A 42,821-nucleotide genomic window follows, 5' to 3' on the forward strand; every position below is an offset into this window, starting at 1 on the left:
AGGAGGTATTTTTCAAATTTTTACAGACTTGTCAAGTGTTTTATGCAGAAAAAATGGGGGAATCAACAAAAATTAATGATACTAGAAATGAGTAATCATAGGAGCTAATGAGTTTCCGTGAAAGCTCATATAGATAGAGGGAGTAACTACGATTTAGTTATTGATACTTCTCATATCAGTATGGAAGAGGTAGTAGAAGATGTCTTAGATAAAATGAGAAGAGTGAGTGAGAAAGTATAAAATTTCTTGGTGTACTATTAAGTGTGGTCTATTTAAAGTTTGTTCCGCGAAATATAAAAATAAAAAACATTCATAAATTCCTTCAATAATTAATACTATTAATAGTGATTAGAGAACAATAAACCAAAAGGGGGATTTAAAATGGGAAAAGAATTTCGCGGTAGGGCTTTGTGGAAATTGCCATCGAGAGGAAGAGGAACTTGTCCTGTATGTAAGACTGAAAGAATAAAATTGTTGTATGATCTAATAATTATGGGCAGTGGTGAAAAAATTAAGGTTTGTAAAAGATGTCAGCATAAAAAAATAGATAGTCTTTAATAAAATAATAAAAGCATTAAATTTCTCCTGCGTGCCTTGCAATAAGAGTTTCAAACTGGAAATTTGATTAAGAAATTCTAATTGCAAGTCATTTTGGAGAAAGTACATACTTGTTTTATTAATTGTCATCTGCCCTGACCTGCTTACGGGGATTTGTAATGTAGTAGACTAAGAGTCTGTAAAATAATCTACAACGGGTTCACCCATTTGAACAATTTCATTATATACCTCCATTTTAAGTTACTATTAAAGTGTCCAAGTTTATTGACACAACTTGATTTTTACCCAGAGATTTCGCCTGGTACAGTGCTTTATCCGCCTCTATAAATAAATAATCCAAATCTTGTATTGTTGGAGTAATTGAAGCAACTCCAATGCTTAGGGCTATAGGTATTGAACCTGATGCCCTAGTAATCATAGGATTGTTTTCTACAGCACTTCGTAGGGTTTCACCAATTATTTCTGCAGATTCAAAAGAGGTAGCGGGTAATAGAACAATAAATTCTTCACCACCAAAACGACCTAAAATATGACTATTACTTAAAGTTTCAGAGCAAATTTTAGAAAGATGCTTTAATACTAGGTCACCAGTATAGTGACCTAAATTGTCATTGATTTTTTTGAAATCGTCAATGTCCATCATAATGCCTGAAATAGTCTGTGCAAATGATTTTGCTTTATCAAAGTTTATATTTGCAAGTTCAAAAAAACTGCGTCTGTTGTACAAGCTAGTTAGCGGGTCTATGCTAGCTAGCTGCTTAGTTTTACCATGTAATTTAGCGTTTTCTATAGCCATTCCTGCATGGCATGCAAAGTATAAAGCTATGTCACAGTGATACTTAGTATAAATATTCTTTTGGGTTGAATCTAATGTTAAGATACCCACAATTTCGTTTTTAAACAGTATAGGTATTCCCATCCAACTTTCAATAGTAAAATTATCTATAAATAGACTAAAACGAGGATCTTCTTTAACATCAGAAACTAATAATGTAGTTTTAGTTTTACATATTTCTTTAAATAGATTGTCATCCTCTTTATTAATAGAAATTTTATATATCTCTTCCACATTTTCAAATCCATTTCCAGCCATAACATTAAAACGGTTATTTTCTTCCATGAAAAATGATGCACTGTCATAAGGTACTAATTCTTTTAAGTTTTCTAATAATTTATCTAAAACTTCTTGTAAATTCAAGGTAGAATTTAAGAGTAAGGTAACTTTTGTAAGTTTTTCTGCTAATAGATACTGTTCTTTTTCCTTAGATAAATTTTCTATTTTTCTGTAAGCTTTAGATTCATTCATTGCCAACATAAAAGCATTTAAAAGTATGAGAAGTAAGAATCCTGATAGTGAATAGTCGTTGATATTATTCAAACCTAGATATCGTAGTATGGACATAGCGATTATTGCAATGGGTACTAAACAACTAATTGAAATAATTAGGTTCTCCTGTTTTTTACTATGATATGATTTTAATATAATAAAAGCAGCATAAATAATCATTAACAAAGTGTATATTTGAAAAATAATAAGGAACTTTGAGGACAGCAGTGGGGGTATAAAAATAGTAGTAGTTATAAAGAAAAAACAAAAAAGTTTGCAACCATTTATAATCCATTTTGAATAATTATTTTTAAAAAGTATATGTATGTAATTTATCATAAAATAAACTCCAACATAAAAAGTTAAGTATTTTAGTTTGATATCCAAGCTATAGCTTAAGTTATTATACATGGTGAAAAAGTATTTATTGCCAACAGTTAAGGCTATTAAGGATAAAGTTATACAGAGGGCACCAAAATACAATTTAGGAGTATCATCTGTTCTAAAAGCATATAGCCATAATTGATACAAGCCCATTATAAGCAATACACCGAAGTAAAGAATTTCAAGAGCGATGGAAGCCTCTCTTTTATTAGCCATTTGAGATTGCGTTCCTAGACAAATTTTGTGTTGGGTACCACCATTTCTAAAATTATAATTTGATACTTGAAGTACTAAATGAATTTTATTACTTTTATTCATAAAATAACTTGTTAGAGGTATAGTGCTTGGGCATTCTGAAGAAGCGCTTGTACCAACAATTCCATTAGAGGCAAAGAGGTCTCCATTAACCCATAATTTATATGCAGATAACATAGAAGGTACACTTATACCTAAAAGGGTGTTTTTATATTTATCATTTAATTTTATTGTTAAAGTATATGTAGCATAGCCATTAGAACTGTAATCTTTATTGTATTTATTCCACTCCATAGGCATTTCTATATAAGATGGAAGTGGTGAGCTAGTAGCAAAATCTTCTGGTGTCAATAATTGCTGCCAGTAAAATTCCCATTGACCTCCAAGGGAAGTATAGCCATCTTTATGGAAATTCCAATTTGAAAGCTCTAATGCACCTTTTTGAGCGTTAATATTGGATGAGGTACTTGCGTTGCTTAATTTATTTAATGTGAAAATTGTATATAATAATGCTGCTAAAATAATAATAGATAAAGTAATTATTAGTGATTTTTCTTTTTTTAGCATCATAATTTGCCTCCTAATGTATAGAATTAGTCTATTTTACATATTATAGTTATTATTTTATATTAATATTGTAAACTTGTCAGCATTTTTTCTCTAACTTAACATTTTTATGTATTGAAATTCATAATAGCTATTTATAATTAAAGAAATTTGTAATAAAGGAAGCTATAAAATATAGGAAAAGTATATTACTACAAAAAAAATTGTAGTAATATACTTCTTTTGTTTATTTATGAACATTAATTTGAAAAGATTTTTGTTATATTTCAAATTTTTTTAAATGAATATTCTATTGAAAATTGTGGAACTAACTTTTTTAAAGCAATTGTAATATGCATGCTCTTTAAATCTAACCGGAAACTTTTATAATAGATAAAAAATATAGAAATAAAAAATTCACGCAAAGTTTACAAAGTATGAAATCCATTACTTAAAAAATTCCATGATATACTTTAAAGAGATTTAATCACGTTAAGTGATTTTTAAGAAATGTGTTACATGGAGGTTATGAATGTATAAATTAATAGCAATAGATATGGATGGAACCTTATTAAGTGATGAAAAGAAAATTTCGCCAGCGAATTATGAAGCAATACAACAAGCGAGAGAAAATGGAGTGAAAGTCGTAATAGCATCAGGAAGACCTTTAGTTGGTTTTAAAAAATATTTAGAACAACTTAATTTAGTTTCCGAGGATGATTATGCAGTAGCTTTTAACGGAGCCCTTGTTCAAAGCTCTCAAGGTGGGGAAATAATATCTAAAACAACATTAACTCTCCAAGATTATAAAGATTTGTACAAGCTAAGCAAAGAGCTAAACGTTAATATACATGCATTAACAGAGACTAGTGTGATTTCTCCTAAAGATACTATATACACTAGGGGAGAGGCTGAAATGAATGGTATTTCTAACGAAATAATTGCTGTGGAAGATGTAGCTGTAGATACTACTATAGTAAAAGTCATGTTTGTGGACAAGCCAGAAATAATAGAGGAAATAATGCAAAAGATTCCTGAAGAGGTAAGTAGCAAGTATACAGTAGTTAGAAGTGCACCTTTCTACTTAGAGTTTCTTGATAAATCAGTTAATAAAGGTGCAGGAGTAGCTGCCCTTGCAAAAAAACTTAATATTAAGCAAGAAGAGGTTATATGCATAGGTGATGCAGGCAATGATATTCATATGATTAAATATGCTGGACTAGGAGTTGCTATGGGAAATGCCTTCCCAGAAGTTAAAAAAATTGCCAACTTTATAACTAAAACTAATGAGGAAGATGGAGTAGCATATATAATTAATAAGTTCATTTTGAATGGCGAAGAAGCTTTTGCGGTATAATTAATATTAAATAATAATGGTTGTTGACAATAAGATTTAATTAGTATATAATAAAAACATAGAAACTGTTAATTCAGTTTGTATTGATCATCTTTATCCCCCCAGTTAAAGACAAAATTAATACAAAAAAACTTTTTCAAACAAATATCGAAAAGCTAGTAAAAGTCCAATTACTAGCTTTTTTTTATTTATAAACAATCACAATTTTGCCGGAAAAATCTGTAAACTGCTTTAGGATTCTGATATAATACAGAGGAATACAGAGGCTTACTGATACATATATAGATTTGGGTCATGGAAAGTTTAGTGAGATTAAAAAAGTTAAGCTTAGAGCTGTAACGAATAAAATAGATTGGTATGGATTTATGAGTTTTGTTATTTTTAAAACTATCCCCTTTTTCTGGATACCAGCACATACAATAACTTTTTTATTGCCAGGTGAGTATAGAGTTCTTATGGCTGCATTTTTATCCTTGGCTTTGGGTATAATTTTAGCTTATTCAAAAAGGAAAAATGTTAAAATTGTGTAGGGGATAAAAAGGTGGTAAGTTTCTCCTGCGTGACTTGCAATAAGAGCTCGGGACTAGAAATTCCATTAAGAAATTCTAATATTTTGCTAATATAAAATTCTCTAGCACTCACACTCGCCTTCCTGGCTCGGGTTCGCTAGCCTGCCGTCCTGGCAGGCTTACGAGAATTTTATATTCGCAAAATATGAATTTCTAAATGGAATTTCAATAGTCTTTTCGCTTCTTATTGCAAGTCACTACGGGGAAAATTCATGCTTACTATTCCCCAGGGGGACATAATAATTATTAATGGGTAGGCGTCTTGAGTTGTTTATAGAAATCAAATTTTAGAATGAAAGTACTTAGAAGATACGCAGTTTTATACCTAAAAGTATATAAGAGGAGTATAAGATTATGGGGTTTTACGAGAGGGCACTAAGTAAGATAAATAGAGGAGGAAACTGGGATATGATAGTTATCGATGGAGTAGTTGGCGTAGGGAAGACCACACTTATGAATATAATGTCAGAAAAAGGCTATGTACGTTTTGAGGAGCCAGTGGTGGATAATCCTATATTAGAAAAATTTTATTATGACAGAGAGAGATATAGTTTTCCACTTCAAATATTTTTCCTAAATAAAAGGTTTAAGCATATTAAGGAAGCTTCAAAAGTAAAAGATGCAGTTATGGATCGAAGTATTTATGGAGATGTGATTTTTGCGAAAATGTTAAAGGATTCAGGTGAGATGTGCAATGAAGAATTTGAGTTATATGCTGAACTGTTCGAGAATATGATCGAACATTGTAAGGCGCCAAAACTGCTTGTATATCTTGAAACCTCTGTGGATGCAGCTATGGATAAGATAAATAAAAGAGGCAGAGAGTATGAGAAAATTGTGGAACGTGAATATTGGGAAAAGCTAAATTCTAATTATAGAGCTTATTTTGAACAATATAATATATCACCAATTTTAAAGATAAATGTGGAAGGATTAGATTTTGAAAATAATGAAAAAGATAAAAAATATGTGCTGGGGCTTATAGAGGAGGCACTGGGAAAAATAAAGTAAGAAATCGACGGAGTGCCTTGCAATAAGAGTTTGGAACTGGAGATTTCATAAATAATATTTAGCCGGTATTTTAAGTACACTTTTGGGTATTCCTAATGATTATAAATATACTATAATATTGTTGTACTGTTTGTTTATGAGGAGTATAATAGGGTATATAGACTTTTAAAATATTTAAGTCTTGTGAGGGAATAAGCGAACAGCCCCGCACTCTCGCCTAGGAGACAATAAATATACTGGGAGCTTAGCCGATTAGGGCATAAAATACTAATATGCTGTTCATTTTATTAGAATATATGTTTTTTTAGGAGTCTTAACTTTTATTAGTTAAGACTTTATTAGTATCACAAGGCATTATAAAATATTTATACTTAGGATAGTTTTTTACGACATTCCTTATGGAGGGAATATGCTAACTACAGATGAGCTATTAAATTTAAATAGGTTACCCAAGATTTCTGAAATTTCTTTGAAGCTTTTGCAAGAGTTTTATGATATATATATTTGCCCTAACATATATATGCTTCAGCTAGAAAACAAGGATATAATCAAGTTGGAATTTTTAGATGTTAATCTTTGTCATTTGATGGGGTTCCAACATATAGTGCCCTATAAGTCAAAAAAATTCTATAGTGGTGAAAATGGTTATATGGGTGTTTTTAATGAGGATATAACTATTAAAAAGTTAAGAAGCATAGATGAAAGAAAATTTTCTAGAGATAAGGACAAAATTCTTTGCTTTTCATGCATTTATAAACTATTGAGGCATTGTGAAATTATAAGATTTAATAATATTACAGGTCATTCTAAGGTATCTTGCGAATTTATCCTGTATGATACTCACTATGGACGTAGGATACATCTGGGTATTGAAAAGGATGAGAAAAGAGAAATGTACTATCCACGTACTTTAATCGTTGAAAGAGACAATAGTGATAGGTTTATTATTGATCAAGAGTACATAAAGATTGTAAATACGAAAATCATTTCTAAACACCCTTTTAAATCAGAATTAGAGGTTGCAGCAACTATTGAGAGTAAGCAACAAGGAAAGAAAAATAAAATATTAAAAAGAAAAAACAAGCAAATTTAGAAGTTATATTTCTAGATTTGCCTGTTTTTAATTTATAGAAAATCAATAAAATTTATAAATTCTATGCTTGAATATTTTACCTCTTATGTTAATCCGCTCATAATTTTATCCTTTAATATTTCAATGTTAAATTCTCTATCAGCTTGTTTTTCTCTTGATTCATTAACTTTTTGAGGTGAAGCAATGTCAGAGTGCTCTTCAAGATGTCGCTTTGTTCTAGTATGGCTTTCTACTAAGTTTTCAAGTTCCTCTATTCTATTAGATTTTTCGATTTTATTACGCTATTCGCTGATGTATTTATCTTTATTACGTGGCATGAAAAGTCCTCCTCTTTTTTTAAATTCATCTTTTTTAGTTTGTTTTTTTTAACCTATTATAATACTAGGTAATGATTAGAGTTTAACATTTAATATTTTACTCAAAATATTGTAAAGTTTGTATTGAAATCTATAAATTTTATTTAAAAGCGATATAAGTATATACATTATCATCAAGGAATAGTAAGATAGGCATTAATTGTCGCTATTTTCAAAGAAAAAGAGTTAGGAGTGTTAAAATGTCGAAAATGAAGAAGATTATATTGATTTTTATCTGTTTACCAATTATAGGTGGAGCGTTATATGGTGCAATTTATGTGAGTAAAGTAAATGGAAAATCTGTACAGGATATAAATGTTAAGGTCGGAAATATAAATAAAACTAATAAGGTAGCAGAAAAGATAATACCAAAAGGCAAGGTTGTAACTAAAAAAGAAGTTAAAACCCCAGTCATAGCAAAAACAAAGGTTAAAACCCAAGAATACAAGAAGGCTTTGAAAAAACAATCTGATATGGTTGTTGTTATAGACCCGGGACATGCAAGTGTTACTAGTATGGAAAAAGAGCAGCAGGCTCCAGGTTCCAACATAATGAAAATAAAGGAACCAGGTGGGGCTGAGGGTATTAACACAAAAACTCCCGAGTACTTGGTTAATATGGGAGTAGCAGTTAAACTAAAGAATTTATTAGAAAAAAAAGGCTATAAGATAATAATGACTAAAACAGAAAATAAACAAATGTTAGGGAATATTGCAAGAGCGAAGATTGGGAATACGGCTAAGGCAGACTTAGTTATAAGAATTCATGCGGATTCAAATGATAATTCAGCTGTTAAGGGAGCATCAATGCTGGTGCCGGCAGATAGCAAAAGCACAAAGGCTATATATAAAACAAGTAAAAGATATGGAGAAATAGTTCTTAACAATTTAATCCACGGCGTTGGTATAAAAAATAGAGGTGTTGTGGAGAGAAATGATCTTACAGGTTTTAATTGGTCGGTGGTTCCTGTTATTTTAGCGGAAATGGGTTTTCAATCTAATGTAGAAGAGGATAAGCTACTATCAACTGAAAATTATCAAAATAAACTATCCAAAGCATTATCAGAGGGGATTGATAAGGCGTTAATGCAATAAGAAAAGAACACATAAGACAACTAAGTCTTATGTGTTCTTTTCAACGCTCACACCTAAAGGATATCTAGGACTTCTTTTATTGATTTTGAACTTTCGATAGCACTTATTAGTTTAGCTGAAGATTTATTATCTCCTATTAGAATACCACCAGTTATGATGTTTTCAGTGAAGAATAATTTTTTGTATATTTTGTTTGCATCATCCTTTAAGGCAATAGCAACAGATCCTTCTTTTGAAATTTCGCCTACGGACAATAATTCAAGGCCCATAGCATTAAAGGAAATGGCGCTTAGGGAGATGGATAAGTCTTTACTTTCTCCTACTGCATTCATACCTGCAGCTTTACCCATTTCTACAGCAGCAGGCCAATTACCATACACTCTACCTTTGAATTCTGCAATGTCTCCACAGGCATAGATGTCTTTAACATTAGTTTCCATTTTATCGTTGATTAGTATGCCTCTGCTCGTAATTATATTAGTTTTATGGGCTATACTTTTATTTGGTGCAATACCTGTTGAAAATAGCACCAGGTCTGCCGCCAGTGTTTTTCCGCTTTTGAGCTTAATAGAGGAAACTGATTTTTCACCTACTATAGAGGTTACGGAATCGGAAAGCATAACTGTAATATTTTGGTTTTCAACTGCAGTCTTAAGTATAAGGCTACTTTCACTATCTAATTGCTTAGTAAGTAGGGAATTACTGACTTCCACCACACAAACATCTAGACCAGTCTTGCTTATTTCATAAGCCGCTTCAAGGCCTAAAAGTCCGCCACCTACAATTACTACATTTTTTGCGGTTTTCATTTTACTTCTAATAGCTTCTAAATCCTTTAGATTTCTTAAAGTGAAGACACCTGGTTTATCTACTCCATCTACAGGAATCATGAAGTTTTGACTTCCATTTGCTAAAATTAGCTTATCATAGCTCACAGCGCTGCCATTTTTAAGTAATATATTTTTTTCTTCAGGATTTAAACTTTCAACCTGAACTCCTAAAGTAAGGATAATGTTATTATCTACATACCACTGTTTTGGAGATAGATAAAAAGTATCTTCTTTAAGATTTTCACTTATACCATCAGAGATGGAAGGTCTATAGTATGTTAAGTATGGTTCATCTGAGATTATTTCTATTTCACATTGGTTATTTCTTTTTCTTATGGCATCAGCAGCATAATATCCAGCAGCACCGTTACCGATGATTAGAAATTTTTCTTTTTTATCAGAACTAAAGGTTACTACATCTTGTGATACTTGAATAAATTGATCGGCACTGGCTCCACAAGCAGGGCATATTTCAGGTGGGTTTGGTCCATCAAATTCTTCTCCGCAAACCACACATTTCCATCTTTTTTGTGTAGAGGGCTTTACTGGGCAACTTGTTATTTTGAGTTTTTCAGATATTTTCTCTGCAAAAGACTCCCCAAATTTGAAGGCAAAGTTTAAATCTCCTTCTGTGGGTTTAAAATTATACTTAATGGAAGGATATAAATCTAGATTAATCTGTTTTAACCTATCTTCTATATTTGGAACAGCTTCTCCACTCCAACCATAAGAACCAAATGCAGAAGCTACTTTTCCGCCATGAACTATAGGGTTTAGATTTATTAAAACATCCCATATTGGTTTTAGTGCGTCTCCATTCATAGTGGGGGAACCAAAAATTACTCCCTCAGATTTATCTATACTATTTAAAATATCATTCATATCGCTATGTATAACATCATACATGTTAACTTTAAAATTACAATAAGTCTTTATGCCTTGCTCTATTTTTTTAGCCACAGCCTCAGTGTAGCCATAAGCGGATACGTAGCATAATGTGATTTGTGGCTCCTGGGAAGCTTCTCTTGGAAGGCTCCACTCTTTATAGTAATTTACTATATTCCAAGGGTCTTCTCTTAAAATAGGGCCATGTCCTGGACATATAATATCTATTGAAAGGTCTTTGATTTTATCTATAGCCTTTAATACATAAGGTTTGAAGGGGGACATAATACCATCAAAGTAGTATTTTAAGGCTTCCCTATAATTTTTATCGCTTTGATTTAAGTCATTGTACATTTCGGCATTACAGTAATGACTTCCAAAGGAATCACAAGTTATAAGAACTTTGTCCTCTACAACATAGGTAAACATTGAATCTGGCCAGTGAAGAAAAGGTGCTGAAATGAAGGATAAGGTTTTATTTCCAAGATTTATAATATCTCCATCTTTTACAGTTATGTATTCAAAATCTCTATTTACAATCTCCTTAAGAAAATTAATTGCTGTAGCTGAACCCACTACTTTAGCATTTTTAGAAATTTCTAAAAGTTTACCAACTGAACCTGCATGGTCTGGTTCCGTATGATTAACTACGATATAATCAATGTTCTCTATATTAATGTCTAAAGACTTTAGTCTTTCCAGATATTCATCAAAAAATTTCTCTTTTACTGTTTCGAATACCGCAGTTTTTTCACTGCCGCGAACTACATAAGAGTTATAAGTAGTACCAAAAGGGGTATACATAACTATATCAAAAATTCTAAGATTGGGGTCTAGTGCACCCACCCAATATATATCTTTTTTCACTTCTAATGCCTTCATTTACAACACTCCTTTAATTACTATTGAAAAATAATAGTTATTATTTAACATTATAGTATAGGCGTATTTAGAAAGCAATAATAATTTACCCTGTAAATGCAATTTCCTTTTACAGTGAACATATTTTATGCTATAGTTTCTACTGTATTGTTTAACGAAATATTTGCAGAATTATAAAAAGTAGGGGGAGTACAAATGAGAGATTTTGTTATTATGACAGATTCTTGCTGTGATTTGCCAAAGGAATATATTTATGGGAATAACATACCATTTGCTATGTTACCATTTAGTTATAATGATAAAGAGTACTTAGATGATTTCGGACAAAGTTTAAGTCAAAAACAGTTTTTTGATGATCTTAGGGAAGGGGCACTTCCAAATACCTCTCAAGCAAATTCTGAAAGCTTCTACAATATGTTTAAACCAGTAGCTAAGCGTGGCCAGGATATAATTTATATTGGAGTTTCGTCAGGGCTTAGCGGAACCTATAATAGTGCTAATATTGGAAAGACTGCTATATTGGAAGAGTTTCCAAGTGTTATAATATATATTATCGATGTGTTAACAGCATCACTTGGTCAAGGGCTTATGGTTAGAAAAGCTGTAGAAATGAAAAAGGTCGGATGCGCCGCAGAGAAAATAGTGTGCGAAATAGAAAAAAATATACAAAATTTAAATACATATATTACTGTACAGGATTTGAATTTTTTAAAAAGAGGCGGAAGAATATCTAATGTAGCGGCTACATTAGGGCTAGTTCTGCATATAAGACCTATACTTACGCTTAACCAGATTGGACGCGTAATGCCAGTGCTCAAGGTTCGTGGTCGTAAAAAATCCATAACTAAGCTTGCAGAAATAGTAAAGGATAAGATTATAGATCCTGAAACTCAAAGCATAGCTATCTGTCATGCGGATTGCTACGAGGAAGCTGTAAGACTTAAAGAGGAGATACTGGAAAAGGTTAGTGTTAAAGAAGTACTTATTCATTACATTGGACCAGTGGTGGGAAGATTTAGTGGGCCAGGGGCTTTGGCGGTGTTTTTTATTGGTGAGAGTAGACAACATCATGTAATCGATATTTAGAATTGTGAATATATAGTTAAATATTATTTAATTTATAATATCACTTGAAAGTAAGTAATCATAATACTTATAATAGTATTATAAATAATAGATTAAGTATTAAAGAATAGACTAGTATAATGACTAGTCATTTTTTTTGAAGATACATTAAGAGAAAAATGTAAATAAGGAGAATTTTTTATGGAATGGTTAAAAGTAGTATTACTGTCGGCAGTACCTCTTATTGAGATGAAAGGGGCTATACCTCTTGGAATATATGAGTATCATATTAATCCAATAGTAGTATTTTTGTTAAGCTTTTTTGGAAGTTTGCTACCGGTTCCTTTTGTGTTAATATTTTTTAATAAAATATTTGACTTTTTAGGAAAATATAAATTTTTTAGTGGCTTTTATAATCTAATTGATAGAAAGATAAACAAGAATAAGGCTAAGTTTGAAAAATTTGAAGAAATAGCGCTCATAACATTTATTGCAATACCTCTTCCAACTACAGGAGTTTGGACAGGGACTGCAATAGCTGCTTTTTTAAAGTTGGATTTTAAAAGATCTGTTATGTGTGCAGTTGTGGGATCTTTTTTATGCGGAGTTATTATTACAGGTTTAGCTGTAGCTGCTCCAGCTTTTTTGAAAATGCTTTAATAAAAAATCTCTTACCTAATGGTGAGAGATTTTTTTCTTAGATTATGTTACATTTCTAAATCAAATTTCAATAGTTTTTTTTCTTTTATATTGCAAGTCACTACATCGAAATGTCACACCTAGTATAGAGCTACTATTTTAAAACTGATAAAGCAGTAACAAGCAGAAATATTAATGCCAAATTATATTTAAAAAGACTATTATATGTGATATATTTACAGTAAAGGATTTGTAAGTCGCTAAATGTAAATATATAAGCTAATGGGGGGTAAAAATGGATACAAAGAAATTTGAAGAATTTAGAAGCAAAATAAAGGAAAATATAGGTAAAGTTATAGTAGGCAAAGGAGACAGTGTAGATAAAATTATAGTAGCTTTTATATGTTCTGGGCATGTGCTTATTGAGGATGTTCCTGGACTAGGAAAAACCAAGCTTGCGAAGAGTCTATCAAGCTCTATGAATTGCAATTTTAAGAGAATACAGTTCACACCAGATTTACTACCATCAGATTTAACTGGGATATATTATTATAATCAAAAGAATCAGGACTTTGAGTTTAGGTCTGGACCACTACTCAGTCAAATAGTTTTAGCCGATGAAATTAATAGGGCTACACCTAGAACACAGTCAGCACTTTTAGAGTGTATGGAAGAGAGACAAATTACTGTGGAGGGTAATACTATAAAACTCCAAAGGCCCTTTTTCGTAATTGCTACTCAAAATCCAGTGGAACAGTTTGGAACCTTTCCATTACCAGAGGCACAATTAGATAGATTTTTTATGAAACTTTCATTAGGGTATCCAGATGCCAGCGAGGAAAAAGCTATGATGAATAGATTTATGACAGCGGATCCATTAAATGACCTTCAGGCTGTGATTACTATGGAAGATATAGAGTATGTTCAAAATAATTATACTATGGTACATGTTAGCGAAGAAATAAAAGATTACATAATAGCAATAGTTAGTGCTACAAGAAGTCATAAGGAAGTGGAGCTTGGATGTAGTCCAAGAGCTACACTAAATATGATGAAGGGAAGCCAAGCACTTGCGGCGGTGCGCGGGAGAGACTATGTAATTCCAGAGGATATAAAGGAACTTGCAGTTCCTATCTTAGGCCATAGGTTAATGCTTAAGAACGATTTAGGACAGGGAAATAAGAGTAAATCACTTATAGAAGAAATAATAAGTAGTATTCAAGCTCCACTCGAAAAGCTATAGGGGGCGAACTATGTTTATACAATTTGCTCTGATATTGGCCATATTAACTATTATTTTTTTTATAGGTGAGTATACACGAAAAAAAGGGTTTGATAACCTGAAAATCAGTAGAAATATTGATAAAGATAGAGTATTACCTGGTGAGGAATTCAGACTAACTACAACCATTGAAAATAATAAACGGCTACCTATATCATTTCTAATGTTAAGTGAAAAAATGCCAGGGGATATAGAATTTGTATCAGACAGTAATAAATTTAAGGAAGGGGCGGATTTGTGGCATTTAAGTAAATACACTATAAGTTGGCATGAAAGAAAAAGAAGAATTTGTAAATTGAAATGTAACAAAAGGGGAGCCTACATCTTAAGAGATATTAATGTCACTGTAGGAGATTTATTTGGACGCTCTGCAGAAACAGTAGCAGTAGAAGACTTCCTAGAGATTTTGGTTTATCCTAGACTTATTAATATGAATAATGTTGAGTTTGCAAATACCAATTTACAAGGTAATAATTATGTTAAGAGATGGATTCATCAAGACCCATTATATATTAAAGGCATAAGAGAGTATAACGTAGAGGATAGAATGAAGGATATTCATTGGAAATCTAGTTTGAAAATGAACAGGCTTATGGTAAAAGAATACGATTTCACATCGGATAGAGACCTTACAATAATAGTAAATGGTCAATGTGGTGAGCCTTATTGGGGAACAATTCAACCAACACTTATAGAAAATGGAATTACAGTGGCGGCATCACTGGCGTCTAAAGCCATTAAAGAAGGCGTACCTTCAGGAATGTGGACCAACTGTCAATTGGTGGGAATGAAAACGAAAATCATTAATGAAATTTCACCTGATATTAATGCTCTTAGAAAAATAATGGAACTTAGTGCTAGGATGAGTTATAGTATTACTATTAAATTTAGTGATTATTTAAAAAGTAAAATAAAAGATTTAAATCCAAATTCTACTTATGTAATTATTACGCCATATTTAGATGAAGACAGTGTTGGTATTTTATCTAAATTGAAAAGAAAGGGCATTTTAATTAAAATAATAGATGTTTCTTTAGAATCCACTGTGACCTACATCTCAGGTATTGAAAAGATTGATTATAAAGGTGGGATTACGGTATGAGCTGGTATAGAAAAGTAAAAAGTATGTATAGTATAACCTTTGTTACTATTTCTTTTATAATTTGGTCAACTTTAAGTAAATGGTTATTTGAAAATCTAGTGGATTATAAACTGTTTTTAATAACCTTGTGTATTGTTTTTTTTACACAATATCTTAATAGCGTGAAGTTAAAAAAGAATCTTTTTATACTAGTGATTTTGGGACTTAATATAGTAACGTCTTCCATATTTTTCGAAGGACAAATTATTTTTATAAATACAATTTTCTTGTTATTTATGGCTTTAATAACTTATTCATTGGAGGATAGCCCTATTGATTACTCTCAATATAGACAAGATATAGATAAGTCTATGGTAGTTTTAGTATTTATTTGGATGATTTCTTTTACGTTAGGAAGTGACTTTGTAAATTCAATGTATAGGTTTCATGTTCTCTATATAATCATGATTATTATACTTATGAGGGAAACTCGAAGATATATATATTCGGTTAAGAGCAATACATCTATAGTTACGAATATAATTATAGGTATATCAGTACTTACATTATCTTTAGATTTTGCTAACAAAATTATTGCGAAGGTATTAGATATGCTAATAAAGTTAGCAAGGTTAAGTCTAGTTCTAGTAACATCACTTTTAACTACAATTTTCGGCGTACCAATGAGTTTTATTTCTGAGATGTTAAGGAAACTTATTTTAAGCCGTAATATTTCTGAGCCAAAGCAAAGCTTAATAAATGGGAATTTGAATAATCCACAGGTTGTGTCTAAATATCAAGATATTAAACTGCCACCTTCGATTATTTTAATTTTAAAAATTCTAATTTTACTACTTATTCTATATGTAATATATAAATTTTTATCAAGATTTAGAAATAAAACAAGAATTTATAATGGATTTGTAGAAGAAAAGGAAAGAATTGTTAAAGAAAAGGACAAAAAACATTGGGTTAAAAACTTGTTTGATAAAATTTTCCGAGGTGGTGAAAGTAATAGAGATAAGATTCTCTACACATATAAAGGCTTTGAGAAAATAACTGAGCAAGCAGATATTTATAAGACTTATATGACTGCCTCGCAACTAAAGAATGTAACTAAAATTAATGTAGATAATTCTGATAATTTAGATGAAATGACACTAATATATAACGAAGCTAAGTTCTCATTGCATACTATGACTAAGGAAAATGTGGAGAGCGTTAGAAAGGGACATAGTAATATTAAAAGGCAACTATAAAGTCAAAACACAGGAAAATAAGTAACAAGTCAGTATGCTAGTATACTTGACTTGTTATTTATTTTTCTGTGTTTTAGTATAGTTTGAATTTAATTAGCCAAACTAAATAGAGAGGACTTAAAATTCTCAACTAATTTATTATAGTGGGGGCCATAGGGTTATGAGTGACATAGATTACAATAATAAGAGTTATCTAAATAAGGCTTATAAAAATTTTTCAGAGCTAGTGTATGTTGTGTCTACTAAAGAACTGCAGTATTTTATTACAAAGGGCGAATTTACTAGTTTTTTTAACTATAAAATGAGGAAAATGTTATCAGAAATTAGTGATCAGAAAAATGGTTTATTAGATGCTAGCATTTTTTTTAACACAGAGGGTGAAATAACTTTGATAGATGCCGAGATAATTGGTAAATTTATCCGGGATAATTATATGTTAAAAATGCTAGAGTATTATAAGAATACTTCATTAAATAAAATTATTAGAGAGGTAGTTAATGGTAGTGAAAAAGCAAAAGGCGATTATATTTTAATTTCGTACTCTATACTATACAATACCTTAAATGAATTATATAAAACTATTAGTTGTAAAAAAGCTAATACCATTGTGTATAAAAATCGTTATGAGCTAGAGGAATATTATGAGGAAGATTGTACTATGGTTATTGCAGTATTATTAATATTGGAAGATTTATGTAAATACATTGGTGTGGATAGGTACAAAATGCTAAAAGAAATAAAGGAAAAAAAATACAAATAACATTATTGGATTAAAAAATATATAAAACATTTATCAAAATAAAAGAATATTATGCTAAATATTTACAAAATAATTATATTTTTCATTATATTAGGGGCCAAATAAAAAATAGTTGCAGCTTTTCAAAATATATTCAATTTAAAATATAAAAACTTTTAGATATATTTATCATGATTTCGACAAAATAAGCTAATGTGTATACAATGATATGCATGTGGATACTTTGTTAATAATAACATTATGGGCACAAAAGGTTGAAGTTGTCAGTTTTAAGAGATAATACCTTTGAACCCATTTCATGAAATGACAGATTTTTCTGAAAAATAATGTTACTATATTTTCAATAACATAACACAAGGGGGACGAATATGGTAGTTTTAGAAAGTTTATCTAAAAAAGTAACAGAGGTTGATGTAAAGCATAATTATTTTTATAGATTAGTAAAGAGTCAGGTTTCTGTTTCAATGGATAATGAATCTACTGAAGTACAAGCCTATGGTATTGAGATTGAAAGACAAGACATCATTGATGATACAGTGGTATTTATAGAGAGGGATTGCGTTGAAAACATAAGTCCTCAAAGACATAAGGTTAAAAATCTTATAAAAATGCTATATGAAAATACAGTATCACCTATTCACATGATTGATATACTAGGTGACTATATAGATGAGTATATTAGCGATTTTGATGAGATGTTAAAAAATATTGGTACTTGCTAATATTTTCAAAAATCGCCATGGGCTCTGGTGACTTTAACAATGAGTTAGTGGCGATATATTATTAAACTAAGATGGCGAGGAGGTTTCTCCTCTTTTTGTTATATAAAAAAAATATAGCTTGATAATAAAAGTACATAGGATAAAAATTTTGTTATTATTTTACTAATAAAATATATTGTCAATACCCACTACCCTAAAGGTATAGTAGATTGCTGCTAAGTTTTTATTAATAATACTATAAATAATTATAATTTTATTATATTATTGTAGTATTAGTAAAGTTAAGATATGTGTTTAATCAAATATAAAAATTATAGTGTACAGATTAAAGATTGGGAGTGATAGTTTTGATTATTGGAGTAGGTACTGATATTATTGAAATACGTAGAATAAAAAATGCTATGGTCGCCAACAATAGTTTTTTAGAAAAAATTTTTACAGCAACTGAATTAGAATATCTTAAGAGTAGAAATTTGAGGCCGGAATACGTGGCTGGAAGATTTGCGGCTAAAGAAGCAGTAGCTAAAGCATTAGGTACTGGATTTAGGGGGTTTGATTTTAGAGATATTGAAATTGACAGGACAACCCTTGGAAAACCAATAGTAATTTTAAAAGGCAAAGCAAAGTTAATAGCTAAAAAAGAGGGGAAGTATAACATTCATCTTAGCATATCTCATGGGGAAGATAGTGCAATTGCTTATGCTATATGGGAAGTTGAAAAAAATGAGCAGGTGTAAAAATAGACAAGGATAATGATTTATTGTCATTATTAATTTTTGTAATAGTATGAAAGAAGTAGTAATAGTATTAGTAGTAGAGTGATTTGTTATGGTACATAACAGGGGTAAGCCTATCTGCTCTAGAGAAATGCTAGGAGGATAACAATGAAAAAAAAATTACTGGTACTTTTAATACTTTTACTTACTTTGAGTTTCACGCTAATGACTTCCTGTAATAAAAAACCTAAGAATACTAATGATCTTTTAACTTTTTTAAAAAATATGGAAAGTTATACTACAGAAATGAACATGGATATAAAGAATGATAAGCAGACCATTAACTATAAGGCAAGGCAGTCCTATTTGAGAGGAGGCGGATACAAACTAGAGCTAAACAATAGCAGAGTATTTATTTATAAAGCAAATGATAATATTTATATTAGTGATAAAAATAATGGAGCGAAGTATGTACAGAGCAAAGATTTTGACGAAGTACTTAAACTTTGTTTTATTGGAGAATACATAGGATTATTGTATACCAATGAGGAAATAAAATATTCAATTGAAAAGATTAATGACATTGAATATTCAGTAATCGATTTATTTATACCTGGTGGCAACAAAAATATTAATAATGCATTGCTGTATGTTAATACTAAAAGTATGATACCAGAAAAATTGGTTATTTACGATATTAAGGGTAAAGAAAAAATTAACATAACATATTCGAATTTTCTTCCAAACGTAAGAATAGAACCATCAGAGTTTTTAACGACATTTCAGAAGGAAGTCTCCCACTTCTATAAGTGGGAGTTACAAGCTACGACAAAAAGTAAATTTCAATAACAGATGAGGTGAAGATCGTGTTTAGACATTTAAGGCCTGTATGGGCAGAGGTTGATTTAGATAAATTAGCGTATAATATGAGAGAAATTAGAAGAGTAGCTAGAAGCGCAAATATCATAGCAGTTGTAAAGGCAGACGCTTATGGTCACGGAGCTATAGATGTGGCTCCAGTGCTCCTGCAAAATGGTGCTAATAGACTAGCTGTAGCTGTAGTAAGTGAAGCAGTGGAGCTTAGACGTTCAGGCATAGAATGCCCAATAATGATTTTAGGGTTTACACCACCAAATTTAATAGATGATTTATTAAAATATAACATTGAACAAGCTGTATACTCTTATGAATTTGCAAGTGAATTATCAAAAATGGCTCACAAGAAAAATAAAATAGCTAAAATTCATATAGTGGTAGATACAGGTATGGGAAGGATAGGTTATCTACCAAATGATGAAAGTGCGCAGGAAGTATATAATATTAGCAAGCTACCTAATATAATTATAGAAGGCATGTTTTGTCACTTTTCTTCTGCGGATGAAGAGGATAAGACTTATACCTATAATCAAGTTAGAAAATACAATTATTTTTATGAAAAGTTGAAAGAGAAAAAAGTGAACATAAATATAAGACATATGGCCAATAGTGCTGCTATTATAGATTTACCAGAAACACATTATGAGGCAGTACGACCAGGAATAATATTATATGGCTATTATCCTTCTGAAGAGGTGAATAAGGACAATATAAATTTAAAGCCTGTAATGACATTAAAAACAAATGTAGTACACATAAAAAGTTTGCCACCTGGAGAATACGTCAGTTATGGAAGAAAGTTTAAAACGGAAAGAGAAAGTATTATAGCTACACTTCCAGTTGGCTATGCGGATGGATATACAAGGCTCCTATTTCAAAAGGGAAAGGTTATTATAAATGGAAGCTTTGCTCCAGTAATAGGTAGAATTTGCATGGATCAATGTATGATTGATGTTACTAATATTTCAGGAGTGAAGATTGGTGATGAGGTTATACTAATGGGTGAAGATGAGAATAATAAATTTACAGCGGATACAATAGCGCAGCTAATAGGAACTATAAACTATGAAATAGTTTGTATGGTTGGTAAAAGAGTTCCGAGAGTCTACATTAGCGAAGGTAAAGTTGTGAAAATAAGAAATTACGTGTAATATTAATGTATTATATGTAAAATAAACTATTTATGTGTAAAAATCCTGTTGTAAAAGGGTGAAAATACCCATAATTTCTTTGACAGATTGACATAGGTTGAATTATAATATATTTTGTACATATTGTTGTTTAAGCAAATGGGAGGTATTAAATTTTCTATGTCAACTTCAAAGAAATTAGTAGTAAACCTATCAGAAACACTCTATATTGAATTTAATAAGGCACTCCAGAAAGATTCTAAAAAAAGAAGTGAATTTTTTAGGGAAGCTATAATACTATATATTGAGGAAAAGAAAAGACTCAGTTATATAGATGAAATGAAACAAGGTTATTTAGAAATGGCTGAATTAAATTTAGAAATAGCTGACATGGGTTTTGAAATTGATATTAAAGATTTTAAAGATTACGAAGTTAAGCTTTCGGAGAGTGATTTGTCTAATGACAACAATAGTGAAAAGAGGAGATATATTTTATGCTGATTTGAGTCCGGTTGTAGGCTCAGAACAAGGTGGGGTTAGACCAGTAATTATAATTCAAAATGATATTGGCAACAAGTACAGTCCCACTATTATTATTGCAGCTATTACGTCACAGATAAATAAGGCAAAACTCCCTACTCATGTTGAAATTTCTTCAGAAGAGTATGGGTTAAATAAAGATTCAGTAGTTTTGCTAGAACAAATAAGAACACTGGATAAAAAAAGATTAAAGGAAAAAATTGGTCATATGACTGATAGCGATATGAAAAAAGTAGATACTGCGATTTTAATTAGCGTAGGTTTATAAAATGAATAAGGGCAATCATTGCCCTTATTTTATTTTATGGAATAATAGCTCAATGTATTTTAATAAAACTATAGCTTTTTAAATAATCTTATAGTTATTTAATTATTTTTGTAGAATTTCTAAGAAATATGTTGTTATAGTGTATAATATTGTTATAATAATTGTGGAAGATAAATAGGAATATAGGTAGATAATTATTATTAATCTCCCAAAGAAATACTAGGAGGAATACATATGGAAAAAACAGTAGAAAGATTAAAAGCAATTGCAAGGCAAGTTAGAAAAAATATAATAACTATGATTACAGAGTCACGTTCTGGTCACCCAGGTGGATCATTGTCTTGTGTTGAAATTATAACTGCATTATATTTTAATGAGATGAATGTAAGTGTACAAAATAAAAATGACCCTGATAGAGATAGATTTGTACTATCAAAGGGACACGCTGCACCAGCATTATATAGTGTGCTTGCTGAAAAGGGCTTTTTTGATAGGGATGAGCTAATGGGGCTTAGAAAATTAGGATCAAGGCTTCAAGGACATCCTAATATGAATACTATTCCTGGAGTAGATATGTCTACAGGATCACTTGGACAAGGTATTTCAGCAGCAGTAGGTATGGCACTAGCTGGAAAACTTGATAAAAAAGAATATAGAGTGTATTCCTTACTTGGAGATGGAGAGCTTGCTGAAGGTCAAGTATGGGAAGCTACTATGTCAGCTGCACATTACAAGCTTGATAACCTAACGGCTTTTGTAGATCATAATGGACTTCAAATAGATGGCGCCGTTTCTGAGGTTATGGGTTCTGATCCAGTAGATGCTAAATTTGCAGCTTTTGGATGGAATACTATATCTGTGGATGGCCATGATTTCGCTTCAATTAAAAATGCTATAGAAGAAGCTAAAAAAACAAAAGGAAAACCAACAGTTATAATTTGTGAAACCATAAAGGGTAAAGGCGTGTCCTTCATGGAAAATGAAGCTAGCTGGCATGGCACAGCTCCAAGTAAAGAGCAGTGCCGAATGGCTTTGGAAGAAATTGGGGGTACACTATAATGGGTAAAATTGCAACAAGAGAAGCTTATGGAAGCGCACTGGCTAAATTAGGACTAGAAAATGAAAATATAGTTGTTTTAGATGCGGATTTGTCTAAATCTACTAAAACTGCAGATTTTAAAAAAGTTGCGGAAGATCGATTTATAAATATGGGTATTGCTGAAGGAAATATGATGTCTGTAGCAGCGGGACTTGCTACTTGTGGTAAAATTCCTTTTGCAAGTACTTTTGCTATATTTGCAGCAGGAAGAGCTTTTGAACAAATAAGAAATTCTATTTGTTATCCGAAATTAAATGTTAAAATTTGTGCCACACATGCAGGTTTAACTGTAGGGGAAGATGGAGCGTCTCATCAAGCGATAGAGGATATAGCACTAATGAGAAGTATTCCCAACATGGTAGTTATAAGCCCAAGTGATAATATTGAAACGCAGGCAGCCATAGAAGCTATTGCGAAATACAATGGACCTTGTTATGTAAGGCTAGGAAGAATGGGCGTTGAGACAATAAATGATAACCCAGATTACAAATTTGAACTTGGAAAAGCGGTAACACTTAGAGAAGGACACGACGCAACTATAATAGCTACAGGTATTATGGTAGATGCTGCTTTGGAAGCTTATAACATACTAGCAGAAGAAGGAATAAAGGTTAAAGTGTTAAATATACACACTATTAAACCAATAGATGAAGAAGCAATTGTTACTGCAGCTAGAAAAACCGGATTAATTGTTACTGCTGAAGAGCATAGCATTATAGGTGGACTTGGCTCTGCAGTGGCTGAAGTTGTTTGTTCAAACCACCCAGTACCAGTTATGAGAGTGGGAATTAAAGATACTTTTGGTGAAAGTGGTAAACCAAATGAACTTTTAAAAGCTTATGGATTAACCACAGATGAAATAGTTAAAGCTCTTAAAAAAGGACTCAGTTTAAAATAATTTTAAGGACCCCTATGTATTTATACATAGGGGTTTTAACTATTTTGCGGGATAATGTTTTTTGTGATATTTTATGATATAATACATCAAGAATAACTATGGGGAGAGGAAGAAGCATGAAAGGAATTTTAAAGGATTTATTACATTGTTTTATACTATCATTAAAGATATTTTTAGTTCCTATAATTATGGGAGCTTTAATTGGAGTAATAAGTGGTTTAGTCAATGGTGATTTAAATCTACAAGGGGTATTAGCTTCAGTAGACAGAACAGCTATTAGAATATCTTGTTTTGGTCTTGCTATTTCAGGTATAGGTTTTATAAAAAGAGAAATGTTAGAACCACTAAATTATGAAGAAAAGTGGATGGAGTATTATGAAAAATTGAATTTAGTTGGTGTAATATTCTTTGTTTCCTTATTTATGTTAGTTTATTCAACAGTTATTGACCTAGTTTTATTTCGGATTTATTAATCATTGCTGTAGTCAGCATCTTTTGCTAATCAATCTTTAGTGCTTTAATATTACAAAGGATTTCATAATAACTCATAATTTTAATTTTATAGGAAACGATAAAGATAAATGTTATTTGTGAATTTTTAGAAAAGTAAATTAGCGTATTTTGAGTAATATTCACGAAAATTTTATAATAAAATTTATTATAAGCCTAGTCCTTATGATATAATGTTGTTATGGATTTTACTGAAATGAATTACAGAAAAGTGGTAAGGAGAATTAAATATGATAGAATTTAAGAAAGTAACTAAGATTTATGATAATAATGTAATAGCATTGTCAAATGTTGATATTACTATTGAAAAAGGGGAATTTGTATTCCTTGTAGGCCCCAGTGGAGCGGGAAAATCTACTTTTATTAAAATACTTTTAAAAGAGATAGAACCAACTACTGGTAGTGTCATTTTAAACAATGCAGATATAACGAAATTAAAAAGAGACCAGATACCTTATTTTAGAAGAAAAATCGGAGTGGTTTTCCAAGATTTTAGATTAATTGATACTTTAAATGTTTATGAAAATGTTGCATTTGCACTGAGAGTTACAGAATGTTCTCCAAAGGATATTAGGAAAAGAGTACCTTTGGTTTTAGATTTAGTCGGATTATCAAAAAAACATATGGCTTATCCTCATGAGATTTCAGGTGGAGAGCAACAAAGAGTTTCTCTTGCTCGTGCTATAGTAAATAATCCTACATTGCTAATAGCAGATGAGCCAACAGGTAATTTAGATCCTGAAACAGCAATAGGTATCATGGATATTTTAAATGATATTAATAAGGCTGGTACTACAATAGTTATGGCAACACATGCAAAGAATATAGTAGACTCTATGAAGAAGAGAGTAATAGCTATAGAAAAAGGTGTTCTAGCTAGAGATGAGCAGAGGGGAAGATACGGTTATGAAGATTAGTACAATTAAATATTATTTTGTAGATGCACTAAAAAGTTTGAAAAGAAATAGAACTGTTAGTATTGCGTCAGTTGCTACAGTGGCAGCTACTCTATTTATTTTAGGCGTATTCTTATTAATTGTTTTTAATGTTAATGCGGGAGTGGAAGAAATAGGTTCTAAGCTACAGGTGAAAATTTTTCTTAAAGATGATATAACAATAGGTGATAAATCTGTTATTCAAAAGGCCCTTGATAATGTGCAAGGAGTTTCAGAAATTAAATTTGAAGATAAGGGCGATGCGTTAGAAAAAGTGAAAAAACAATTTGGAGAAGATAGTAAATCATTAGTACAAGGTTTTGACAAAAAGAACCCTTTTCCAAATGCATATGTTGTAAGTGTAGAAAAACCTGAAATAGTAGATAATGTAGTTAAGGCTGCTGAAGGACTAAAAGGTATAGATAAAATCAATGATGTTAGAGAATTAGTTGATAAAATTATAAAAATAACAAATACTTTAAAGGTAGTAGGATTAGTATTGTTTTTAATTTTAATAAGTGTATCACTGTTCTTAATAGGAAACACAATTAAGCTTACGTTATATTCTAGAAAAAAAGAAATAGGTATTATGAAATTTGTTGGAGCTACTGATTGGTTTATAAGATGGCCATTTATTATTGAAGGTATGATGCTTGGAGTATCTGGGGCAATTATTTCTACCGGAATACTATATTATGCTTATAAAGTGGTTTTTCTAAAGTCTTCAGCAAATGTATTATTAGGAATTAGTTTAATAAATCCTCATTTTATATTAAGCACTATTCTGTGGCAATTTATGTTGGGCGGCATAGTTATTGGGGCTGTGGGAAGTATTATGTCCATAAGAAAATTCTTGATTGTGTAAATACAATATATTTATTTTCTTATTAGTGTTATAAATTTATTATATTTACATAAATAATATATAGAGAATTACAAAGAGGTGTATAAAATGGGCGATGAAAATAGACCTGGACAATATAAAACTGTAGAATATAATGATGTCACACACAAAACAAAGAAAACAAAATGGGTTATTTGGATTATAGTTATAGTACTTGTCACTAATGCAATAACCCTATTAGTTTCAACTCAAATTTCATTAAGAACTCCCAATGGGAAAGTAATAATTGGAAGAGACGCTTATGACCAAGTAGTAAAGTTTCAAAAACTATTTTTAGTGAGAAATAAACTATATAAGTATTATGATGGTAAAATTAGTGATGAGGTTTTAGTAGAAGGTGCTATAAAGGGCATGACTAATTCCCTAGAAGATCCTTATACAGTTTTTATGAACAAAAAAGAGTATGCAGAGTTTAATGCTACAACAGTAGGTGTGTATACAGGACTTGGCTTACAAGTAGGAGTTAAAGAAAATAATATAGTTGTAATTGCCCCTTTCGATCCATCACCAGCTAAAAGTGCAGGAATACTTCCAGGAGATGTTATTGAAAAGGTTAATGGAACAGCTGTTACAGGAAAAGAACTAGAAAAAGCTGTTACAATGATGAAAGGCAAGGAAAATGAAGCTGTCAAGTTAACTCTTAGTAGAAAAGATAAAGGCAGTTTTGAAGTTAGTGTAAAACGTGCTAAAATCGATATGGTAACAGTTAAAGGTGAAATGTTAGACAAAAATATTGGATATATTCAACTTACAATGTTTGATGAAAATACTGCTAAAAATTTCAACAAAAAATTAATGGAATTAAAAGGGAAAGGTATGAAAAGTCTAGTCTTAGATTTAAGAGGAAACCCTGGTGGTCTTTTAAATCAATGTGTAGATTTAACCTCTAATTTTGTACCTGAAGGAAAGGTTTTAGTATATACAATAGATAAGAATAAGGAAAAGACAGAATATAAGTCTAAGGGTGGTCTAGCTGTAGGCATGCCACTCACAGTATTAACTGATGAAGGATCTGCAAGTGCTTCAGAAATTTTTGCAGGAGCAATCAGAGACTACAAGGTTGGTACCTTAGTGGGAGAGAAGACCTTTGGTAAAGGCATAGTTCAAACTATGTTTTCTAGAGATGTTGATGGCTTTGATGATGGTACTGCATTAAAAGTAACTATATCAAAATATTATACTCCCAATGGAGAAAATATACATCATATTGGAATAAAACCAGAAGTTGAGGTGGTGTATCCAAAAGCACTTAAAGAGAAAGCATATGATAGAACTTTGGATCCACAATTTAAGAAAGCTTTAGAGATAGCTAAGGATAAAATCAAGTAATAACATACCAAGTATCTACCAATAAATTTGGTGGATACTTGGTTTTTAACAACCGTTAGAACAGCAGGCGAGGCTCATCATCATAGGTAATGGCATCACCCTAGCTGAGAGCATCACTGTAGGTGATGTAACGCATTTACATGGGTGATATGGGGAATATATAGTTTTTCATAGCAATATGAAAGGAGAATTTTACTGAATGGACATTGCAATACATACTTTAAGAGCAGTTGCTTATGCAATTGTAGATCCTTCAAATGCGTTTATCTTAATAATGATTGGATTAATTTTTTATAATAAAAATAAGAAAATATCGGTTATGCAGAGAATGATAATGGGAGAGAGTTTAGATTCACCTTTTGAGTTAACTATATCGCAAATTGTAATAGGAATTATTGCAGGGGCTCTAGCAAGTCTTCTGTTTACATTTTTAGGTTTAGTTTTTGATGAGAATTCAAATATTTATTTATTGTTTATGTTGTCATTGTTTTTTATGGCATTTAAACCTAGATTTATATGTTTTTCTTATTCTGGTGCAGTTTTAGGTATAACCAGCCTAATGTTTAAATATGCAGCTATCATGTTACATATGCCAAAATTGGATTTTATAAACGTAGATATTCTTACATTAATGACCTTGGTGGGTGTACTACATATTGTAGAGGGAAGTTTAGTAATGATAGATGGATCAAGAGGAGCCATTCCTGTTTTTACAAATAGAGATAATAAAATTATTGGCGGATTTGCCTTAAAAAGATATTGGGCATTACCAATCTCTATACTTATACTTTTAAGTTCTCAGACCTCAGACCTGGTGGCAGGACAGAGTTTAATGACTCCACAGTGGATGCCTGCAATAAGAGGGGCTATAGCGGGTAAAATCTTGGAAAAGTCAATTATAGCTTCTATTGCTCTTTATGGGGTTATTGGTTATAGCAGCATTACCTTTACTAAGAGCAAGGGCAAGAAAACTCTCTTTTCAGGAGCATTAATAATGGGATATGGCGTGATCTTAACAGCCATATCTCAATTAGCGGTATTTGGTGTAGCTGTTCAAATTTTTATTTTAATATTTGCAGCTGCATTGCATGAAGCAATGTTGCAACTAGAAAAGCATTTGGAGCTCACTTTAAAACCTAAATTTGTTAGTGGCGATGAGGGAATTATGGTGCTAGAGGTAGCCCCTAAATCCCCTGCTTTTGAAATGGGAATTCAAAGTGGTGATTTAATAGTCCAAATTAATGATAAAAAAATAGAGGCTGAAGAAGAAATTTTACATATAGTTAAAGGTAATTTTAGTTCATTATTTTTAAAAATCAAAAAACCATCTGGGGAATTAAAAGATATGAGCTATACCAATGTAGCTGGGAACAAAAGACTAGGAATAGTGATTGTACCAAGGGAGATACCAAAAGATAACTCTGTGGTAAAGATGGATGATGAAAGCTTTAAAGATGTGCTGGACAAAATGAAAGACATAGATAAGAAATAAAAAAAGGTGCACAATTCTCTGGAGTGCCTTGCAAACGAACTCGAAACTAAAAATTCCATTAAGAAATTCTAATCTTTTGCTCATGTAAAATCCTCTAACGCTCACATTCGGCGTCCTGCCTCAGGTTCGCTAGCTTGCACTTCCTGTGCAAGCTTACGAGGATTTTACATTCGCAAAAGAAGAATTTCTAAATGGAATTTCAATAGTTTCAGCGTCTCGTATTGCAAGTCACTCCAGAGAAAGTTCATTCTTTCTTTTTTTTGTAGATTTGGGGGTAAACCTTGGGGTACATAACAATTATTAGTTGTTAGGTGGTATAGGGACTAAAAAACATAAACTCGCTTACGCTCAAACATATGTTTTTCTTCACGCATCTGTAAATAAAATAAATTTTGAATTACTAAGGCTTATTCAAATGCATTCTGCGCAATATATACTTTTGTTAGCATAATCTAAGAAAAAATACCTAAAAGGAATGCGTCCTGGCAGGCTCACGAGAATTTTATATTTGCAAAATAAGAATTTCTAAATGGAATTTCAATAGTTTCTGCACTTCTTATTGCAAGTCACGCAGGAGAAAGTTCATGCCTCTTTTTTTTGTAGATTTGGGGGTAAAACCTTGGGGGACTTAATATATGGCTGTGTTGCATATTCTTTTGCAACGGAGCAGTCCCAAAATCTTTTAGCCCATAGACTGTGAATTTTCTATATAATAATTAAAGTATTATATAGAAAATGAATAAGTCTGAAATTCTTTCAGGCGCTAGCCTCATGATTTCACCTTTATGATTATAATTTATATGAAACAAATAGTTACTTTTAGGTTGCTACAGTGATTGCAACCGTAAGTTGACAAAAAAGCAAATGAAAATTGGTAGCGTCACGACCGAAATTTAGGTATTATTTAGGTGGGGTGATCAAGTTGAGTTTTTCAGAAAAATTACAAAGGTTGAGAAAAGAAAGAGCATTATCACAAGAACAACTTGCAGAATTATTAAATGTATCTCGTCAGTCAGTATCAAAATGGGAATCTGGACAAACGTATCCAGAAATAAATAAATTGATAATATTGAGTGATTTATTTAAAATAACCATAGATGACCTAGTAAAGGACAAAAACACATTATGTGTTTACAATGAGGATGTTGAAAGCGAAGAAGAAGAAGAAGATGATGGTGAGTCGTCGCTAATGGTTGGTGGTATGATTGTAGGAATGGCCATTGGATTTATTACAGATAATTATATTTGGTCAATGGTAGGCGTTTTTTTGCCAGTTGGCGTTACTTATATTATTAAAGGAATCAAAGAAATCAAAGGGAAAATCTAAAGATATAAATATATCCTAGAGCGTTAAGAGAATACTGCTAAAATTGACTGTAAAATTACATAGTGAATTTTTTTTTGCAATAGACCGTGCGCAAAATTCTTTTAGACGCTATCAGAGTGTGTATGGCATTGATAATTTTGGCGTAAATATGTAAGTTATCCAGGCGTTTTTCAAGGAATTCTCCAAAATAAATTGTAAAAAAAATACTGTTAAAAATTTGAATACTTACATTGATATGATATATAATTAAATAAAGAGGTGTTTTTATGAATTGGTTAATATGAATGGTGATTGGTATAGTTACAATTTAACTATACATAAATTCAAAGTGTATCTTTGGGACATAACTATAATTCATTATGGGAATATTAATAAAGAGGTGATACTTATGATTAAAAAAACACCAGTTATTATATTCTTATTTATTATGATCATGCATTCAATAGTAATTAGTGCTGAAGGATTTAGATATGCAGAAATTTTTGACCCAAAGCAAGATAAGGTCGTAAAAGTAATTCAAGTTAATAGAGAAATTCAAAATATGGTTGTAAGTTGGATAAAGGATGTGGATAATATCTATGGTAAAAGCAACCCTCTTACAGATGATGGTTATGCTATTAGAATTCCACTTTATCCTTCTGTTAAGGTACAAGGAAAATGTATAAATGCACTTATAAACGAAGTTTACATAATAATACCTGAAAATGAGCCAGCATTTTTTATGATTTTTGAAAATGAAAATAAACTATTATGTTACCCATTTAGAGGCGACATAGATGCATTGTCAAAAATTTTAGACTTCAAATTAAAAGTAAGTAAAGTCTATAGTAAAGAATAATTGCTAGTATGTTTTATATATGTTAGGTTTCTCTATGATAAGAATCATAAATTTCTGAAAACAGCAAATTTATAGTATATCAGTGCTATAATATTAAATATTACTTCATCATATTTCAACTAGTGTTTTTAATGTGAGTTTTAATAGGATTCAAAATAAATGGGAGGATGAATACATTTAAATATTTAGTAAATTATATTATGTCGAAATATAAATATAAAACCAAAATCATAAGTAGTTTAAGTATATATACTATATACTCGAATTGAATTTTAGAATATAGAGAGAAGGTAAATAAATGAAAAAAAGAATAGCGCTTATAGTTATGATATTGACAATGGTGAGTTCTCAAATTGCATCTGCTGATAGTGGAGTAGTGAATACGGACTCATTACGTGTTAGGCAAAATCCCTCACTTTCTTCTTCCGTTATAGGTTTTCTTTCAAAGAATACAAAGATAGATACCCTTGGAAAACAGGGTGATTTTTATAAGATAAGTTATAATGGGAAAATTGGATACGCACATACATCATACGTAAACATAGTGAAAAATACTTCTCCTCCCAAAAGTGTAGTGAGTGTAAAACCGGCTTACATAGAAAAACATGGAGTTATAACAGCAAATCTTTTAAATGTAAGGTCTGGAGCTGGGACAACCTATCCTGTGATAGGTTCTATTAAGCTTGGAAGTAAAGTTACAATGTATGAAAATACAAATGGTTTTTATAAAATAACTTACGCTGGTAAAACAAGCTATATAAGTGAATTATACGTAAAAGTTGTAAATGAAAGTAGTACAAGCAGTGTTACACCAATACCTGTAACAAAAGCTACAGGTGTTGGAACTATTACAGCCTCTGATTTTTTGAGCGTAAGAAAAACAGCTTCATTGGATAGTGATGTTATTGTTATGGGTAAAAAGTATCCTAAGGAAAAAGTAGATATATATGGAACTCAAGGCGAGTTCTATAAAATTAAGTATGATGGTGAATGGGGATATATATATAAATCCTATGTAAGTCTTGCTGATACTACATCAAATAAAGCTGAATATGTTGAAGATGGACAACAGTATAACACAAAAACAACTGGAAATGACTTAGTGTCATATTCAAATACATTTTTGGGAACACCTTATGTTTGGGGTGGCGAAGCACCAGCAAAAGTCAACGCTACTGGGGAATATTTAAGTGGTGGATTCGATTGTTCAGGATTTGTGCAGTATAGTTATAAAAAATTTGGGATAAATCTGCCTAGAACGACTATGGACCAGGTAGATATAGGTGCATCTGTTAATATAAATAATCTGGAAAAGGGAGACTTAGTCTTTTTTCTAACTAATTCAGCTGTACCTTCTGAAGTATCTCATGTTGGAATATATATTGGAGATAATAAATTTATACATTGTCCTAAACCTGGTGATGTTGTAAAAATATCTGAATTAACTGGGTATTACGCAGATAACTTTGTAATAGGTAAAAGGATAATAGAATAAGTAAAATTTATATTATTACTATTATTATGGGTACATAACAATTACTAATTGTTTAATTTTAAACTAAAAAGTATATAATATTTAAGGAATAGGGACTTAGGTTCCTATTTTTTTTTATGTAAGATTTGATTTAGTGGTTATAGATTGTTAACATTATTGACACCTGAATGCAACAATTATCTACTATTATTAATGAATAGACACGGATGTTTTTTTAAGAATAATATTAGCTCAGTATTAAATTGAAATTATAATATAGCCTTTAAGGGCGGAAGTGAGGACGAATTATTATGGGAATTAAAGAAAAAAATGAATCTAAGAAATCAAAGGGATCTTCTATCTCGATTGTTATGTATCTTGTAGCTTCAGTTGTTGCACTTATTGGGGTTGCATTATTAGTTAATAATATCCTCTTATTTAAAAGTACGGTTAGTCAAGCTGTGGCTCAGGGATATGATATTGCTACTGTAAGAAAAGCGTTATTGACATCTCAATTGCTACCAGGAATATTTGAACCAATTGGTATATATGGCGGCATCGCGTTTCTAATATTAGGTGTGGGTATAGTCAATAAAAAAGTTTCAAATTGCTTAATGTTACTAACTAAAGTTGAGGTTGATAATAATATTATTGAAGAAAATATTGTTAATGTTGAAAATATAGAAATCGAGCAAGAAGTAGAAAAAGCTTAATTGAAATAAAGCAAAAAGACTTGCCTCCTCAGTTTAGACTGAGGAGGCAAGTCTTTTTTTCTTAGGTTATGCTATAAGGTCAAGTATATATTGCTGAAATGCTTTCTCCAAATAAGGGTGCATCCTTGGAATATATTAGGTGGCTTAAACTATATATAATTAACTGGATTTAATGTTATAATATAGTATATGGGCATTTGCAGATATAACACTTTTTATTTAAGCAATTGTAGTAGCTATTTATGAGAACACTGGGAATAGATTTAAAAACCAATAAAATTATAGTAGTTTAAGTACCTGGCGAAGGTAAGACGATAAGGTATGCAAAGGTGGAATTCTAATGAAAAAACAAAATCTATTAATATTAGCGCTAATAATTAGTTTGCTGTTTGGAACTTATAGTTTTTTTAGTTTAAAGCGGCGAGAAAAAACTGCAAATGAATTATTTAAATACACATTATCCCAGTCCCAATTTTGTTTTGCACAAGACTATACTATAATGAAGGATGATGAAAAAAATTATTATTATAGATTAGCAGCCTCTAACTTATATACAGCTTTATCTATAGTAGATTTAACTTCATATGGTAATAATGGAAAAAACAATGAATTAACTAGTGCGATTAATGAGCTTTATTGCTGTATGACAGAAATTAACACAAATGACAGTAGATGGAAAGCTGTTACTGAAAAGCGAGTAGCTATATATAAATATTTAACATATATAAGCGATAATCCTAATGATAAAAATAGTTGCGATGCACTTTCTAGGCTTTCAAATAATTTGTGTTTAGGCGTTGAAGATGTAGTAATTAATTATGAAGGCACCAGTGATAATTGGCATGTAGGTTATAAAATTGATGGTAATGAGAACTCACATGACACTTATTATACATTTAAGTACACTGGGAAAGAAGTTAACTTGGTAAAAGATGTAAAATACTCAATAGATACGAGGAGTGAAGGAGAAGAGGGTGAATTCTCAATGGATAGTACCATGGTTCATACGGGCAAGCTTATACTACCCACAGGATTTCCTAAATCTACTGATAGAGATATGATAGTAAAAATAGAATGGAATGGGAAAGAAGAATCCTTAATATTAAAAAAATCTAAATAAGAGGTGCTTATGGGGCATAGTTATGAAAATAGTAATTCGACTTTATATTTACTTGCCTTGTCAGTTATGATGGGGCAAGTTTTTTTTAAATTTTTTTGCAAGTCACTTCGGAGAAATTTCACACTTACTATTTAGAGTACTTATTAGTGAATTAGTTGTAGGAGATATTGACATACTAAATACTTATAGTTAAAATAGAGTAGACGAACAAATGTTCAGATAGATGATAGCAATTAATAGTTGTTATCGAATTAAGCGGAATAAAAGGCGGTGATTTTTATGAATGAATTTAAATTACATTCGAAGTTTAAACCTACTGGAGATCAACCACGAGCTATTGAGAGTCTTGTGCGCGGTGTTGAGGAAGGTAAAAAATTTCAAACTCTTAAAGGAGTAACCGGTTCAGGTAAGACTTTTACCATGGCTAATATTATTCAAAGAGTTCAAAAGCCTACTTTGGTGCTTGCTCATAATAAGGTTTTAGCGGCACAGCTTTGCTCGGAGTTTAGAGAGTTTTTTCCTGACAATTGTGTGGAGTATTTTGTGTCCTACTATGATTATTATCAGCCTGAGGCTTATATTGCACAAACGGATACTTTTATAGAAAAAGATTCATCTATAAATGATGATATTGATAAATTAAGACATTCAGCTACCTCCGCGTTACTCGAGCGTAATGATGTTATTGTGGTGGCTTCAGTTTCATGTATATATGGACTTGGAAATCCTGAAGAATACAAAAAACTTACAGTTTCACTTCGGGAAGGCATGGAAAAGGATAGAAATGAAGTATTAAGACAATTAGTAGATATACAATATGAGAGAAACGACATTAATTTTATTCGGGGAACCTTTAGAGTAAGAGGGGACACTGTTGATATATTTCCTGCTTCATCCAGTAGTGAAGGAATTAGGGTAGAGTTTTTTGGTGATGAAATAGATAAAATCAGATCATTTGATTCGCTAACAGGAGAAATTATTGGAGCGAGAAAGCATGTATCTATATTTCCAGCTTCTCATTTTGCTACTTCAAAGGAAAAACTAGAGCCTGCTATAGAACAAATAGAAGAAGAATTAGAGCACAGATTAAAGGTGCTTATATCACAGGATAAATTACTAGAGGCTCAAAGACTTAAGCAAAGGACCAACTTTGATATTGAAATGATAAGAGAGGTTGGCTACTGTAGTGGCATAGAGAACTATTCTAGAATTTTAGATGGGAGGCCTTCCGGAACAGCGCCCCAAACCTTGATGCACTATTTCCCAAAGGATTTTTTAATGTTTATAGATGAAAGTCATGTAACCCTTCCCCAGGTTAGGGCTATGTTTGGAGGAGATAAATCAAGAAAGACTAATTTGATTGAGTATGGGTTTAGACTTCCTTCTGCCTATGATAATAGGCCTCTAACCTTTGAAGAGTTTGAGGGTACTATGAATCAGACAGTTTTTGTAAGTGCAACTCCAAACGTCTATGAAGCAGAGCATAGCGAGAATACTGCAGAGCAAGTGATAAGACCCACAGGACTATTAGACCCTGAAATAGCTATTAGACCTGTCAAAGGCCAAATAGATGATTTATATGCTAAGATTCAGGACACAATAAAAAAAGGATTTAGAGTTTTAGTTACAACACTTACAAAAAAGATGTCAGAAGATTTGACTAAATACTTTAGAGAGATGGATATGAAAATTACCTACCTACATTCTGATATTGATACTATAGAAAGAATGAAAATTATTCAAGATCTTAGACTAGGTACATTTGATGTACTAGTAGGTATAAATCTTTTAAGAGAAGGCTTAGATATTCCAGAAGTAGCTCTTGTGGCAATCCTGGATGCAGATAAGGAAGGATTTTTGCGTTCTGAAACTTCATTAATTCAAACTATAGGAAGAGCTGCAAGAAATTCAGAGAGTAAAGTAATAATGTATGCGGACAGAATCACAAAGTCTATGAAAAAGGCTATAGATGAAACTAATAGACGTAGAAAACTTCAGATGGATTATAATGAAGAACATGATATTACACCAACTACTATTATTAAAGATATTAGAGAAGTAATCGGAGCTGTTACAGTGGCGGAGGAAGAAGCTGTATATGAAACCCTTGAAGCTGCTATGGAAGCAAATTACGATGAAACTAAAAAGTTAATGGACAGGTATGAAAGTGAAATGAAGCAGGCGGCTAAGGATTTACAATTTGAAAGAGCAGCACAGCTTCGCGATATAATTTATAAACTTAAAAAACAAATTAAGAATATTTGATAATTGAAAATTGAAAATTATTAATTATCAGTTTCTGACTATTTAGGGGAAATATAAGGAGTGAAATTATGAGGGATAAGATTTTTATAAAGGGTGCTAAGGTTAATAATTTAAAAAATGTAGATTTAGAGATTCCAAGAGATAAATTTGTAGTGTTTACTGGACTTTCAGGATCTGGTAAGTCTTCGCTAGCTTTTGATACATTATATGCAGAAGGGCAGAGAAGGTATGTAGAGTCGCTGTCAGCTTACGCAAGGCAGTTCTTAGGTAATATGGATAAGCCGGATGTTGAATACATAGAGGGACTATCTCCTGCGATTTCTATAGATCAGAAAACAACTAATAGAAATCCACGTTCTACAGTGGGTACTGTAACTGAAATTTATGATTATTTGAGATTGCTTTATGCTAAAGTTGGAACGCCTCATTGTCCTAAATGCGGCAAGGAGATTTCTCAGCAGACTGTAGACCAGATGGTGGATAGAATAATGGATATGCCACTAAAAACCAAGCTTTTAATTTTATCGCCTATAATAAGGGGGAAAAAGGGTGAGCATGTTAAGGTATTAGAGAATATTAAAAAGAATGGCTTTGTTCGAGCTAGAATAGATGGCAATATAGTAGAACTTATGGAAGAGGAGATAAAGCTTACAAAGACTAAAAAGCATAGTATAGAGATAGTTATTGATAGAATTTCTGTAAAAGAGGAAATTCGTGGTAGGCTTTCTGAATCCTTAGAGAGTGCTTTAAAATTAGCAGAGGGAACAGCTATCGCTAGCGTCGTGGATGGAGAAGACATGCTTTTCAGTGAACATTTTGCTTGCCCGGATTGTGGTATAAGTCTAGGGGAACTAGCACCTAGGATGTTTTCTTTTAACTCTCCTTTTGGTAAGTGCGATACTTGCGATGGACTTGGTACGCTTATGGAAATTGATGAGGATTTAATTATGCCCGATAAAAGTAAGAGTATCTTGGGTGGAGCCATTTTGTCCTTTGGAGAAGGTAGCCTTAAGGAGGATTCTTGGACTTTTGCAGTACTCAAGGCACTAAGCGAAAAATATAAGTTTAGTTTAGATACGCCTATAGAAGAATATGATCCGGAAATCCTGAAAATACTATTATACGGAACTAATGGAGAGCGAATAAAGGTAGAATATGTTAAGGAGTATAGGACGGGTACCTTTAATCATATTTATGAAGGTATTATAAACAATTTAAAAAGGCGATATTTTGAAACCTCTTCTGATTATATAAAAAGAGAAGTTGAACAATATATGGGGGATAATGCATGCCCTAAGTGCAATGGTGCAAGGCTTAGCCCAGAGGCATTAGCTGTAACTGTGGGTGAAAAGAATATATATGAATTTTGCAATATGTCTATTGTAGATGAAGTGAAATTTTTAGGTGAAATCGAATTGTCAGAAAAAAACAAGATGATAGCTAACCAAATTTTTAAAGAAATAAATAATAGACTTAGTTTTCTTAAGAATGTGGGACTTGATTATCTAAATTTAACAAGATCTGCAGGAACGCTTTCTGGTGGAGAAGCACAGAGAATAAGGCTAGCTACTCAGATAGGTTCAAGCCTCATGGGAGTTTTATATATTTTAGATGAACCTAGTATTGGACTTCATCAAAGGGATAATGAAAAACTTATCAAGACATTAAAACAGCTAAGAGATTTAGGAAATACGCTAGTAGTTGTAGAACATGATGAGGACACTATGATGGCAGCAGATTATATTGTAGATATTGGACCAGGAGCTGGAGAACATGGTGGAGAAATTGTGGCTGCAGGAACAATAGACGACATAAAGAACTGCAAAGAGTCAATTACAGGGCAATATTTAAGTGGTAAAAAGAAGATTGAGGCTCCAGATAAAACAAGAGTGTCTAATGGCTCATGCATAAAAATAATTAATGCGAAGCAAAATAACCTTAAGAATGTTAGTGTGGAGTTTCCATTGGGTGTATTTACATGTGTAACGGGTGTTTCTGGATCCGGAAAGAGTACTTTAGTAAATGAAATCCTATATAAAGGTCTTAACAAGAAGCTAAATAATTCTAAAAAGAATGCAGGACTTCATAAAGATATTTTAGGTGTAGAGAATATAGATAAAATTATAGACATAGACCAGGGTCCTATTGGACGTACTCCAAGATCCAATCCAGCCACTTACACAGGTGTCTTTGACATAATTCGCGAGGTTTTCTCCATGAGCTCAGAATCCAAGGTGAGAGGTTATAAGCCAGGTAGATTTAGTTTTAATGTAAAGGGTGGAAGATGTGAAGCTTGCAGGGGTGATGGGATAATTAAAATAGAAATGCAATTTTTATCTGATGTTTATGTGCCTTGTGAGGTTTGTAAGGGCAAAAGGTACAATAGAGAAACCTTAGAGGTTAAGTATAAAGGAAAGAATATTGATGAAATTTTAAATATGACTGTGGAGGAAGCTGTAAAATTCTTTGAAAATATTCCAAGAATACATAGTAAATTTAAAACGCTGATAGATGTTGGACTAGGTTACATTAGACTAGGTCAGCCTTCCACCCAATTATCTGGTGGTGAGGCTCAAAGAATTAAACTGGCCTCAGAGTTATCTAAGAGAAGTACAGGTAAGACTTTTTATATTTTAGATGAGCCTACTACAGGGCTTCATATTGATGATGTTAGCAAACTTATTAAAATACTTCAAAGATTAGTTGACGCAGGTAACACTGTAGTGGTAATAGAGCATAATTTAGATGTTATAAAGTGCTCAGACTATATTATAGATTTAGGACCTGAGGGTGGAGACAAGGGCGGTTACATTATGTGCAGCGGAACTCCAAAAGAAATATCTTTAAATGTAAATTCATATACAGGACAATATTTAAAAAAGATGTTATAATTTATTCAAGATTAGCATATTAATTTAATGCTAGTCTTGGATTATTTTTTAAAGAGGAGAAAGTGACTTATGACTATTATAAGCTCGATTATGAAGTATGCAATTATAGCGGTTATTTACCTTATAATAATATTTGCTTTGAGAATAATGTATAAAGACATAAAAGGTGGTGCAAAGAAGAAACCGGTAATAAAGAAAACTATGGGACTTGAGGTTATAGAAAGGGGAGAAAACTTTAACTTAAGAGTTGGTGCTGTTATTCCTCTGAATGATGAACTTTCCGTAGGCAGAAAAGCAGATAATCTTTTAATATTAGGTGATAAATACGTGTCTTCTCAGCATGTAAGGATATATAGAAAAAATACAGATTATATTTTGCAGGATTTGGGGAGTACTAATGGTACGTTAATGAACAACAAAAAGGTTAAGGATAGGGTTGTTATAAAAAAAGGTGACGAAATTAAAATAGGAACTTCAATTTTTAAGGTTATAGGATAAATTGTGAGTGTTAACAACATTTCAGAAGGAGAGACTCATAAGCACATATGTGGAGATGACGACCACAGATAAAAATAAAACTTTAGTTGGTGATAAAACCTCCTTCTGAAGTTGTTAAATTTCAGCACCGAAGGTGACGAACAGCTGCCTAGGTGATGATTAAAGAGGTGATAGTATGGAAAGTATAAAGGAAGAACGTAAACTTCTAAGGTATACTTATCTTTTATGTATAGTTTTATTTGTAAATATGTTCTTTATTGGTAAAAGCGGACTTGATAAAGGCGCCTTGATAATGGGTGTAATAATATGTATACTTTTTGCCTATTCTCATTTTATAATAAGAAGATTTTTCCCCGATGGAGATAAATATATTTTACTGTTTTCAAATGTTTTGGCGGTTATAGGTATGGGAATGCTATATAGGCTAGATTCTCCTACTGCGCTTAAACAACTTATATGGTATACCGTGGGAATTGCTATATTCATTTTAGTAGTAGTGCTTTTTCCTAGCTTAAAAAAATTTGGAAAATACAAATATTTTTATTTGGTGTGTACTCTTGTACTTATGTCATTAGGGAGTATATTTGCGCCAAAAGTTTATGGATCTAGAAACTGGATAGATATTGGTGGATTTAGTTTTCAACCATCAGAATTTGGTAAACTATCACTTGTGGCGTATTTAGCATCATCACTACAGTATTATGGTAGAAATCTTGAGGGAAGGTCAGAGTTTATAAAATTAAAAGGATTAATAGAGCCAGGAATTGTAGTTATGATTTCACTTGGGCTCATGGTCTATCAAAAGGATTTGGGATCAGCACTTTTATTTTTTGCTATTTCAGTAACTATGTTGTATATTGCTACTTCAAAATTCAGATATGTATTGGTATGTTTGGTACTTTTCATGATTGGTGGTTTTATAAGTTATAAAATTTTTGGCCATGTGCGCCTAAGGGTTTTGATTTGGGGCGATCCTTGGAAATATGGATATGATGAAGGACATCAAATAGTACAATCTTTAATTTCTATTGCTTCAGGTGGCCTTTTTGGAACTGGTCTTGGACTTGGATATCCTAAAATGGTTCCAGTAGTTAATTCGGATTTTATTTTTTCTGCTATTTGTGAAGAAATGGGATTATTGACTGGGTTTGCTATACTTATTTTATATTTTTTGCTTTTTTATAGATGTATGAGGGTTCCTGTTTACAGTAAGGATAATTTTTCAAGACTGCTGGCAGTGGGTTATAGTACAATGATAGCCGCTCAAGTATTAGTTATTGTAGGTGGTGTAGTTGGAGCTATACCATTAACAGGAATAACCTTACCACTGGTTAGTTATGGTGGAAGTTCTATGATAGTAACTTTCTTTTCGCTAGGTATACTTCAAAAAATTTCGGAGGACGGTCAAAGTTATGAATGATATTGTAATTAATATAAAAAAGGTCATGTTAGTGTTTTTAATACTTTTTATTACTTTAATTTCCTACATAACTTATATTTATATGTTTAATAGTCAAAAGGCAGTGTCTAGTACTTTTAATCATAGATTATGGGCAGAAAGAAATAAGGTGCTTAGGGGAACCATTTACGATAAAGATATGACACCCTTAACTAAAAGTACGAAAATAAGCGAAGTGTCTCAAAAACAAGAATATTTGCAAGGTGAAATTTTTGCTCATGCTATAGGGTATATGAATCCTATATATGGACTTGCAGGACTTGAAAAAAAATATGATGCAGAACTTATGGGGTCCGAAGACACTGTAGCCTCAAAGCTTTTGGACTTTAATAAAAAGGAAGAAGAAAAGGTTGGCAATGGCCTGCGAACTACACTTAATTCTAAGCTTCAAAAAAAAGCTTTTAGTCTTTTACAAGGTAAGCGTGGTTCAATAGTGGCTTTGAACCCCAAAACTGGAGAAATTCTGGCTATGGTGTCTATGCCTTCTTATAACCCTAATAATTTAGAAAAGGATTGGAAAGGAATAGTTGCAAATAAGGATATGCCATTGCTTAATAGAGCAGTATCTGGGCTATACCCACCGGGGTCTATATTTAAAACTATTACGGCGATAAGTGCTTTAGAGAACATTCCAAGCGTTTACAATAAGAGATTTGAAGATAATGGTTCATTAGTTTTCAATCAAAGTTCATCACTTAAAAATTATGATGGTGAAGTTTTTGGAAATATAGATTTTAGAACTGCTTATTTACATTCTAGTAATGTGGTTTTTGGGTCATTGGGTATTGAACTTGGAAATAAGGCGCTAAAGGATACTACCGAAAAATTTTATTTTAATAAGGACATTCCAGCATCAGGCTTAACAATAGAGAACAGTAAATTTCCAAGTTACAAAAGCAATGAAAAAGGTAATATAGCACAAAGTGCTATAGGTCAAGCTGAGGTTTTAGCTACGCCTATGGAAATGGCATTAGTTGCAAGCACTGTTGCTAATGATGGCATTATGATGCAGCCAATGTTGGTTAAAGAGATATTGAGTAGTAAGGGCAAATCACTAAAGAAAATAGAGCCTAAAGCATTGGGAGAAAACATGTCAAAGGAAAATGCGAAGATAATGAAAGATTTAATGAAGGATGTAGTGGCTGAAGGCACAGGTAAAAACGCAGCTGTGGATGGCATAACTGTTTGTGGAAAAACAGGCACTGCAGATCATAAAGGTGATTCCAGTAAACAAGTGGGTCCACATTCTTGGTTTATTGGTTTTGCACCATATGAAAATCCTCAAATTGCCATAGCGGTAATTGTAGAAGAGGGTGGAGTAGGTGGCGGAGTTGCAGCTGAGATAACTAGAGAATTAATTAAAGTTTATTTGCAATAAAATTAAAAAACTATACCTTAGTACGTGGGAATACTAATATTATAAAGTCAGATATGGAACCATATCTGACTTTATTTTCAGTGTGCCAGGCATGGCAATTAACTAGGTGGTGAAAGTCCACTGTGGGGGTCTGTAGTTACCAACCACTAGCTGAAGACAAGGTATCCACCGTGAGGTGTGAACTGAAGGAAGTCTTAGGCAAAGTT

37 protein-coding genes are annotated in these 42,821 nt (G+C 31.7%); 35 read left to right on the forward strand and 2 right to left on the reverse strand.

Annotated elements, in window-relative coordinates:
* The first annotated feature begins 117 nt into the window (after positions 1-117).
* Together Ctaglu_RS26305 and Ctaglu_RS25470 are read left to right on the forward strand one after the other, a co-directional pair.
* Positions 118-240, forward strand: a complete 123-nt coding sequence (locus Ctaglu_RS26305) for a hypothetical protein (RefSeq protein WP_267901310.1) — start codon at positions 118-120, stop codon at positions 238-240.
* Between the two features lie 141 nt (positions 241-381).
* A complete protein-coding gene (locus Ctaglu_RS25470) occupies positions 382-558 on the forward strand; it encodes a hypothetical protein (protein ID WP_164950764.1) in 177 nt (58 codons plus the stop codon).
* 235 nt (positions 559-793) lie between these two features.
* Here Ctaglu_RS25470 and Ctaglu_RS20505 read toward each other — a convergent pair whose 3' ends face one another.
* On the reverse strand, positions 794-3,094 hold the full coding sequence (locus Ctaglu_RS20505) for a diguanylate cyclase (RefSeq protein ID WP_125005232.1): 2,301 nt from the start codon (positions 3,092-3,094) through the stop codon (positions 794-796).
* A gap of 508 nt (positions 3,095-3,602) precedes the next feature.
* On the opposite strand from Ctaglu_RS20505, the gene yidA reads away from it, so the two are divergent.
* From yidA to Ctaglu_RS20530, 4 genes are all read left to right on the forward strand, one after another.
* Positions 3,603-4,427: a sugar-phosphatase gene (gene yidA / locus Ctaglu_RS20510; RefSeq protein WP_125005234.1), complete on the forward strand. Its 825-nt coding sequence runs from the start codon at positions 3,603-3,605 to the stop codon at positions 4,425-4,427.
* Positions 4,428-5,350: 923 nt separating this feature from the next.
* Positions 5,351-6,007, forward strand: coding sequence for a deoxynucleoside kinase (locus Ctaglu_RS20520; RefSeq protein ID WP_125005238.1), 657 nt, complete (start codon positions 5,351-5,353; stop codon positions 6,005-6,007).
* Between the two features lie 409 nt (positions 6,008-6,416).
* The gene (locus tag Ctaglu_RS20525; protein WP_125005240.1) at positions 6,417-7,100 is read left to right on the forward strand and encodes a hypothetical protein; all 684 of its coding nucleotides are present in this window, start codon (positions 6,417-6,419) and stop codon (positions 7,098-7,100) included.
* Positions 7,101-7,656: 556 nt separating this feature from the next.
* Complete coding sequence (locus Ctaglu_RS20530; RefSeq protein ID WP_233439891.1) at positions 7,657-8,550, forward strand: N-acetylmuramoyl-L-alanine amidase family protein; 894 nt, start codon at positions 7,657-7,659, stop codon at positions 8,548-8,550.
* A gap of 53 nt (positions 8,551-8,603) precedes the next feature.
* Here Ctaglu_RS20530 and Ctaglu_RS20535 read toward each other — a convergent pair whose 3' ends face one another.
* A complete protein-coding gene (locus Ctaglu_RS20535; protein ID WP_125005242.1) occupies positions 8,604-11,147 on the reverse strand; it encodes an FAD-dependent oxidoreductase in 2,544 nt (847 codons plus the stop codon).
* A gap of 195 nt (positions 11,148-11,342) precedes the next feature.
* Here Ctaglu_RS20535 and Ctaglu_RS20540 point away from each other — a divergent pair, with 195 nt between their 5' ends.
* The 29 genes from Ctaglu_RS20540 to Ctaglu_RS20680 all read left to right on the forward strand — a co-directional run bounded on the left by Ctaglu_RS20540 (position 11,343) and on the right by Ctaglu_RS20680 (position 42,615).
* On the forward strand, positions 11,343-12,233 hold the full coding sequence (locus Ctaglu_RS20540) for a DegV family protein (protein WP_125005244.1): 891 nt from the start codon (positions 11,343-11,345) through the stop codon (positions 12,231-12,233).
* A 180-nt stretch (positions 12,234-12,413) separates the two neighbouring features.
* Positions 12,414-12,872 (forward strand): COG2426 family protein, encoded by a 459-nt coding sequence (locus tag Ctaglu_RS20545; protein ID WP_125005246.1) that lies wholly within the window; start codon positions 12,414-12,416, stop codon positions 12,870-12,872.
* Positions 12,873-13,146: 274 nt separating this feature from the next.
* A complete protein-coding gene (locus tag Ctaglu_RS20550) occupies positions 13,147-14,094 on the forward strand; it encodes an AAA family ATPase (RefSeq protein WP_125005248.1) in 948 nt (315 codons plus the stop codon).
* Positions 14,095-14,104: 10 nt separating this feature from the next.
* Positions 14,105-15,235, forward strand: coding sequence for a DUF58 domain-containing protein (locus tag Ctaglu_RS20555; RefSeq protein WP_125005250.1), 1,131 nt, complete (start codon positions 14,105-14,107; stop codon positions 15,233-15,235).
* The gene (locus Ctaglu_RS20560; protein WP_125005252.1) at positions 15,232-16,473 is read left to right on the forward strand and encodes a hypothetical protein; all 1,242 of its coding nucleotides are present in this window, start codon (positions 15,232-15,234) and stop codon (positions 16,471-16,473) included. The genes Ctaglu_RS20555 and Ctaglu_RS20560 overlap by 4 nt, the downstream gene beginning before the upstream one ends.
* Before the next feature lie 160 nt (positions 16,474-16,633).
* Complete coding sequence (locus tag Ctaglu_RS20565; protein WP_125005254.1) at positions 16,634-17,233, forward strand: hypothetical protein; 600 nt, start codon at positions 16,634-16,636, stop codon at positions 17,231-17,233.
* A 368-nt stretch (positions 17,234-17,601) separates the two neighbouring features.
* Positions 17,602-17,955, forward strand: a complete 354-nt coding sequence (locus Ctaglu_RS20570; protein ID WP_125005256.1) for a DUF6514 family protein — start codon at positions 17,602-17,604, stop codon at positions 17,953-17,955.
* Positions 17,956-18,302: 347 nt separating this feature from the next.
* Positions 18,303-18,692, forward strand: coding sequence for a holo-ACP synthase (acpS, locus tag Ctaglu_RS20575; protein ID WP_125005258.1), 390 nt, complete (start codon positions 18,303-18,305; stop codon positions 18,690-18,692).
* A gap of 147 nt (positions 18,693-18,839) precedes the next feature.
* Entirely contained in the window at positions 18,840-19,520 is a 681-nt protein-coding gene (locus tag Ctaglu_RS20580) for a germination lipoprotein GerS-related protein (RefSeq protein WP_125005260.1), read from the forward strand.
* Positions 19,521-19,537: 17 nt separating this feature from the next.
* The gene (gene alr / locus Ctaglu_RS20585) at positions 19,538-20,698 is read left to right on the forward strand and encodes an alanine racemase (RefSeq protein ID WP_125005262.1); all 1,161 of its coding nucleotides are present in this window, start codon (positions 19,538-19,540) and stop codon (positions 20,696-20,698) included.
* A gap of 159 nt (positions 20,699-20,857) precedes the next feature.
* On the forward strand, positions 20,858-21,178 hold the full coding sequence (locus Ctaglu_RS20590) for a CopG family transcriptional regulator (protein WP_125005264.1): 321 nt from the start codon (positions 20,858-20,860) through the stop codon (positions 21,176-21,178).
* A complete protein-coding gene (locus tag Ctaglu_RS20595; RefSeq protein WP_125005266.1) occupies positions 21,138-21,485 on the forward strand; it encodes a type II toxin-antitoxin system PemK/MazF family toxin in 348 nt (115 codons plus the stop codon). The genes Ctaglu_RS20590 and Ctaglu_RS20595 overlap by 41 nt, the downstream gene beginning before the upstream one ends.
* Before the next feature lie 234 nt (positions 21,486-21,719).
* Positions 21,720-22,544, forward strand: coding sequence for a transketolase (locus tag Ctaglu_RS20600; RefSeq protein ID WP_125005268.1), 825 nt, complete (start codon positions 21,720-21,722; stop codon positions 22,542-22,544).
* Complete coding sequence (locus tag Ctaglu_RS20605) at positions 22,544-23,482, forward strand: transketolase family protein (protein WP_125005270.1); 939 nt, start codon at positions 22,544-22,546, stop codon at positions 23,480-23,482. The genes Ctaglu_RS20600 and Ctaglu_RS20605 overlap by 1 nt, the downstream gene beginning before the upstream one ends.
* A gap of 116 nt (positions 23,483-23,598) precedes the next feature.
* Positions 23,599-23,955 (forward strand): hypothetical protein, encoded by a 357-nt coding sequence (locus tag Ctaglu_RS25475; protein WP_185732878.1) that lies wholly within the window; start codon positions 23,599-23,601, stop codon positions 23,953-23,955.
* Between the two features lie 267 nt (positions 23,956-24,222).
* The gene (gene ftsE / locus Ctaglu_RS20615; RefSeq protein WP_125005272.1) at positions 24,223-24,909 is read left to right on the forward strand and encodes a cell division ATP-binding protein FtsE; all 687 of its coding nucleotides are present in this window, start codon (positions 24,223-24,225) and stop codon (positions 24,907-24,909) included.
* Entirely contained in the window at positions 24,899-25,792 is an 894-nt protein-coding gene (gene ftsX, locus Ctaglu_RS20620; protein WP_125005274.1) for a permease-like cell division protein FtsX, read from the forward strand. The genes ftsE and ftsX overlap by 11 nt, the downstream gene beginning before the upstream one ends.
* Before the next feature lie 87 nt (positions 25,793-25,879).
* Positions 25,880-27,160: a S41 family peptidase gene (locus Ctaglu_RS20625; RefSeq protein ID WP_125005276.1), complete on the forward strand. Its 1,281-nt coding sequence runs from the start codon at positions 25,880-25,882 to the stop codon at positions 27,158-27,160.
* Positions 27,161-27,359: 199 nt separating this feature from the next.
* Positions 27,360-28,652, forward strand: a complete 1,293-nt coding sequence (locus tag Ctaglu_RS20630; protein WP_125005278.1) for a PDZ domain-containing protein — start codon at positions 27,360-27,362, stop codon at positions 28,650-28,652.
* Positions 28,653-29,565: 913 nt separating this feature from the next.
* Positions 29,566-29,979 (forward strand): helix-turn-helix domain-containing protein, encoded by a 414-nt coding sequence (locus Ctaglu_RS20635; protein ID WP_233439892.1) that lies wholly within the window; start codon positions 29,566-29,568, stop codon positions 29,977-29,979.
* Between the two features lie 388 nt (positions 29,980-30,367).
* Entirely contained in the window at positions 30,368-30,817 is a 450-nt protein-coding gene (locus Ctaglu_RS20640) for a hypothetical protein (protein ID WP_125005282.1), read from the forward strand.
* 298 nt (positions 30,818-31,115) lie between these two features.
* Positions 31,116-32,312 (forward strand): SH3 domain-containing protein, encoded by a 1,197-nt coding sequence (locus Ctaglu_RS20645; protein WP_125005283.1) that lies wholly within the window; start codon positions 31,116-31,118, stop codon positions 32,310-32,312.
* Between the two features lie 290 nt (positions 32,313-32,602).
* A complete protein-coding gene (locus tag Ctaglu_RS20650; protein ID WP_125005285.1) occupies positions 32,603-33,004 on the forward strand; it encodes a hypothetical protein in 402 nt (133 codons plus the stop codon).
* Between the two features lie 340 nt (positions 33,005-33,344).
* Positions 33,345-34,124: a hypothetical protein gene (locus Ctaglu_RS20655; RefSeq protein ID WP_125005287.1), complete on the forward strand. Its 780-nt coding sequence runs from the start codon at positions 33,345-33,347 to the stop codon at positions 34,122-34,124.
* A 279-nt stretch (positions 34,125-34,403) separates the two neighbouring features.
* The gene (gene uvrB, locus Ctaglu_RS20660; protein WP_125005289.1) at positions 34,404-36,389 is read left to right on the forward strand and encodes an excinuclease ABC subunit UvrB; all 1,986 of its coding nucleotides are present in this window, start codon (positions 34,404-34,406) and stop codon (positions 36,387-36,389) included.
* Between the two features lie 68 nt (positions 36,390-36,457).
* Entirely contained in the window at positions 36,458-39,280 is a 2,823-nt protein-coding gene (uvrA, locus tag Ctaglu_RS20665; RefSeq protein ID WP_125005291.1) for an excinuclease ABC subunit UvrA, read from the forward strand.
* A gap of 69 nt (positions 39,281-39,349) precedes the next feature.
* Positions 39,350-39,778, forward strand: coding sequence for an FHA domain-containing protein (locus Ctaglu_RS20670; protein WP_125005293.1), 429 nt, complete (start codon positions 39,350-39,352; stop codon positions 39,776-39,778).
* Between the two features lie 175 nt (positions 39,779-39,953).
* Positions 39,954-41,198 (forward strand): FtsW/RodA/SpoVE family cell cycle protein, encoded by a 1,245-nt coding sequence (locus Ctaglu_RS20675; RefSeq protein WP_125005295.1) that lies wholly within the window; start codon positions 39,954-39,956, stop codon positions 41,196-41,198.
* Positions 41,191-42,615, forward strand: coding sequence for a peptidoglycan D,D-transpeptidase FtsI family protein (locus Ctaglu_RS20680; protein ID WP_125005298.1), 1,425 nt, complete (start codon positions 41,191-41,193; stop codon positions 42,613-42,615). Before Ctaglu_RS20675 ends, Ctaglu_RS20680 begins: the two co-directional genes overlap by 8 nt.
* Positions 42,616-42,821: the final 206 nt, after the last annotated feature.

Origin of the sequence: Clostridium tagluense (assembly GCF_003865095.1) — a bacterium.
Taxonomy (GTDB): Bacteria; Bacillota; Clostridia; order Clostridiales; family Clostridiaceae; genus Clostridium_AD; species Clostridium_AD tagluense.

What these genes read in the sequence shown, in the direction of transcription:
- Ctaglu_RS25470 (WP_164950764.1), top strand. Translation starts at nt 382, where the DNA reads ATGGGAAAAGAATTTCGCGGTAGGGCTTTGTGGAAATTGCCATCGAGA.
- Ctaglu_RS20505 (WP_125005232.1), bottom strand. Translation starts at nt 3,094, where the DNA reads ATGATGCTAAAAAAAGAAAAATCACTAATAATTACTTTATCTATTATT.
- yidA (WP_125005234.1), top strand. Translation starts at nt 3,603, where the DNA reads ATGTATAAATTAATAGCAATAGATATGGATGGAACCTTATTAAGTGAT.
- Ctaglu_RS20520 (WP_125005238.1), top strand. Translation starts at nt 5,351, where the DNA reads ATGGGGTTTTACGAGAGGGCACTAAGTAAGATAAATAGAGGAGGAAAC.
- Ctaglu_RS20525 (WP_125005240.1), top strand. Translation starts at nt 6,417, where the DNA reads ATGCTAACTACAGATGAGCTATTAAATTTAAATAGGTTACCCAAGATT.
- Ctaglu_RS20530 (WP_233439891.1), top strand. Translation starts at nt 7,657, where the DNA reads ATGTCGAAAATGAAGAAGATTATATTGATTTTTATCTGTTTACCAATT.
- Ctaglu_RS20535 (WP_125005242.1), bottom strand. Translation starts at nt 11,147, where the DNA reads ATGAAGGCATTAGAAGTGAAAAAAGATATATATTGGGTGGGTGCACTA.
- Ctaglu_RS20540 (WP_125005244.1), top strand. Translation starts at nt 11,343, where the DNA reads ATGAGAGATTTTGTTATTATGACAGATTCTTGCTGTGATTTGCCAAAG.
- Ctaglu_RS20545 (WP_125005246.1), top strand. Translation starts at nt 12,414, where the DNA reads ATGGAATGGTTAAAAGTAGTATTACTGTCGGCAGTACCTCTTATTGAG.
- Ctaglu_RS20550 (WP_125005248.1), top strand. Translation starts at nt 13,147, where the DNA reads ATGGATACAAAGAAATTTGAAGAATTTAGAAGCAAAATAAAGGAAAAT.
- Ctaglu_RS20555 (WP_125005250.1), top strand. Translation starts at nt 14,105, where the DNA reads ATGTTTATACAATTTGCTCTGATATTGGCCATATTAACTATTATTTTT.
- Ctaglu_RS20560 (WP_125005252.1), top strand. Translation starts at nt 15,232, where the DNA reads ATGAGCTGGTATAGAAAAGTAAAAAGTATGTATAGTATAACCTTTGTT.
- Ctaglu_RS20565 (WP_125005254.1), top strand. Translation starts at nt 16,634, where the DNA reads ATGAGTGACATAGATTACAATAATAAGAGTTATCTAAATAAGGCTTAT.
- Ctaglu_RS20570 (WP_125005256.1), top strand. Translation starts at nt 17,602, where the DNA reads ATGGTAGTTTTAGAAAGTTTATCTAAAAAAGTAACAGAGGTTGATGTA.
- Ctaglu_RS20580 (WP_125005260.1), top strand. Translation starts at nt 18,840, where the DNA reads ATGAAAAAAAAATTACTGGTACTTTTAATACTTTTACTTACTTTGAGT.
- Ctaglu_RS20590 (WP_125005264.1), top strand. Translation starts at nt 20,858, where the DNA reads ATGTCAACTTCAAAGAAATTAGTAGTAAACCTATCAGAAACACTCTAT.
- Ctaglu_RS20595 (WP_125005266.1), top strand. Translation starts at nt 21,138, where the DNA reads ATGACAACAATAGTGAAAAGAGGAGATATATTTTATGCTGATTTGAGT.
- Ctaglu_RS20600 (WP_125005268.1), top strand. Translation starts at nt 21,720, where the DNA reads ATGGAAAAAACAGTAGAAAGATTAAAAGCAATTGCAAGGCAAGTTAGA.
- Ctaglu_RS20605 (WP_125005270.1), top strand. Translation starts at nt 22,544, where the DNA reads ATGGGTAAAATTGCAACAAGAGAAGCTTATGGAAGCGCACTGGCTAAA.
- Ctaglu_RS25475 (WP_185732878.1), top strand. Translation starts at nt 23,599, where the DNA reads ATGAAAGGAATTTTAAAGGATTTATTACATTGTTTTATACTATCATTA.
- ftsE (WP_125005272.1), top strand. Translation starts at nt 24,223, where the DNA reads ATGATAGAATTTAAGAAAGTAACTAAGATTTATGATAATAATGTAATA.
- ftsX (WP_125005274.1), top strand. Translation starts at nt 24,899, where the DNA reads ATGAAGATTAGTACAATTAAATATTATTTTGTAGATGCACTAAAAAGT.
- Ctaglu_RS20625 (WP_125005276.1), top strand. Translation starts at nt 25,880, where the DNA reads ATGGGCGATGAAAATAGACCTGGACAATATAAAACTGTAGAATATAAT.
- Ctaglu_RS20630 (WP_125005278.1), top strand. Translation starts at nt 27,360, where the DNA reads ATGGACATTGCAATACATACTTTAAGAGCAGTTGCTTATGCAATTGTA.
- Ctaglu_RS20640 (WP_125005282.1), top strand. Translation starts at nt 30,368, where the DNA reads ATGATTAAAAAAACACCAGTTATTATATTCTTATTTATTATGATCATG.
- Ctaglu_RS20645 (WP_125005283.1), top strand. Translation starts at nt 31,116, where the DNA reads ATGAAAAAAAGAATAGCGCTTATAGTTATGATATTGACAATGGTGAGT.
- Ctaglu_RS20650 (WP_125005285.1), top strand. Translation starts at nt 32,603, where the DNA reads ATGGGAATTAAAGAAAAAAATGAATCTAAGAAATCAAAGGGATCTTCT.
- Ctaglu_RS20655 (WP_125005287.1), top strand. Translation starts at nt 33,345, where the DNA reads ATGAAAAAACAAAATCTATTAATATTAGCGCTAATAATTAGTTTGCTG.
- uvrB (WP_125005289.1), top strand. Translation starts at nt 34,404, where the DNA reads ATGAATGAATTTAAATTACATTCGAAGTTTAAACCTACTGGAGATCAA.
- uvrA (WP_125005291.1), top strand. Translation starts at nt 36,458, where the DNA reads ATGAGGGATAAGATTTTTATAAAGGGTGCTAAGGTTAATAATTTAAAA.
- Ctaglu_RS20670 (WP_125005293.1), top strand. Translation starts at nt 39,350, where the DNA reads ATGACTATTATAAGCTCGATTATGAAGTATGCAATTATAGCGGTTATT.
- Ctaglu_RS20675 (WP_125005295.1), top strand. Translation starts at nt 39,954, where the DNA reads ATGGAAAGTATAAAGGAAGAACGTAAACTTCTAAGGTATACTTATCTT.
- Ctaglu_RS20680 (WP_125005298.1), top strand. Translation starts at nt 41,191, where the DNA reads ATGAATGATATTGTAATTAATATAAAAAAGGTCATGTTAGTGTTTTTA.